General features: G+C 34.9%; 50 protein-coding genes, 4 tRNA genes, 1 pseudogene and 1 other annotated feature. Of the genes and pseudogenes, 18 read left to right on the top strand and 37 right to left on the bottom strand.

The features are described from left to right. Positions 1-240: 240 nt before the first annotated feature. The 5 genes from HMPREF9083_RS05130 (at position 241) to HMPREF9083_RS05110 (ending at position 4,698) form a co-directional block, all read left to right on the top strand. Positions 241-333 (top strand) — tRNA-Ser (locus HMPREF9083_RS05130). A gap of 497 nt (positions 334-830) precedes the next feature. After that, positions 831-1,931, top strand: coding sequence for a YkvI family membrane protein (locus HMPREF9083_RS05125; protein ID WP_007556341.1), 1,101 nt, complete (start codon positions 831-833; stop codon positions 1,929-1,931). Between the two features lie 174 nt (positions 1,932-2,105). After that, positions 2,106-2,300, top strand: coding sequence for a hypothetical protein (locus HMPREF9083_RS05120; RefSeq protein ID WP_007554500.1), 195 nt, complete (start codon positions 2,106-2,108; stop codon positions 2,298-2,300). A gap of 145 nt (positions 2,301-2,445) precedes the next feature. Next, positions 2,446-3,546: a pyridoxal phosphate-dependent aminotransferase gene (locus HMPREF9083_RS05115; RefSeq protein ID WP_007556339.1), complete on the top strand. Its 1,101-nt coding sequence runs from the start codon at positions 2,446-2,448 to the stop codon at positions 3,544-3,546. A 45-nt stretch (positions 3,547-3,591) separates the two neighbouring features. Further along, positions 3,592-4,698: a YkvI family membrane protein gene (locus HMPREF9083_RS05110; protein ID WP_007556338.1), complete on the top strand. Its 1,107-nt coding sequence runs from the start codon at positions 3,592-3,594 to the stop codon at positions 4,696-4,698. A gap of 59 nt (positions 4,699-4,757) precedes the next feature. Here HMPREF9083_RS05110 and smpB read toward each other — a convergent pair whose 3' ends face one another. From smpB to cysS, 7 genes and pseudogenes are all read right to left on the bottom strand, one after another. Further along, positions 4,758-5,228 (bottom strand): SsrA-binding protein SmpB, encoded by a 471-nt coding sequence (gene smpB, locus HMPREF9083_RS05105; RefSeq protein WP_007556337.1) that lies wholly within the window; start codon positions 5,226-5,228, stop codon positions 4,758-4,760. 23 nt (positions 5,229-5,251) lie between these two features. Continuing rightward, positions 5,252-7,156 (bottom strand): annotated as a pseudogene (locus HMPREF9083_RS05100) (RNB domain-containing ribonuclease); the annotation flags it as partial. A 200-nt stretch (positions 7,157-7,356) separates the two neighbouring features. After that, positions 7,357-7,593: a preprotein translocase subunit SecG gene (secG, locus tag HMPREF9083_RS05095; RefSeq protein WP_007554501.1), complete on the bottom strand. Its 237-nt coding sequence runs from the start codon at positions 7,591-7,593 to the stop codon at positions 7,357-7,359. Positions 7,594-7,686: 93 nt separating this feature from the next. Beyond that, entirely contained in the window at positions 7,687-8,196 is a 510-nt protein-coding gene (locus HMPREF9083_RS05090) for an NYN domain-containing protein (protein ID WP_007556333.1), read from the bottom strand. Between the two features lies 1 nt (position 8,197). After that, positions 8,198-9,016, bottom strand: coding sequence for a 23S rRNA (guanosine(2251)-2'-O)-methyltransferase RlmB (gene rlmB, locus HMPREF9083_RS05085; protein WP_007556332.1), 819 nt, complete (start codon positions 9,014-9,016; stop codon positions 8,198-8,200). Next, a complete protein-coding gene (locus HMPREF9083_RS05080) occupies positions 9,000-9,476 on the bottom strand; it encodes a Mini-ribonuclease 3 (RefSeq protein ID WP_007556331.1) in 477 nt (158 codons plus the stop codon). Before HMPREF9083_RS05080 ends, rlmB begins: the two co-directional genes overlap by 17 nt. After that, positions 9,466-10,911 (bottom strand): cysteine--tRNA ligase, encoded by a 1,446-nt coding sequence (gene cysS, locus HMPREF9083_RS05075; protein WP_007556330.1) that lies wholly within the window; start codon positions 10,909-10,911, stop codon positions 9,466-9,468. Before cysS ends, HMPREF9083_RS05080 begins: the two co-directional genes overlap by 11 nt. A 41-nt stretch (positions 10,912-10,952) precedes the next feature. Then, positions 10,953-11,163, bottom strand: a binding site (T-box leader). A 480-nt stretch (positions 11,164-11,643) separates the two neighbouring features. Between cysS and HMPREF9083_RS05070 the strand changes: the two genes are divergently transcribed. Both HMPREF9083_RS05070 and citC read left to right on the top strand, forming a co-directional pair. Further along, positions 11,644-12,072, top strand: coding sequence for a hypothetical protein (locus HMPREF9083_RS05070; protein WP_007556328.1), 429 nt, complete (start codon positions 11,644-11,646; stop codon positions 12,070-12,072). A gap of 156 nt (positions 12,073-12,228) precedes the next feature. Further along, complete coding sequence (gene citC, locus HMPREF9083_RS05065) at positions 12,229-13,308, top strand: [citrate (pro-3S)-lyase] ligase (RefSeq protein WP_007556326.1); 1,080 nt, start codon at positions 12,229-12,231, stop codon at positions 13,306-13,308. Positions 13,309-13,349: 41 nt separating this feature from the next. On the opposite strand, the gene rpsR is transcribed toward citC, so the two are convergent. The 6 genes from rpsR to HMPREF9083_RS05035 all read right to left on the bottom strand — a co-directional run bounded on the left by rpsR (position 13,350) and on the right by HMPREF9083_RS05035 (position 16,247). After that, positions 13,350-13,580, bottom strand: a complete 231-nt coding sequence (gene rpsR, locus HMPREF9083_RS05060; protein ID WP_348523096.1) for a 30S ribosomal protein S18 — start codon at positions 13,578-13,580, stop codon at positions 13,350-13,352. Positions 13,581-13,605: 25 nt separating this feature from the next. Continuing rightward, on the bottom strand, positions 13,606-14,028 hold the full coding sequence (locus HMPREF9083_RS05055; RefSeq protein WP_007556325.1) for a single-stranded DNA-binding protein: 423 nt from the start codon (positions 14,026-14,028) through the stop codon (positions 13,606-13,608). A gap of 14 nt (positions 14,029-14,042) precedes the next feature. Next, a complete protein-coding gene (gene rpsF, locus HMPREF9083_RS05050) occupies positions 14,043-14,327 on the bottom strand; it encodes a 30S ribosomal protein S6 (protein ID WP_007554487.1) in 285 nt (94 codons plus the stop codon). Positions 14,328-14,464: 137 nt separating this feature from the next. Continuing rightward, a complete protein-coding gene (locus HMPREF9083_RS05045; protein WP_007556324.1) occupies positions 14,465-15,211 on the bottom strand; it encodes a TerC family protein in 747 nt (248 codons plus the stop codon). Between the two features lie 145 nt (positions 15,212-15,356). Further along, positions 15,357-15,432, bottom strand: a tRNA-Thr gene (locus tag HMPREF9083_RS05040). A 50-nt stretch (positions 15,433-15,482) separates the two neighbouring features. After that, positions 15,483-16,247, bottom strand: coding sequence for an SDR family NAD(P)-dependent oxidoreductase (locus tag HMPREF9083_RS05035; protein ID WP_007556323.1), 765 nt, complete (start codon positions 16,245-16,247; stop codon positions 15,483-15,485). Between the two features lie 95 nt (positions 16,248-16,342). On the opposite strand from HMPREF9083_RS05035, the gene HMPREF9083_RS05030 reads away from it, so the two are divergent. After that, a complete protein-coding gene (locus HMPREF9083_RS05030; protein ID WP_155800637.1) occupies positions 16,343-16,960 on the top strand; it encodes a tetratricopeptide repeat protein in 618 nt (205 codons plus the stop codon). Between the two features lie 65 nt (positions 16,961-17,025). On the opposite strand, the gene HMPREF9083_RS05025 is transcribed toward HMPREF9083_RS05030, so the two are convergent. The 8 genes from HMPREF9083_RS05025 to scfA all read right to left on the bottom strand — a co-directional run bounded on the left by HMPREF9083_RS05025 (position 17,026) and on the right by scfA (position 25,731). Then, positions 17,026-18,921, bottom strand: coding sequence for an ABC-F family ATP-binding cassette domain-containing protein (locus HMPREF9083_RS05025; RefSeq protein WP_007556320.1), 1,896 nt, complete (start codon positions 18,919-18,921; stop codon positions 17,026-17,028). A gap of 21 nt (positions 18,922-18,942) precedes the next feature. After that, positions 18,943-20,160 (bottom strand): type II secretion system protein GspD, encoded by a 1,218-nt coding sequence (locus tag HMPREF9083_RS05020; RefSeq protein WP_007556319.1) that lies wholly within the window; start codon positions 20,158-20,160, stop codon positions 18,943-18,945. After that, the gene (locus HMPREF9083_RS05015; protein ID WP_007556318.1) at positions 20,157-20,681 is read right to left on the bottom strand and encodes a hypothetical protein; all 525 of its coding nucleotides are present in this window, start codon (positions 20,679-20,681) and stop codon (positions 20,157-20,159) included. The genes HMPREF9083_RS05020 and HMPREF9083_RS05015 overlap by 4 nt, the downstream gene beginning before the upstream one ends. Before the next feature lie 26 nt (positions 20,682-20,707). Then, positions 20,708-22,165, bottom strand: coding sequence for an LPS-assembly protein LptD (locus HMPREF9083_RS05010; RefSeq protein ID WP_007556317.1), 1,458 nt, complete (start codon positions 22,163-22,165; stop codon positions 20,708-20,710). Further along, complete coding sequence (locus HMPREF9083_RS05005) at positions 22,158-23,375, bottom strand: hypothetical protein (RefSeq protein ID WP_007556316.1); 1,218 nt, start codon at positions 23,373-23,375, stop codon at positions 22,158-22,160. The genes HMPREF9083_RS05010 and HMPREF9083_RS05005 overlap by 8 nt, the downstream gene beginning before the upstream one ends. Positions 23,376-23,387: 12 nt before the next feature. Beyond that, on the bottom strand, positions 23,388-23,834 hold the full coding sequence (locus HMPREF9083_RS05000) for a hypothetical protein (protein ID WP_007556315.1): 447 nt from the start codon (positions 23,832-23,834) through the stop codon (positions 23,388-23,390). Between the two features lie 169 nt (positions 23,835-24,003). Further along, positions 24,004-25,437 carry a thioether cross-link-forming SCIFF peptide maturase gene (scfB, locus tag HMPREF9083_RS04995; protein WP_007556314.1) on the bottom strand — a complete coding sequence of 478 codons (1,434 nt, stop codon included), beginning with the start codon at positions 25,435-25,437 and terminating at the stop codon, positions 24,004-24,006. A 117-nt stretch (positions 25,438-25,554) separates the two neighbouring features. Further along, on the bottom strand, positions 25,555-25,731 hold the full coding sequence (gene scfA, locus HMPREF9083_RS04990) for a six-cysteine ranthipeptide SCIFF (RefSeq protein ID WP_007554502.1): 177 nt from the start codon (positions 25,729-25,731) through the stop codon (positions 25,555-25,557). 208 nt (positions 25,732-25,939) lie between these two features. Here scfA and HMPREF9083_RS04985 point away from each other — a divergent pair. Both HMPREF9083_RS04985 and HMPREF9083_RS04980 read left to right on the top strand, forming a co-directional pair. Then, positions 25,940-26,016 (top strand) — tRNA-Pro (locus tag HMPREF9083_RS04985). Positions 26,017-26,019: 3 nt separating this feature from the next. Next, a tRNA-Gly gene (locus HMPREF9083_RS04980) sits at positions 26,020-26,093 on the top strand. A gap of 296 nt (positions 26,094-26,389) precedes the next feature. Here the strand turns inward: HMPREF9083_RS04980 and HMPREF9083_RS04975 are convergent. Together HMPREF9083_RS04975 and HMPREF9083_RS06565 are read right to left on the bottom strand one after the other, a co-directional pair. After that, positions 26,390-27,982 (bottom strand): MATE family efflux transporter, encoded by a 1,593-nt coding sequence (locus HMPREF9083_RS04975; protein ID WP_007556311.1) that lies wholly within the window; start codon positions 27,980-27,982, stop codon positions 26,390-26,392. A gap of 200 nt (positions 27,983-28,182) precedes the next feature. After that, positions 28,183-28,347, bottom strand: a complete 165-nt coding sequence (locus tag HMPREF9083_RS06565) for a hypothetical protein (RefSeq protein ID WP_007556310.1) — start codon at positions 28,345-28,347, stop codon at positions 28,183-28,185. A gap of 258 nt (positions 28,348-28,605) precedes the next feature. Here HMPREF9083_RS06565 and HMPREF9083_RS04970 point away from each other — a divergent pair, with 258 nt between their 5' ends. Next, positions 28,606-29,526: a LysR family transcriptional regulator gene (locus tag HMPREF9083_RS04970; RefSeq protein ID WP_007554495.1), complete on the top strand. Its 921-nt coding sequence runs from the start codon at positions 28,606-28,608 to the stop codon at positions 29,524-29,526. 49 nt (positions 29,527-29,575) lie between these two features. Here HMPREF9083_RS04970 and HMPREF9083_RS04965 read toward each other — a convergent pair whose 3' ends face one another. The 8 genes from HMPREF9083_RS04965 to HMPREF9083_RS04930 form a co-directional block, all read right to left on the bottom strand. Then, positions 29,576-30,010 (bottom strand): YadA C-terminal domain-containing protein, encoded by a 435-nt coding sequence (locus HMPREF9083_RS04965; RefSeq protein ID WP_007556309.1) that lies wholly within the window; start codon positions 30,008-30,010, stop codon positions 29,576-29,578. Further along, positions 29,991-30,236, bottom strand: a complete 246-nt coding sequence (locus tag HMPREF9083_RS06795) for an ESPR domain-containing protein (protein WP_007556308.1) — start codon at positions 30,234-30,236, stop codon at positions 29,991-29,993. The genes HMPREF9083_RS04965 and HMPREF9083_RS06795 overlap by 20 nt, the downstream gene beginning before the upstream one ends. A 575-nt stretch (positions 30,237-30,811) precedes the next feature. Further along, a complete protein-coding gene (speF, locus tag HMPREF9083_RS04955) occupies positions 30,812-33,001 on the bottom strand; it encodes an ornithine decarboxylase SpeF (RefSeq protein WP_035062708.1) in 2,190 nt (729 codons plus the stop codon). Positions 33,002-33,811: 810 nt separating this feature from the next. Continuing rightward, a complete protein-coding gene (gene speC / locus HMPREF9083_RS04950; RefSeq protein WP_007556306.1) occupies positions 33,812-36,007 on the bottom strand; it encodes an ornithine decarboxylase in 2,196 nt (731 codons plus the stop codon). Between the two features lie 73 nt (positions 36,008-36,080). Then, entirely contained in the window at positions 36,081-36,773 is a 693-nt protein-coding gene (locus HMPREF9083_RS04945) for a DNA/RNA non-specific endonuclease (RefSeq protein ID WP_007556305.1), read from the bottom strand. Positions 36,774-36,827: 54 nt separating this feature from the next. Further along, positions 36,828-37,697 carry an L-serine ammonia-lyase, iron-sulfur-dependent, subunit alpha gene (gene sdaAA, locus HMPREF9083_RS04940; RefSeq protein ID WP_007556304.1) on the bottom strand — a complete coding sequence of 290 codons (870 nt, stop codon included), beginning with the start codon at positions 37,695-37,697 and terminating at the stop codon, positions 36,828-36,830. A gap of 10 nt (positions 37,698-37,707) precedes the next feature. Further along, a complete protein-coding gene (sdaAB, locus tag HMPREF9083_RS04935; protein ID WP_007555038.1) occupies positions 37,708-38,370 on the bottom strand; it encodes an L-serine ammonia-lyase, iron-sulfur-dependent subunit beta in 663 nt (220 codons plus the stop codon). 25 nt (positions 38,371-38,395) lie between these two features. Then, positions 38,396-39,727 (bottom strand): LPO_1073/Vpar_1526 family protein, encoded by a 1,332-nt coding sequence (locus HMPREF9083_RS04930; RefSeq protein ID WP_007556303.1) that lies wholly within the window; start codon positions 39,725-39,727, stop codon positions 38,396-38,398. A gap of 277 nt (positions 39,728-40,004) precedes the next feature. On the opposite strand from HMPREF9083_RS04930, the gene HMPREF9083_RS04925 reads away from it, so the two are divergent. The 4 genes from HMPREF9083_RS04925 (at position 40,005) to HMPREF9083_RS04910 (ending at position 45,073) form a co-directional block, all read left to right on the top strand. Continuing rightward, the gene (locus HMPREF9083_RS04925) at positions 40,005-41,021 is read left to right on the top strand and encodes a zeta toxin family protein (protein WP_007556302.1); all 1,017 of its coding nucleotides are present in this window, start codon (positions 40,005-40,007) and stop codon (positions 41,019-41,021) included. 118 nt (positions 41,022-41,139) lie between these two features. Next, on the top strand, positions 41,140-42,132 hold the full coding sequence (locus tag HMPREF9083_RS04920) for a diacylglycerol/lipid kinase family protein (RefSeq protein ID WP_420864485.1): 993 nt from the start codon (positions 41,140-41,142) through the stop codon (positions 42,130-42,132). 51 nt (positions 42,133-42,183) lie between these two features. Continuing rightward, entirely contained in the window at positions 42,184-43,395 is a 1,212-nt protein-coding gene (locus tag HMPREF9083_RS06170; RefSeq protein WP_007556300.1) for a hypothetical protein, read from the top strand. A 73-nt stretch (positions 43,396-43,468) separates the two neighbouring features. Then, entirely contained in the window at positions 43,469-45,073 is a 1,605-nt protein-coding gene (locus HMPREF9083_RS04910; RefSeq protein ID WP_007556299.1) for a peptide chain release factor 3, read from the top strand. 341 nt (positions 45,074-45,414) lie between these two features. Here the strand turns inward: HMPREF9083_RS04910 and HMPREF9083_RS04905 are convergent, their stop codons facing one another. The 4 genes from HMPREF9083_RS04905 to HMPREF9083_RS04890 form a co-directional block, all read right to left on the bottom strand. Next, positions 45,415-45,690 (bottom strand): hypothetical protein, encoded by a 276-nt coding sequence (locus tag HMPREF9083_RS04905; protein WP_035062705.1) that lies wholly within the window; start codon positions 45,688-45,690, stop codon positions 45,415-45,417. An 87-nt stretch (positions 45,691-45,777) separates the two neighbouring features. Next, positions 45,778-47,244, bottom strand: coding sequence for a restriction endonuclease subunit S (locus HMPREF9083_RS04900; RefSeq protein WP_007556297.1), 1,467 nt, complete (start codon positions 47,242-47,244; stop codon positions 45,778-45,780). Then, on the bottom strand, positions 47,238-49,262 hold the full coding sequence (locus HMPREF9083_RS04895) for a type I restriction-modification system subunit M (protein ID WP_007556296.1): 2,025 nt from the start codon (positions 49,260-49,262) through the stop codon (positions 47,238-47,240). The genes HMPREF9083_RS04900 and HMPREF9083_RS04895 overlap by 7 nt, the downstream gene beginning before the upstream one ends. Beyond that, on the bottom strand, positions 49,263-49,487 hold the full coding sequence (locus tag HMPREF9083_RS04890) for a helix-turn-helix domain-containing protein (protein ID WP_007556295.1): 225 nt from the start codon (positions 49,485-49,487) through the stop codon (positions 49,263-49,265). A gap of 176 nt (positions 49,488-49,663) precedes the next feature. Here HMPREF9083_RS04890 and HMPREF9083_RS04885 point away from each other — a divergent pair, with 176 nt between their 5' ends. The 3 genes from HMPREF9083_RS04885 (at position 49,664) to HMPREF9083_RS04875 (ending at position 51,352) form a co-directional block, all read left to right on the top strand. After that, positions 49,664-49,957 carry a helix-turn-helix domain-containing protein gene (locus tag HMPREF9083_RS04885; protein ID WP_035062704.1) on the top strand — a complete coding sequence of 98 codons (294 nt, stop codon included), beginning with the start codon at positions 49,664-49,666 and terminating at the stop codon, positions 49,955-49,957. 878 nt (positions 49,958-50,835) lie between these two features. After that, positions 50,836-51,063, top strand: a complete 228-nt coding sequence (locus tag HMPREF9083_RS04880) for a helix-turn-helix domain-containing protein (protein ID WP_007556288.1) — start codon at positions 50,836-50,838, stop codon at positions 51,061-51,063. After that, positions 51,047-51,352, top strand: coding sequence for an AAA family ATPase (locus HMPREF9083_RS04875; protein ID WP_007556287.1), 306 nt, complete (start codon positions 51,047-51,049; stop codon positions 51,350-51,352). Before HMPREF9083_RS04880 ends, HMPREF9083_RS04875 begins: the two co-directional genes overlap by 17 nt. Positions 51,353-51,644: 292 nt before the next feature. Here the strand turns inward: HMPREF9083_RS04875 and HMPREF9083_RS04870 are convergent, their stop codons facing one another. Both HMPREF9083_RS04870 and HMPREF9083_RS04865 read right to left on the bottom strand, forming a co-directional pair. Continuing rightward, a complete protein-coding gene (locus tag HMPREF9083_RS04870) occupies positions 51,645-53,741 on the bottom strand; it encodes a heavy metal translocating P-type ATPase (RefSeq protein ID WP_007556286.1) in 2,097 nt (698 codons plus the stop codon). 19 nt (positions 53,742-53,760) lie between these two features. Then, the gene (locus HMPREF9083_RS04865; RefSeq protein ID WP_007556285.1) at positions 53,761-54,210 is read right to left on the bottom strand and encodes a CopY/TcrY family copper transport repressor; all 450 of its coding nucleotides are present in this window, start codon (positions 54,208-54,210) and stop codon (positions 53,761-53,763) included. Between the last annotated feature and the right edge of the window lie 137 nt (positions 54,211-54,347).

The following is a 54,347-nucleotide window of genomic DNA, read 5'->3' as shown; positions in this document are numbered from 1 at the left end:
AATCATAACGACTTGATTATATTAACATGCAAATAAAAAGTTGTCAACATCTTATTGAAAAATATTTAGACTTTCTTTCCATATTATTTATTTACATATTAATGTAAGTAAAAATCTTTTTGTTGAAAATAATAAATTTCAAAATTTAATATTGCGGTCTGCTAAAATCAATTCATGTTTTCAATTATACTTGACACATCAAACAATAATCGGTATACTATTTAAGTCAATCATTCACATGGAGAGGTGTCCGAGTGGTTTAAGGTGCATGATTGGAAATCATGTTTACGGTGATAAGCCGTAACGGGGGTTCGAATCCCCCTCTCTCCGCCAACGGTCCCGATTATACGGGACTTTTTTATTTTTCAAATTAAACTTTATTTTCCGTTTGTATAAACGTTCTCAATAGGATATAATTTGTAAAATTTATTTTTACAACAAGGAAGTATATCATGAGTAATTCAATAAATACAAAACTTCATGTAATCGCTTTTCTTGTTGTGCTTTCTGTAAAGAAAGTCTTTAGTGTTGCCTTTTCCAGTTTTTTCAGTGTATTCAATTTTTTACTCGAATACTTATGCAAGTATAATACTGAGAAGAGCAACTTATGTATAACAAAAAATCACTGTTTTACATAAAATGAACACAACCGCTTCGAGGGCATACTTGTCAAGGTATGCTCTCTTTTTTATTACGAAAGGAGTATAGCTGCAATTTAAACCGAAGGAAGATTTTATGGATTATCCGATAAGAAATATAAATGAGCTGAGTAGAATTAAAAATTTTACATAAATCGATGTCAATTGTTTTAAGAATTATAGGAGTAAATTATGAATAAAAATTTCAGCATTTTAAACGTTATAAAATTAGCCGGAACTTATATAGCATTCTGCATCGGTTCCGGATTTGCGACAGGACAGGAACCGTTACAATTTTTCACTGCATATGGATTGAGGGAAATTATCGGTGCTTTAGTAAGTATGCTTTTATTTGCCGGACTCGGTGCGGTTCTTATGGCTAAAGGTTATGAGTTGAAATTAAAAACTCAAACTACCGCTTTTCGTTATTACTGCGGTAAATATGTAGGAATTTGTTTGGAGATATTCACGGTTGTATTTTTGCTATGTGTTGTTTCAATTATGATTGCAGGTACAGGTGCCGTTGCAAGTGAGTATTATAATATAACTCCTAAAATCGGCGCTGTAATTATGGCGGCAACTTGTGTGATTACAGTCATTGCAGGGCTTAAACGTCTTGTCGATATCATAGGTATGATCGGACCGATAATTATTGTTTTTTCTATTTTGATAGGATTGATTACTCTTATAAAAACAGGGCATTTACCTAATGCATTAACAGATTTGCAAGCTTCAAATTTGCTAAATTTACGTATAACCAAAGGATGGTGGTTCAGTAATTATTCCATTTTGGATTCCGCATGGTTCGGCGGTGTACTCTATGCAACTTTCATGATTGTTGTAGGAATTCCTTTTTTAAGCGGAATGGGCGCTTCTGCAAATTCCAAACGTGAGGCTGTTTGGGGCGGAATTTCAGGCGGAATTTTCTTGATGCTCCCAATCATTTTAATTGTTTTGGCAATGTTATGTTATCCGGATCAAATTACCATGCTTGAAGTACCTCTTTTATATATTGCAGATCAAAATGCTCCTGTTCTCACCGTTATTTTTTCTATAATATTACTGCTCGGTGTTTACTCTACCGGCGCACCGATGTTTTGGATGATTATGGATTGGATTGAGGGTTTTATTTCTTCTAAAAAAATACTTCTTGCTATAACTGTACTTTTAGGAGTTATAACTTACTTCGGTTCAAGTTTGGGATTCGTAAATCTTATTGCACTTTTGTATCCTATATCCGGACAAATCGGAGTATTGATGATTCCTGTTATATTGATAAAGGGCTTAAAATAATATATAGACACCTTCTCTACAATACAGGGAAGGTGTTTCATTTTATGCTTTAATCAATATAAATATAAAATTATTTTGATTAAATAATTTCAACTTATAAAATTTTTATTTGCATTATTGTTTTGCATAGTATATAATTAGAAAAATTTTCAAATGCTTATGAAGGAGGCTATTATGAATAAATTATCCGTTAATTTAACTGATATTCATATGAAGCCTTCTTTTGTTTTGCTCTCTCTCGTTTTTAAAATGCAGAGAGTTTTCAGTGTTGCTTTTTTCGGATTTTTTAACATGGCATATTATTACTACTTTTATGGTATCAATGCCAAGTTTTGTCTTGAAAAAAGTAACTTATGTGCAGCAAATTGATTGTTGTATGTAAATAAATCCGTAAATTGAAGGAAGACAATACTTGGCACAAGCTATTGTCTTCCTTTTAATTTAAAATTTATTCAATTTGAAAATTTAAATCATTGCAGGTAATTCGATATGCAATTTATTACAGGAGGTATTTATGAAGTACAGAATTCGTAAAACATTGGAAAATTACAAAATTACAACTTATGTGCATGCCGATGAAGTTTTTCCGGATAATTTAATTGATTGTTCTTTAGGAATCAATCCGTTCGGATTTACATCTGAAATCACACCGGAAATTTTCAAAAAAGCTTTCGACACTATTTCAAGATATCCTGATTTCCCTTATCCGAATTTGCGGAAAGCTATTGCTGAATACTTATCAGATGTTGTAGAAATAGCTCCTGAACAAATTGCATTAAATACCGGTTCCATGGGTGTTATTTGGAATTTGGACAGGGTCATAATAGATGAGTCTACAAATGTTATAGCTGTTGCACCTACTTTTTCTTCAACTTTAAGTGATATGCGTTCTTTCGGTGCAAATATAGATTTGGTTCTTTTGAAAGAAGAAGACGATTTCAAATTAAATATAGATGATTTAATAAATAGTTTGAAACCTACTCATCATGTTATATACATAGATAATCCCAACAACCCGACCGGACAAATTATTCCTATTGATGATTTACGCAAATTGGCAGGTTATGCTTTAAAGCAAAATACTTACTTGATTGTTGATGAAGCTTACGGAGATTTCATGGATTTATCCAATTCAGCGGTAACACTTGTAAATGAGTTCCCCAATGTAATAACTATAAAAACTTTGTCTAAAGGATTCGGTTTGGCAGGTTTACGTACGGGATACATGGTTATGAACAAGAATTTCATTCCGTACATGTCTTTGTATCCCGGAGAAATGACTGTAACCGGTGTAGCTTCTTACATTATTCCTTTGGCATTGAAGGACAGAAAGCACATTGAAGACAGTTGCAAAAAAATTGCTGCAAATAAAAAGAAATTACTTGATTCTTTGACCGTTTTGAAATCTTCAAAAACCGATTTGACCGTTCCGATTGTATTGTTATATACAGACAAGGACATAAATCTTTATGATTTATTTATAAAGTACGGTATTAAATCTGAACGTGGTGAAGATTTTGATGCAATCGGAAAACGTCATATTCGCATACGTGTTCCTGCAGACCCCGATGAATGTATAAAAAGAATTAAGATTTTACAAAGTGAATTGATTTGATTTTATTTTCTAAAATATGGAAACATTGTAGTATAGGAGTATAGTATGAATAACCGTTTCAGTATTTTAAATGTTATAAAATTGGCGGGTGCTTACATAGCATTTTCCATAGGATCCGGATTCGCCACCGGACAAGAAGTAATGCAATTTTTTACCGCATTCGGTTTTAACGGAATTATAGGTGCCTTGGTAAGTATGCTTTTATTTGCCGGCCTTGGTGCAATTCTTATGGCAAAGGGTTATGATTTGAAATTAAAAACTCAAACTACCGCTTTTCGTTATTACTGCGGAAAACATTTGGGTTTTTGCTTGGAAATATTTACTGTTGTATTTTTATTTTGTGTAGTTTCCATTATGATTGCCGGTACGGGTGCCGTAACGGGTGAATATTTCAATGTAAATCCTAAAATAGGTGCGATACTTATGACTGCGGCTTGTATAATCACCGTCCTCATGGGATTGAAACGTATGGTTGATGTCGTAGGAATGATAGGTCCGATTATTACCGTTTTTACTATTTTGATAGGTGTTGCAACTTTAGCTAATTTCGGACATTTACCAAGTGCTTTAACCGACTTTCAAGTACAGCAATTATTTCAATTACGTGCTACCGGCGGCTGGTGGTTCAGTCAATACAAATTTTTGGATACAGCTTGGTTCAGCGGTCTTTTATATGCCGCTTGTATGATTTTAGGTGCCATTCCGTTTTTAAGCGGACTCGGTGCTTCCGCAAATTCCAAACGTGAAGCTGTTTGGGGCGGAATTTTAGGCGGAGTTTTCTTGATGCTTCCGGTTATTCTGATTGTTTTATCAATGTTATGTTATCCCGATAAAATTGCAGGCCTTGAAGTTCCTCTTTTATACTTGGCAGGTAAAAACGCTCCTGTTCTTGCTCTTATTTTTTCAATTATTTTATTACTCGGAATTTATTCGACAGGAGCACCTATGTTTTGGCTTGTTATAAACTGGGTAAGCGGATTTATTTCATCCAAAAATTTATTGCTGATTTTAACTTTGGTTTTAGGAGTTATAGATTACTTCGGTGCAAGTATAGGATTTGGAAATTTAATTTCTATTTTATATCCTTTTGCAGGACAAATAGGAATTATTATGATTCCTATAATTCTTTTCAAAGGTTTGAAGGGACAATAAAATATTCGCAATATAAAAATCATTGCTCAATTATATTCATAAATTTGAGCAATGATTTTTTAATTATAATTTCTTTCTTTAAGTCTTCTGTCCAAATCACGTTTAACCGCTTTTTCGGCTATATCTCTTCTTTTATCATGGAGCTTTTTACCTGTTGCTACCCCTATGAGACACTTTATTTTACCCCTATTAAAATAAATTTTTAAAGGTATCAATGTATAGCCTTTCGTTTTCATCATAATTTCCAATTTATTCAGTTCTTTTTTATGTACAAGCAATTTACGTGTACGCAAAGGATCGTGATTAAATCTGTTTCCTTGTTCATACGGACTTATATGAGCGTTCCACAACCAAAGTTCACCTTTCTCAATTCGTGCATAGCTGTCTTTTATATTCATACGTCCTGAACGAATTGATTTTACTTCCGTTCCGGTAAGAACAATTCCGGCTTCATAGGTATCATGTATAAAATAATCGTGATATGCTTTACGGTTAACCGCACTGGGCAATGTAAATTCTTTTTTTATCATATGTACCTCTTTTATTATTTTTAATTACGCTTGCTTTTTAATTTTTTCTTTTTCTTTTTTGTATTTGTTTTTGTTTTTATATTTTGTTCGTTAAACATATCCAATGGAGATTTGAGTTCTCCTATGATAAAATCAAGTTCCTTTTTCTCGGTATCCGCTTTTACAAGTGTAACTTTAAGCGGCATTCCCAAATGATAAGTTTTTCCGCTGTATTTCCCTTTCAGCAACATAGTATCTTCCATGTATACATACTCATCATCTTCCATGTCGTTTACATGTACCAATCCTTCGGCTCCGTTTTCCAATCCTACAAAAATACCGAATGAAGTTACTCCCGTAATTTGTGCATCAAAAGGTTCTCCTACAAATGCCGTCATGTATTCAGCAATTTTTAAATCTGTTACATCTCGTTCGGTTTGTGTTGCATTTTGCTCCGTTTCAGAACAATGTTCAACTGCTTTTACAAGAAATTCGGTTTCTTTTTCACGTTCAGATTTACTTTTTTGTTTTGTAAGTGCATCTTTTATAAGTCGATGTACCATCAAATCGGGATATCTTCTTATGGGCGATGTAAAGTGTGTATAACACATAGATGCTATTCCGAAGTGTCCTTCATTTTCAGTGCTGTATCTTGCTTGTTGCAACGATCTCAATGTCATTGCCTGTATTGCGTATTCGATATCTTTATCTTTTACATATCTTAATAATTTTTGTAAATCTTCGGGTTGTACTTTTTCAGGTATTTTTATCGGTATTGCACAAACTTCCATAAGTTTTCTTAAATTCTTTATTTTGTCGTTATCGGGTATTTCATGTATACGATAGACAGATGTGTTTCCTGTTTTTTTCAAAAATCTTGCTACGGTTTCGTTTGCAGCTATCATGGCATCTTCTATCATTCTTTCGGATATGCCGCGTATTCTTTTTTCTATACGTAAAGGCTTACCTTCTTTATCGAGAATTACTTTGTATTCGGGAAAGTCAAATTCAAGCGCCCCTCTTTGTATTCTTTCTTTTCGTAAAATTTCCGTACATTCACGAAAATCCGAAAGCATGGGTACAAACGGTTTCAGTTCTTCACTTATAATATTTTCTTCAAATATTTGATTTATTTCGGGATAAGTACATCTTCTTGAAACTCGTATTATTGAAGGTGTTATTTTTTTGTTTTTATTTTACCTTCACGAGTTACTTCCATTATACATGAAACCGCATATCTGTCTTTATTTGCATTCAAACTGCACAAGTCGTTTGATAACTTAAACGGAAGCATAGGTATTACTCTGTCCGACAAATAAACACTGGTTCCCCTCTTGTATGCTTCTTTATCAAGTTCTCCGGCTTTTTTTACATATCTGCTTACATCTGCAATATGTACTCCGAGTATGAAATTTCCGTTTTCCGTTTTTTCACAATGTACGGCATCATCCAAATCTTTGGAATCCGCTCCGTCTATTGTTATAAGTTGTAAGTTTCTGTAATCTTCAATATTTATTTCAGGAATGATTTTTTCACTTAAGGATTTTGCTTCTTCAAGTACTTTATTTCCAAAAATGTGCGGTAAACGGTGTTCCGCTATTATTGTGTCTATATCTACTCCCGCATCACCTTCGTAACCCAATATTTCAGTTATTATGCCTTGTGCATTTGACCTTCTCCCGGGCCAACGATCTATTTTTACCGTTACACGTTGTCCCGTTTGTGCATTTTTCGTATCTCCGTCCAATACATCTATTATTATAGGTATTTTTGCATCTAAGGGTTCTACTTCCCCTCCGAATCTTGTTTTTTTGAATGTACCTGTAAATGTATCGTTTGCACGTGCAATTATTCGTTTTACCGTACCTTCATTTCTATGTCGTCCATAGTATGAGAATATTATTTTTACTTCTATTGTATCTCCGTTTAATGCATTTAATCTGTCAGATTTTGATATATATACATCTTCATGAAATTCATCTGTTATCAAAAATCCGAATTTATCTCCGCATGATTGATATATACCTTCAACAATTGCTCCTGGTTTATATACTTTTAAAATTTTTCTTTCCATTCTTTCTCCTAAATAAAAAGAGCTTGCTTAAGACGGCACATAACCCGTTCTCAACGCAAGCCCGTATTTACATTTTTAAAATGTATTCATAAAACGTCCCAAGAGTATGCAAAGTACGGCAAAAGCAATACCGAATATAACGGTAAATTTTGCTAAAACCGCATCTTTACCGCGTGCTTTTCCGCCTGCCATAGCTTGAGTTCCTCCCCCGATGGAGCTTCCCATTCCCGGCTGTTTGGATTCTTGTGCAATAGTTACTACAATCAATAAAACAGATATCAACATAGTAATTCCGATTAATAAAAATTTCACGACTTTCCTCCTGTTATCTGCATTGCAGATATGGTCTTACCAAGAAATTAATCATTTTCAGTATATACCACAAAAGACTTGAGGTCAACTTTTTTATTTTTTACGTAATCTTTCGAGTTTTGCTTGTACATCTACCGGTAAATTTCTTCCTATTTCACTGCGCATATTTTTCAGATTATTTGTTTTTATAAATGTATGCTGCCTTTTTTTATCTTGTTTAAGCATACGTTCCAAATCGGCAACTGCCAAACGATACGAACCATGTCCCAAAACTTGATTTTGTTCCGGCCCGTCAGACGTTACGACAAATATTGATCTGTATTCATCACGCCGCTTGTATGATTCACGTTCTATATAGCTGTCCGCAGTCATTCTTGCAGGTGTAAACAATATATGAAAATACTCGGATAATGTTTCTTCACGAATTTTCAACGATGTTCCTTGTCCGTCAAATACTATTATTATTTCAATGTCATTATGTGCACCGAAATCTTGAAGTGCGTCAATAAGCATTTTTCTGCCGGTTTCCAAGTCGTGCGTAGGATATTGATCGCTCATGCAAAATATAACATTGTATCCGTCAACTAAGTATAAGTCTTTCATATTAGCCTCTTTGCTTTACGGATTCATAAATCAAAAGTGCTGCGGCGACCGATACATTTAATGAAGATACTTTGCCTTTCATAGGTATACGTACTAAAAAATCGCACATTTTCTTTGTCAGTAAAGATATTCCTTTACCTTCCGCTCCCATTACTATTACCAAAGGTCCTTTTAGGTTTGATTCATAGTATAGAAGTTCACCTTCCATATCCGCACCTACTACCCAAAAACCTTTTTCTTTCAAATGTTCGAGCGTTTGTCTTATATTACCTATTTCACATACCGGCAAATATGAAAATGCTCCGGCAGCGGTTTTTATCGCCGCTGCAGTTACGGGAGCACTTTTGTGTTTAGGAAGCAACACTGCTGAAACTCCGGCACATTCTGCAGTACGAACTATCGCTCCGATGTTGCGTACATCTTCAACTCCGTCAAGTAATACAATCAACGGATCTTCTTTCGCTTTTAAAAGTACTTCTTCCAAATCGGAATATTCAAAAGGTTTCATACTTGCAACAATTCCTTGATTGCGTACTCCGTCGGACATTTTATCCAATATTTCCTGCTCTTCGATTTGTATCGGAATATTTTTATTTTGTGCAATTTTTACTATATCTTTCAAACGTTGATCGTTGTTTCCGGATTTTATAAAAATCTTTTTTATTTGATTTTCATTTAAAGCTTCTTTTACGCTGTTTCTTCCGCATATAAATAAATCTTCCGATTTTTTCAATGTTTTTCTTTTATTTTTTTGTGAAAATTGTTTTTTTACCGTCTGTGTTTTATTTGAGTTTTTATGTGTTTTATTTTTTATAAGCATTTTTCAGTTCCTTTAACAAAAAACACAGTGCTTTTTCCATTATAAAATTCAATCTCTCTGTTTGCCCTGACAGATACAAGTATCCCAATACACCTTCAAATGCGGTAGATTCACGATATTCTTCCACAGTTGCACTTTTGGGAACTGTAGAATTCGTATTTCTTGCACGTTTTGCCACTTTTATTTCACGTTCGGAAAATAAATCTCTCAAGTCATTCATTATTACCGCTTGTTTACGTGCGGACACTGCACTCATTGATATATCATTCAATACTTGTACATGGTAAATACCGGTTGCTATCAATTGATTACGAATAAAATGTGACCAACACACATCTCCCATGTAAGCCAATGTCAATGCATCCATTGAAAAACAATCTTGTTCGGTTAAAACTGTTTTTTGTTTACCGAGTCTTTCTACCATTAATTTTCTTAATAACAATACGCGTTTAAACTCCACGCTTTTTCCACCTTGCTCCCGTTGCAGAATCTTCTACAATTATTCCCAATTCTGCCAATTTATCTCTGATTTCATCCGCCAATTTGTATTGTTTTTCTTTACGTGCAGTTTCACGTACGGATAAAATCATTTCCATTAATGCATCATAATCACTGCCGGCATAAGATTCTTGAGTATTCCATTCACTTTCCAAAATTCCTAAAATATCCAAAATCGTTTTAAATGTTTCCTTCGCTTCAATTACGGCTTCTTTTTCAATTGCAACTCCGGAATTTACGGCATTGTAGTAAATGTTTATGTCTTTTACAAAATCGAACAATACTCCTGTTGCAAGTCCCGTATTGAAATCGTCATTCATTGCTTGACGGAATTCTTCAATTGTTCGTGCTGCCGCCTTTTTGAGTGAAACGGATTCGTTGGTTTCAACTTTTCCGTCTTCCTTTTCCATTTCTTTGATACGAGCAATTACATCTTTCAACTTGCTCATGTTCTTTTCCGCTTCTTCAAGTCTTTCATCACTGAAGTCAAGCGGGCTTCTGTAATGTGTCGACAAAAGGAAATAACGCAATGCATCTCCGGAATATTTTTCCAAAACATCTTTTACGAGGAAGAAATTATTCAATGATTTACTCATTTTTTCCGAGTTGATTGTTATAAATCCGTTATGCAACCAATATTTTACAAATTTTTGTCCGGTTGCTCCTTCGGATTGTGCAATTTCATTTTCATGATGCGGGAAAATCAAATCACTTCCGCCTCCATGGAAATCAAATGTAGCACCGAGATAGTGTGTGGACATTACAGAGCATTCTATATGCCAACCCGGACGACCGTTTCCCCACGGACTTTCCCAAAACGGTTCACCCGGTTTTGCACCTTTCCAAAGTGCAAAATCTCCCGGATTTCTCTTTGCGGTATTTACCATTACACGTGCGCCGGCAAGCATATCTTCTACTTTACGTCCACTTAATTTGCAATAATCTTTAAATGTGGAAATATCATAGTATACGTCATTTCCCAACACATAAGCATGGCCTTTTTCTATCAAAGTTTTTACCATATCTATAATGTCTTCCATATGTTTTGAAACATACGGATAAATATCTGCACGACGTATATGTAATGCATCCATTACCTTGAAGTACGCATCAATGTATCGTGTAGAAACGGTTTTCCAATCCGATTTTTCGGCATTCGCTTTATTTATAATTTTATCATCTACATCTGTAAAATTTTGAATGAAATCTACATGATAACCTATATATTCAAGATATCTGCGAATTATATCCCATGTAACTGCAGGACGTGCATTTCCTATGTGCGGATGATTGTAAGGTGTTACTCCGCAAACATAAATTTTCACTTTACCTTCTTCTATCGGTTTAAAAATCTGTTTTTCACGTTTCAACGTGTTATAAACTTTAATTTCCTCCATAAGTTCCTCCCCTTATTTATTACAATTAAAAACCACCGTCCTACAGAGGCGGTGGTCCGTTGTTCCACTCTGTCAATAATAATTATTGCACCATTGTTCTTATCGCGAACATACGGAAAAGTATACTGTAAATTCCACTTTTCAGCTCACGAATGCATTTTCCATTTCGTTATCATTCAGCAGGCTCTCAGCCGTGACCTGCATTCTCTTTGAATTATAATCGAATGTACTTTTTTCGATCATCGCTCGTTATAAAAATAAGCGTCAAACAGCTGACCTGGTCTTTTCCCCCACACTCGCCTGCAGGAACGTTCGCTACGCGGAATATACCTCTCACTACTGATTCTCTCGAATTTAATCGGCAGGTCTTACACCTAAACCGCACCATGCTCAAAGATATTTTTATCTTCTTACGTGGATCGTTTCGCCTGCGACTGGCATCGATTTTCAACCACAGACCTGTTGATGCTCACCATAATTATAAGAGAGCAGCATTATTTCTGTCAACCGCAAAAGGTGATTTTATTCGGAAAACTCAATATTTTTTCATTACTTGCATGCAACACTTTTATTTCGTTGAAATATTTTCGGCTTCATCAGTACGTTTTTCATTCCGAAATTTTTCGTTAAATACTTCAAGCTGCAAATCACATATGACATAATATTTTTACATATAATATACAATCAACGCATATTATATTATTATGTTACAATATTTTATGAGGTGGTAGTATGGATTTCGCATTTATAATTCCCTTTCTCGTAGTTGTAACGGGAAATTCTTTTTATCATTTTTTAAGTAAATCTATATCTCAATACTTAAATCCTTTTTTGGGACTTACCGTAACTTACGGATTTGCTTTTCTTTTAAGTATAGGATTATTTTTATTTACAAGAACTGATAATTTTTCTATCGAAATAAGCAAATTGAATTGGGTAAATTTTGCAATGGGTGCCGCAGTACTTGCCATTGAGTCGGGCTGGATTATTCTCTATAGAAGCGGCTGTGATATCAGTAAAGGTTCTCTTTTTGCAAATATTTGCATAAGTACAGTTTTGTTTTTACTAGGTTTTTTCTTCTTTCACGAAAGTATCACTATAAAAAAATTTATCGGTCTTGCCGTATGTCTTATAGGTGTCTACCTTATGAGCGCAATTTAAAAATCACTTGATATACATGGATACCTTTTATCATTTTTCTATTCAAATATATTTTTTATAGTATGATTTATTTATATAAATCTTCTATTGTTTATCTATTAACTTCTATCTTTTCTTTTGATATAATGAATTAGATTTTTAAAAAAGGAGATTTAAATGATTACAGAACGCGAAATATTTTTGACAAATCCTGTTGAAAAAGCAAAAGTTGAAGAATTTTTAAAGAAATTCGATCTTACTTTCACAGGTGTTATTGATTATACAATGGGACTGTTTGATGACGGTAAATTAATCGGTACAGGTTCTTTGGGCGGCCGTGTTATGAGAGATATCGCAATTTGCGAGGAATATAGAGGAAAAGGTTTAACTCATCGTATTATACGCAATTTGCAAGGTGAAGCCGACAGAAGAGGTGTAACCGGTAATCAGATTTTTACAAAGCCTGAAACCGTTCCTGTGTTTGAACATATGGGATTTAAATGTGTTGCAGTTGCAAATCCTTATGCAGCGTTACTTGAACGTGGAACAAATACATTAGATGAGTATTTGGCGCGTATTCGTCCTCTTTTGGGTACCGGAAAAGGTAAAAACCGCGGTGCAATTGTAATGAATTGCAATCCTTTTACTTTCGGACATCGTTCTCTTATCGAATATGCAATAAATAATTGCGATGAAGTTATTATTTTTGCAGTTCAGGAAGATCGTTCAATTTTCCCGTTTTCAGATCGTTTTTCTCTTATCAAACAGGGAGTCGCTCATATGCACAACGTGGAAGTTGTAAGCGGCGGTGATTTTATTATTTCAAATGCTACATTCCCCACTTACTTTATAAAGGGAACGGATGAGCTTGCAGCACAAACAAAATTGGATGCTACGGTATTTGCCACACGTATCGCACCCGCACTCAACATAACCGTACGTTTTGTAGGTGAAGAACCTACCGATATGACTACAAATGCCTATAATAATGCAATGCGTGAAGTTTTCTCTGAAAACGGCATCGAATTGAAGGTTATTCCACGTGAACAAAAAGGAAATCAAGTGGTAAGTGCATCTTCGGTAAGAAATGCTCTTGCTCATGATGATTGGGAAACTGTACGCAGAATGGTCCCCAAAACAACTTTGACTTATTTACAGAGCCCGCAAGGTCAAAGCATTATTCATCGTATAAAAATGTTACAGGCTTTTAAGGATATGGAAATCAAGCCTGATTTGAAAAAAAATTCAACGAAATAAATACAATAAAAAAACGGCTGTACAGCCGTTTTTTATTACTATTAATCAGCACTGAAAGGCAACAAAGCAATTGCTCTTGCTCTCTTTACTGCCAAATTGATGTTTCTCTGATGTTTTGCGCAAGCACCGGTTACACGACGCGGAAGAATTTTTCCACGTTCGGAAATGAAATGGCGCAATGTTGCAACATCCTTATAATCCAAGTTGTCCAACTTGTCTCCGAAAATCTGACTGATTTTCTTTCTCGGTTTTCTTGATTTATCTCTTCTAATCATTCTCTATTATCCCTCCTATATATCAGAACGGAATGTCTTCGTCATGCTTTACTTCTCCGAACTGACTGAAATTATTGCTCGGTTGACTCATACTGTCGGACTGCGCCGCATTCATGCGACCGTTCGCTCCCAAAGGTAATGCAATCAAGTTTGCAGTTACTTCAGTAACGTAACGTTTCTGTCCGTCAGGAGTTTCATATGAACGTGTTGAATAACGTCCTTCTACAAAGACACGGGTTCCTTTTCTGAGCTGATTACCTACTGCTTCCGCCAAATTTCCCCATGCTACCACATTGATGAAATCGGTCAATTCCCTCTGTTCACCTTGTGCGGTCGTATAGCTTCGATTAACGGCAATACTGAATGATGCTACCGCACGACCCGTTTTTGTAGCTCTAATCTGCGGGTCTCTTGTCAAATTGCCTAAAACCTGAACTGAATTCATCGCTCTACCTCTGCTTAGTCATCCTGTTTAACAATAATATGACGGATAATACTTTCACGAATCTTGATTACACGATCAAGTTCCTTGATGTTTTCCGGTTTCATCGTAAAGTCGATTACGAAGTAGTAACCTTCTGTCTGTTTCTTTACTTCGTATGCCAACTGACGTCTTCCCCATTCGTCAACTTTTTCTACAGTACCACCGTTTTTAACGATTGTGTCCTGTACAAGTTTACCTGCTGACTTAATAGCTTCTTCATCAGAAACTTTTACGATAAACATAACTTCATACTTATTCATCTAATCGCCTCCTTATCGGACCTATGTCCCATGCTTTTCATGGGCTAGGAAGTCGCTTGTACAACAAGCTTATACATTATAAACCAAACTCGGACAAAAATCAAGAAGAGATTACCTTTTCGGCAATCTCTTTATTTTTACAAATTTTCTTTTCTTCCTGTTTTTCTTTCGGCTCTCTTTTGTGCATGTCTTTCTTTTGCACGTTTTACATGTCCTGCCAATTTCATTCTGCTTATAATTTTAGATATTATATAACATAAAACCATTGCGGCAGAACCTAATGTAAGATGCTGATCTCCCAATACGGCACTCACCGATGAATCTTGTATAATCATTCCGACGGCACTCCATGCCAAAATCGCACCGCCCAAATACAAAATCCACGGGTACTTTTCTATAAGATCTGCAAACAAGTTGCTTCCCCATACAATAATCGGCACACTTACCAATATACCTGCCATTACAAGAACCATATGTCCTTCGGCAGCAGCCACCACTCCAAGTACATTATCTATACTCATAACACCGTCTGCAATGATAATCGTACATATTGCACTTAAAAGTTTTTTCTTGGCACCGATATGCTTTTTATGTTTATGCTTATCTTGTATCATAAGCTCAATAGCTATCCACAAAAGCAAAATTCCGCCGATAAGGTGAAGATATGGAATTGTGTGTAGCGCTTCTACAAACAAAAACGCAAGAACCAATCTCAATACAATAGCACCGAACGTTCCGAAAAATATAGCTTTTTTTCTTAAATCATGTTCCAGATGGCCTGCAACCATACTGATCAGTATTGCATTATCACCTGCCAAAAACAAATCGACAACCAACACTTTCAACACTTTAATCAGTCCTGCTACTGTCAAAAGTTCTCCCAATATCTTATCCTCCTATAAAAATAAATATGCGTTCAAATATGTTTTCATTTTACTAAATATATTTTTATTTTACAACAATACATTTTTACTGCATTTTCAAATTAAAACGGACCTTTCAATTCCGAAAAGTCCGCAAATATTCATTTGGAGCCGACAACAGGATTTGAACCTGCGACCTACGCATTACGAATGCGCCGCTCTACCGGCTGAGCTATGTCGGCATTAACAAAATATATTTTACTTAAAGTGCTTTAATTTGTCAAATACTCAATTATTTCTTTTTCTTGCTGATTGTAAATCCTGTAGCTTGTTGATTTGCCATTATTACTATGTCGCTTATTTGTACACGAAGCGGTTGACTTACTGTAAATGCAATTATTTCAGCAATATCTTGCGCTTGAAGTGCATCTATATCTTCATATACCTTTGCCGCACGTTCTTTATCTCCACGAAACCTTACTTCACTGAACGGTGTCTCCACAAGTCCCGGTTGTATGGTTGTAACTTTAATGTTACTGTCGATTACATCTATTCTCACTCCGTCACTGAATGTTTTTACAGCAGATTTTGTTGCACAATATACCGCTCCTCCTGCATATGCATATAATCCGGCAGTAGAGCCTATATTTATAATATGCCCCGTATTATGTTCAAGCATTGACGGCAAAAATTCACGTGTCATCATCATAAGACCTTTTATATTGGTGTCAATCATTTCCAATATACCGTCCTCACGATTTTGATTATAAGGTTCCAATCCTCTGGCAAGTCCGGCATTATTTACAAGTACATCTATACCTTCAAATTCTTCAAGACATTCTTTTGCAACCGCATTAATATTTTCCACATCGGTAACATCCAATTTTTTTACATATGCTTGTGCTTCATATTTTACAGTTAATTCCTTTTGAATACTTAAAAGTTTTTCCTGATTTCTTCCGCACAAAATAATATTATACCCTCTGATAGCAAACGCACGAGCGGTTTCACGTCCTATTCCGCTGCCGGCACCCGTAATCAATGCTGTTTTTTTCATAAAATTTCCTCTTTCAAATTAAGATTATAATTATTTTACAAAATGTCGATTTCATTTTACTATGTATATATATGTGTTTGCAATGTGAGGTTCCAATGAAAAATATAATTAAATATTTATTTATTTTTATATGTGTATTCGCATTTACAGGTTGCTCCGATAACGTATCACAAGTCAAAAACAATGATATTTCTTCAACCGAAACAATCGTTTTGGATAAAAAATCTGAAGATTTATATGAAAAAGCGAATAATTTATATAAACAAAATGATTTCGATGCTGCTTTAACGGTTGCAGATGAAGCCGTTTCGTATAATAAAAACAATTACAAAGTATTATCTTTGAAAGGTTTATTGCTTGCGTTTAGAAACAAACCGGATGAAGGAATAAAATTAATAGATACTTCACTGAAAATAAATCCCGATTATACTCAAGGTTTTTATGAAATGGCAATAGCATTGAAACTTGCAAAAAGGTATCAGGAATCCATTGTATATTTCAATAAAGTTATCGACAAAGATCCGGAGAATACTTGGTCTTATTACGGTATTTCTACCGATTTTGCAGATATGAACGATAAAAAAGAAGCTTTATTTTATTTGAAAAAAGCGATTGATAAAGGCGGTATCGATGTAAAGAAAACTGCCGCAACTCAAGATCATTTCATGCGTTTTCATGGTGATCCCGATTTTGAAACTTTAGTTGCAAACTAAAAGTGCGAATTGAAATGTCTTATTACTTGAAATCCGTAAATAAGACATTTTTTATTTCGCACTTTTCAATTGCCCGTTTCTTCTGCAAGTTCTTCCCATTTTACATATAGTTTTTGCAATTTATTTTTTATATCTGTATATTGCTCGGCAATTTCTTCATAATTCGTCATTCCGCTGCCGAGTTGCATGTCATACATTTTCATTGTGGCTTCGAGACGATTTATTTCCATTTCTGTTTTTTCAAGCTTGAGCAAATCGCCTTTTGCGGGTGCTGTTTGCTTTTCAATTTTTACATCCTTCGACTTGTGAGTTACTTCCGCTTTCTTTTCTTTTGCTTCTACGAGTTTTCCGTTTCTGTCTGCATTGAATGCCAAAAGGTCTTTTTTCTTTTCTTTATAGTATGTGTAGTTACCTAAATATTCGGTAACTTTACCTTTTTCCATTTCAAGAATTCTTGTGGTTACTTTGTCAAGAAAATATCTGTCGTGAGAAACTATTATGCTTGTTCCGCCAAATGCTTCAAGTGCATCTTCCATGATTTCTCTCGTAGGTATATCCAAATGGTTTGTCGGTTCGTCAAGCACCAAAAAATTCGGATTTTTCAAAAACAGACATAGTAATGACAATCTGGCTTTTTCTCCACCGGAAAGTAAAGAAATTTCTTTAAATACGTCATCACCTTTAAACAAAAACATACCTAAAATATTTCTGGCTTTTTCTTCTCCGTAATCAAACATATCTCTTACTTGATTAAGTACTGTCGACTGCGGATTCAATTCATCCTGCTCTTGTGAATAGTATCCTACTTTTACATTGCTTCCTAGACGTATTATTCCATGCTTCTGTTTTTCTTCTTTTGTTATTAATTTCAAAAGTGTAGTTTTACCTACTCCGTTTGCGCCTATAAGACCTACTCTTTCACCTTTTCTTATATGAATTTCCAAATTTTCAAATATTGTTTTTTCTCCATATGCGGCTTTTACATCCGTCATATCCAAAACTTTTTCTCCGCTGTCGTCAACTTTTTTGAAATGAAAATCCAAAGTTTTCAAGTGTTTAGGTTTTTCAAGTCTTACAAGTCTGTCAAGCTGAGATTGACGACCTCTTGCTTGCTTTGATTTTATTCCGGCTTTATATTTTCTTATGTACGCTTCAGTTTCTTTTATATGTTCCTGTTGCTTTTCATATGCTTTTTCATAAGCAGCATCTTGTTCTTTTTTTGTTTTTAAATAACGTGTGTATCCTCCTCTGAATGTACGGATTTTTTTATGTTCAAGTTCTATAATTCCGGTTGCCGCACGATCAAGAAAAAAACGATCGTGAGATATCATTAAAATACCGCCTTTATATGAGCATAAAAATTCTTCCAACCATTCGAGCATTTCCATATCCAAGTGGTTTGTGGGTTCGTCTAAAAGTAAAAAATCCGGATGTCTTACAAATGCCGCCGCCAAATTTATTCTTACTTTTTGTCCGCCTGAAAATGAAAAAATATCCCTGTCGAGATCTTCTTTGGTAAATCCCAATCCCGTCAGTATTTTCATAGTTTCCGCTTCATAATCATATCCGCCGAGAAATTCAAATCTTGTCTGTGCTTTTCCATATGCTTTTATCAGTTCTTGATCATCTTTGTTTTTTTCAAGTTCACGTGCAAGATTTTCCATTTTGTCTTTGCAATAAAGTACATCTTTCCAAGCTTCTTCCATTTCTTGACGAAGTGTACTTGAAGTATAATCAAAATCTTGACGCAAATACCCTATCACCGATGAATCTGTAACTTTTACACTTCCCGCATCGGGTTCTTCAGTATTCATTATACATTTTAAAAGTGTTGTTTTCCCCGCACCGTTTGCACCTACAAGTCCGATACGTTCTCCGCTTCTTATTTCAAATGATACGTCTTTAAATATGGTTTCTATCCCATATGATTTACCCAATCCCGTTATTTTTAAAACTGACATTCTTTCTCCCGACTTTGATTATTACTCTAAAATATTTGCACGAATAATAATAATTATTTCAGATTCTTCTTTTGATTCCGTTTCGGTTTGAAATAATTTTCCGAGTATCGGTATATCTCCCAAAACGGGAACTTTTCTTATATTATTCGCTTCTTCTTTATCTATCAATCCACCTATTGTAAGCATATCTCCCGATTTCAATCTTACCGTTGTGTGTGCTTGCCTTGTGACTATACGATAAGCTTTCATTTCAGGTACAAGGTAAGGTGTAGATACTTCCGCAATTATATCTGCAGTTATTTCACTGTTTTTACTTACATTCGGCGTATATGTTAATTTTATACCTGCATCTTTATATTCAATTGATGTTGTTTTAGTTCCGTTTTCCATATGTTCAACTAAAACCGGTATTTTACTTCCGATTAAAATTTCCGCAGTTCTCCCGTTTAAGGTAACTACATTCGGCTTTGCCAAAATTTTGGCTTTACCGTCCGAAAGAAGTGCATTAAGTTTCGCTTGAAAGAAAAATGTATACGGATTTCCTGTAATGGATTTTCCATATGATATTCCTGCATAATCTTCGGGGATTTTCAAGTATGATGTTTTTGTTTTGCTGCTTTTATCATATACATTTCTTTGTTCTGCCTGTCCCGTCAAACTTTTGAATTGCCAATCTATACCCAAATCCTTTGCATAAGAACGATTTACAGCAAGAACTTCCGCTTCCACTTTCACTTGCTTTTCCGGTATATCAAGCGCTTTTATAATATGCTCCAACTCCGACATTGCACGAGGTGTCGCATTGACGATTACGGAATTTGTCCCCACGTCCGATGCAACTTGTACATTATCGGTTAAATTTTTCAATTCATTTGCAATTTCATTTGATTTACCATATGACAACTTAAATGTTTTTATTGTTTTTGCCGAGTCGGATTCACTTTTTGCATTATAAATTATCATTGTCGAACCTTCATTTTTGATTATAAGTCCGTTCATCAAAAGTAATGAGTTCAACGCTTCTTCCGGCGTAACATTATCAATACTTGCAGTAACCGTACCTTTCAAATCTCCCGGAATAACAACATTTTTCCCCGACAGCTCAGCCAAACTCCGTAATACCTGTTGCAACGGTGCATTTTGCACATGCAGGCTGAAATTATCGGACGCTTCGACAAAAAAATTTGTGCATACGGTCAACAGTATCGCACTACCCAAGCATAAAATTTTATGTTTCATTTCAACTCCAATATTTTTCTTTCCGAATTGTTTGCAAGTTCAACCGTTTTATCTCCAATACTTACAACAGTCCAATCTCCTACTCTGTCGCCTTCTTTTGCATTTATTGTATTACCGCCGTATGAAAACAATGCTTTTCGTGAATTTCCCAATGCCGCCACACCGTATAAATCCGGAACCGGCGTATTTTTTCGCCCTTTATGTTCATGCTTCAAATTATCGGTTTGCGTATTTTTTACATTCATACCGTTTTTTATTTCCGCATCTATTTTAGCTATACCTTCACTATGAAAAGGATCTTTTAAAGGTTTGGATCTCAAATACATTCCTGCATCATACACTTTTTCAACTTCTGCTTTTGAATCGGAATTTCCCGTATTTCCGCTTTCATACGCATAACTTGTTTCTTCAGTTTTTTCATTACGCTTCAAAAGACTTAAATCTTCACCGTACATTCCGAGTATCGTAAGTACAACTGCCGCTATAACCGCACTACATATCCATATCTTTTTAAGCTTCATATGTTTCCCGACTCAAAATAAACATCTTAAAAATCTTTAAAATCAATTGCTGCATCAATTCTGTTTTTTACGGAATCATAACTTATTCTTCCTTCTAAAGAATGCATATCTCTGTAATATATATAGTATCTGTTCTTCAAAATTCCGCTTGAGGTATCTATTACATATTTAACTTCAAATTCATCCAATCTTGTAATCGGAACTTTTATTCTCATTGCAACAGGCTTTATATTTTCATATTTGTCATAACTATAAGGTGTTTCCCCGCTGAAATTATGATCTGTATATTTTATGCCCATATCAAATTTATTAAATTTGCCTCTGAATTCCAAATTATAATATTTGTCGGTACGGACTTTTTTATTGAATCCGTAATAATCGTAGCTATATCCCAAAGACCAATCGAAATCCACTTTTTTATTTATGGGAACAGTTTTTCCGACAACATTTATATTCATACCGAAATGAGTTCCCTTAACTTCATTTTCCGACCAATATCCTAAATCTCCCGAAGTTTTTATATATAGCGGATAATTTCCGATTTGTCTTTCTTTCACTTCAAAATCTACGGACGGTTTTTTCCATATGAAACAAACATCGTCATTCACGCTGCTTTGTTCTCTTGCTACATGAATTTTTATATTATAGTTATCTTCATCTTTTTCAAAACCCACATCAGGAATATATCCCGCTTTTGTGTACCATTCATTTTCAATATAAAAATTGATATTGTTGCGCAATCCTAACGGATAATAAATTGTATTATATATTCCTATACCTAAATCTCTGCTTGTTTTTACTCTCGGAAGCAAGTACCATAAATTTATTTTTTTACGCTTTCCCAATTGTCCTTTACGTTCATTAATATGCAAAATTTCAGTGTTTTTAACCATAAGTTTTGCATTTTTAACAATATAGGAATTTCCGGGTAAAAACTCCAAAGTTTCGGCTTCTATTCTATAATCAGGAACCTTCGCCATCGCACTTTCGGTAGTTAAGTATCCGTTTTTGACGATGAATAATCCGTTATTTCCTTGTTTTTCCAATTCTTTACCTTTGAAATAATATTTTCCTTGATAAAGACCTTCGATGTCATACAAATATGCATCTGAAGTTTTTCCGTAATATTCACCTTTTTTTGCATTAACTTCAAAATTCTGTCTTGCCCAATTCAGAAAATTCGGAATAATATATTTTTCGGAATCGGTATTTCCATCTATTTTATCGGTATGAAATACATCCTCATCATGTATCAACTCAACATTACCGGATACGTTTACCTCTTTAGTTAAATCGCTATATCTCAATTTGTCTGCAGATAAGCTCAAAGGGGATTTTTTTGTACTTTTCTCGGAAATATTTTTTTGCGTATTAGATAATGTTGTGGACATAGCGTTAGCGGAAGAGGTCGCAAATACACCGCTTCCGCCAAGACATACGCTTATTAAAGTCAAAAATAAAACTTTTTTCTCGAATTTACTCATTTCTTACAATCACCATAGATATATCATCAGCATCTTTCAGCGTTTTACTTTCTTTTTTATTTTCTTTTGATGAATCTTTTTTTATATTTTCTTCCGTCTTTTCATCTTTATTGTTCGCTGAAACTGCTTTATTATTCTCCGAAACCGTTTTTCCCGCATTTTTTACTTTTACTACACCTTTTTCATCTTTTGAAAGATTTATAACTTCGGTTTCGTTTAAGGTTTTTGTATCTTTTTTTGCATCTTCCTGTTTTGCACTTGAGCTTACTTTTTCGTTTAAAATCAATTCGGGTTCACCGGGTACCATTACCATACCTCTTGTCTGAACCGTTTCTTTTGTCTGTATATAAAGTGTCGATCCCGCAGGCATTTCGACATCTTTACCTTTTACGAAAAATCCTCCCACCAACCCGATAGGACCTAAAGCCAATGCACCTACTGCAGAAGCACCTACTGCGGCAGCTTCCATTTTAAGTTTTTCTCTGGCTTCCGGCCCCAGTACGGTAGGTATCTCTTCTTCATCTATTGAAAATACTTGATCGAATGCTATATCAAGTGAACCGCTTCTTCCGAAACTGCGCGGTTTTACCACTTTTGTAACAACTCCGCTTCCTTGTGCACCTTTCGGAAGAACAAGAACATTTCCTACAACTACGTCTTCTTCAACTGTAAATGAAACGGAATCCCCTTCTTCATTTGTTTTTGTACCTACGTCTTCATTCAATGCTATTTTGAATACGGTGTTTGCCGGAAGTTCAATATTTTGCATTGCAAAATGACGATTTCCGTAAACTTCTTTTTCCAATTCATTGATACGTTTATTCAAAGGGCCGGTTTTTGCAGCACCGAATACGGTACTTTCCATATCCTGAACACGTTCTTCAAGTGATGTTTGCTTTATTCCGTCCGTTATATAATATTCCAAAGCATTTGCTCGTGTACCGAGTGAAGGTGTTTCACCTTCATCATCATGAATTACTTCAGAGTAAAGATTTGATACACGTTCATCAAGTCCGTCTCCTTTTCTGCTTTTTCCGTAAATAACGGAGTCAACTGCATCAACACGATGAATCAAAGAACCGTTTTGAACTCCTCCGAATACCGCTGAATCCAATTTATCCATTTTACCGTTTAAAGTTACCGGTTCCATTGCTGACACCGAGCCTATTAACATCATTGTTATACCTGCAACAAGTATAGCCCTTTTCATAAATTATCCCCCTTAAATTCTTACGTCTATTACAGCTGAAACTCCCACACCTTGAACTCTTGAAAATGCGGTCGGATCCATACTGTCCATAGGAACAAGTCCTTTTATTCTGAAAAGTCTGTCATTCCATCCTATTTCCAATTGACCCACAGCTTTAACTTTAGCTACTTGATTTGCATCTCCGATTACCTGTGCTGCACCGATATATCCTGAATCACCTATACTTACAATAGGTACAACTTTCGTTGCATAATTTGTACCGACACCTTCTTTCATCATCAGAGAATTAATTGCACTGTTTACGGAATCACCGTATTTATTTACTAAAAACCCTATTCCACCTACTTTTACAACTCCACCTAAAAAACTTCCCAAATTAAAAGCGGATACTTGTGAAGCTATGCCCGTTCCGAGCATTAAAGTTGCAACTGCACATACAGCCAATCGTTTAAATTTCATAAGAATTCCTCCTATATACTCATCGTATTTTATCTTTCTTCATTATAGCTTAAATCTTATATCCATACAAACAAATAAGCATGAAAATATCGATAATAAAGTAATGCTGAAAAGCAATATAAAAAACTTCTTATCATTGAGCAATTTCTCTCAAGATAAGAAGTTTTCATTATATTTTTTCTCTCAATACATTCAATTTTGCTTGCCTGCTTCCTGGTCTTGCCATTACATCCGGCTTTTTTAAACTGTTATAAGCTTGAATCATCATTGCACATTCCACACGTTTTTTCTGTATTTCACACGTCAGATTATACGGTTTGTGCATATCACCGGTAAAAGCGGCATTATTTGCATGACAACCGCCGGAACAAAAAAATTTTGCCCAGCAATTTATACATTCCGGTTTGTTGAAAACATGATTTACACGAAATTCACGCATCATTTTCATATTTTTCAAACCGTCATATACATTTCCTATAACATATCCGTCTCGTCCTACAAACTGATGACAGGGATAAATATCTCCGTTCGGTACTACAGCCAAATATTCAAATCCGGCGCCGCATCCGCGAAGACGTTTCGGTAAACAGGGTCCTTTCCACAAATCCATATTGAAATGAAAAAAACAAAACGGTCTGCCTTCTTCTTCTCTTTTTATAAAAAAATCTGCCAATTTTTCATACTCTTTTTTTATCGCCGGCAAATCTTCTTTTGTGATTGAATAATCCGTACCTTCTTCGCCTATTACCGGTTCCATGGATAATGCAGGAAATCCTGTGTCCACCATATCTTTTACATCGGTTGTAAAATCCAAATTATATTTTGTAAATGTGCCTCGAACATAGTACTCTTCACCGTTTCTATGTTCTACGCAATACTTCAGGTTTTTTACAATTTGGTCATAAGTACCTTCACCATGTACTCCGGGACGCATACGGTCATGCATTTCACGCCGTCCATCAATACTTAATATAAGACTTATATGATTATCATTTAAATATTTAACTTTTTCTTTATCCAAAAGCATACCGTTACTTGTCAAAGAAAGTCTTACTATTTTATTATGTTTTCTTTCTTTCTGACGTATATATGTAACCGTTTGTTGAATTACATGCCAATTCATCAAAGGTTCGCCGCCGAAAAAGTCCACCTCACAATGCTTGCGAGGTCCGCTGTGAGCAATCAAAAAATCTATAGCTCGTCTTGCTACGTCAAAGCTCATAAGCATACGCCACTTACCGTATCCGCCTTGACCGGCAAAGCAATATTTACATCTTAAATTACAATCATGTGCAATATTAAGACATATAGCTTTTATAATAGGTCTGTCATTGACTGCAATTTTGTAAGCCGAATCCATAGGTGCATACAGCTTTCGAGCTTTAATCAACTCATCGGCCTCATCCATGACTTCAATCAATTCATCCTTATTATATTTACCGCAAAGTTTGTTGAAAACTTCACTTCTGTTTGTTCCCTTATAAAATTCCAGTACATCGTATGTAATTTGATCTACAACATGAACAATACCGCTGTTTACGTCCAAAACAATATTCATTCCATGTTGTTTGAAACGATGAATCATAGGAGTTACGATACTCACAAAATCTCTCCTTTTTACACAATAAAAATCCCGAACTCAAAAACACTTGCCTTAAAGCTCAAAATTTTCTACGGAGAAAAGCACAAGGCACTTGCAATCACAGTACGGGATTTCATATTATGCTCTTTTTTCTGCTGCAACTTCTGCATCTTCCTGTTCGGTACAAACCATGTTACCTACGGTACAACTCGTTTTACAAGCAGATTGACATGATGTATGACATTCGCTGCAACCTTCAAACTTCATTGTATCTTGTAAAGAAGATTCGTTGATAGTAATAATATGTTTGGACATTTGAACACCTCCGCTCATAATTCACCTTAATAATATCACAAACAATTAAACCTGTTCAATATTACTTACCGTTTTTATTATACTTGTAAAAATTTTTTAAAAGGTGATATAATGAATACGCATTTATATAGCTTTTTTCATTTTTAAAAAAAAGTTTGCAAAATAAATTGACAATATTTTTATTAGCTGATATAATCAATTACGTTGCCGGGGCATAGCGCAGTTTGGTAGCGCACTTGGTTCGGGACCAAGGGGTCGCAGGTTCAAATCCTGCTGCTCCGACCATCTGCGGGTGTAGCTCAATGGTAGAGCGCCAGCCTTCCAAGCTGGATACGAGGGTTCGATTCCCTTCACCCGCTCCATTTTTTTACTTGATTCCGAACCCGCAACGACAAAAAGTCATTTCGTAATGAAATGACTTTTTTTATTTTGTAATTCATAATATGAAATGCAATAAAAAATATTTTAAAATTATTTCTAATCGTTTACGCCATATTAAAATAACTTATTACTGAAAAACAATTTACTCATACTCACGTTTGTGTTCTAAATTCAAATCCAAATTCACTTTCAATATCCGGTTTGAATTTCAAATTATTTTTATAAATTTTTTATAAAACAAAACCACCCTCAAAAGGGTGGTTTTACATTAGCGACCCTATGGCACGTATGCCCTGGATGCTCTTCCTACAACTTTCAATTTAAGATCATGAAATTTATTTTTCCATATCCACATCAATATTCTGAAATTATTCAGAAAAAATGCATTCATTATTCCGTCACACCGCACTTTTTCTACAACTTTAGATAATTCTGCAGTTAATTTACGTACAGATTTTTGCGGTTTGTAACTGCGTTTGTTATGAGCCTTATCAAAGGACGATTTAAACTTCGGAGCTTCTTCGTCTTCAAGGTCGTCAATGTACTTGCCTTCAATTTTTCTAAGTCTCCATACCATGAAAATTGCAGAGCATCCTACACCGAAATCCAATCCCAACCAATATGAATGAGCTTCAAAATTCAAAATATGATCCAAGTAGAAACCTATCGGGAAACAAATTGCCCAATATGCAAGCACCGTAAGTAAAAACGGAACTTTTGTATCTTTATATCCACGCAATACACCTTGAATCGGTGCTGCAACGGCATCGAAAAATTGCCAGCCTGCCGCATAAATCAAGAAACCTCTTGCCAATTCTATTACTACCGCTTCACTCGTATACGCAGAAGCTATAACTCTTCCGAACAATACGGTTGCAGCCATAGTCAACAAAGAACAAGTCAATGTAATGGCAAGTCCTGCACGTCTGTAACGTCTTGCCAATTCATAGTTACGTGCACCTACAGCCATAGCTACCATTATCGTAAGCGCCATTGAGCAGCTGAGCGGAATAATGTACAACAAATTTGCAAAGTTGCTTGCTACCTGATATGCAGCAAGAGTTTCCGTTCCGAACTTTGTCATAAGTATCAAAATTACACCGAAAAGTCCTTCTTCCATAAGAATTGACAATCCGTTCGGTACTCCGATAGACAAATATTCTTTCCAATCAACAAATCCTTGCTTGAAGTTGGAGAAAATTTCCTTACCCATGAACTCTTCGTTTTTCATAATAACGGTAATAAAAAGACTGAGAACGAAGAGATAGGTCAATAATGTGGCAATTCCGGCACCTATTCCGCCCAAGCGCGGCATCCCGAAATGTCCGAACATAAATATATAGTTCATTAAAATGTTGCAAGGTACCGCAAGCATAAACAATTTCATCGAAGTTGAAGCGCTTCCGGCAATATCTATAACCAAACGCAACGGAATAACCAATGAAATAACCAATAACGCACCGATCATAAACAATAAATAATATCTTGCTATATGATCTACCTCGGGTTCAAGAGATAATCCCGACAAAAGGGAATCTATTGCAAAAAAGTAACCGATAAAACAGAGTGCACCTATAATAATTGCAAAGTAAAGACCTGTACGAACAACTGCCGGAACAGAATGAACATTGTGCTTACCTACGTATTGCGCAATAATCGGTGAACCTGCCATCAAAAAACCTACAATTGCAGCCATAAGCGGCCCGAAAATACCGGCACCTATAGCAACACCTGCCAAGTCCGAAGTTCCCGCATGTCCCGACATGGTTGTATTCACAAAGTTAATAATAACAATCGAAAGTTGCGCAATTAAAATAGGTGTCATTATCGAACCCATTTTCTTTACATCACGCTTCATTTCGTACCACATAAAGTAAAACTCTCCTTAAAATAACAAAAAGACGCAATAAGCGTCTTCAATACATATTCGGTATATGATTTGTTTAATCCACTATAAAAACACAGTGCACCGGTAATCACCAAGTACACGGACATAAAATGCCCATCATATTACAATCTACTGACGCTCATCAAAATATCGTCAAAAAAGACGACAGCATACATGAAATACTACAAATCTCTTCCCAACGGTTTCCAAGCTTTCATTCCGCATACGATTGCTTCAATAGAATTCAAAAACAGGAACGCGGTCTGAATAACAACTTTACTTAAAACCGATTCATTCGAAAATATTGCAGTCAAATTACTTTTCATAACATTATTTGATGTTGTCATTACACTCACGCTCCTTCCTTACATTTTTAATATCGTTTTTTTATTAATAACAAAATGTAAAACTAATAATAAATATGTTATAATAAAATTTGTTAAGCAATATTTATACTTATAGTTCCATTCATAAAACTTGCTTAATAATTAAACTGAACATAATTTATATAAAGATATTTTTTATATCTGTTTATAGTATACAACTATAATAACAAATTTGCAAGTACTATCTAAATTCGGCACAACAGATGAAAGGATACTCATATGAAACTCAATTTCACAACTCTACTTTATTTCCAAAAAACAGCGGAACTTCAACATATGACAAATGCCGCAAAAGAATTACATATAGCACAACCGGCTCTTTCGAGAAGTATCCGCGGATTGGAAGATGAATTGGGTGTAACCTTGTTTGAGCATTACGGAAGAAACATAAAACTTACAAAAAACGGAGAAATATTACTTAAATACTCAAAAAATTTTTTACGTGACTTGGAATCTCTTCAAAGAGAATTAAGTGAATCACAAAACTTGCAACAGATGACTGTACGTTTAGTCATTTTATCTGCATCGAAATCAATTCCCGTCTTTCTTATGAAATTCAAACAGGAACATCCGAAAGCATTACTTGAAGTTGTTCAACCGAACAACAGAGGAATTATAAATCAAAAACAAATGGATTTGACATTGTTTTCAAGTGTCGAACCGATTGACGACAATCATACTGTAACATTGTTTAAAGAAAATCTTGTAATGATTGTAAATAACTCTGATCCTCATGCAAATTTGACAAATGCCAAGTTGAGTGATTTTTCGGATGCAAATTTCATCGCCGCACCCAAAGGTATGGGTTTACGTTCCGCAACAGATACATTTTGCAAAGAAGCAGGTTTTATTCCAAAAATAGTTATGGAAAGTGACAGTCCCGACACCGTAAGAGAATTTGTACATGCCGGATTAGGTATTGCTTTAGTTCCGGAAATCACTTGGAACAGCGCTATCGGAGACGAAATTTCAGTTATAAAAATCGAATCTCCGAAGTGCCACCGCTACTTGAATTTATCATGGAAAGCAGATACCAAATTATCACTCGTTGCCGTATTGCTGCGTGAATACATTATCGATCACTTCAGCGAATTCGTAAAAAAGAGTGCACAACAGAATTTATATAAATACGATATATAATCGGCAAATAAAAGAACTTCGGAAATTTCCGAAGTTCTTTTCGTATGTACTACTTGACTGCCAAAAGCGCTTCAATCTTTTTCAGTCGTGCATCTTGCTCACTAATCATACTTTCCTGATGTGCTATCTTTTCTTCCTGCAACTCTATTTTTGCTGCCATTTCTTTATTTATTCTCGTAAGTCTGATAACTTCACCAAGCAACACTTTTTTCGAAAGCATTGCAGCTTCATTTCCCTTACCGAGTTTAAATGAAAGTCCGGCATTAAACAAATTATCATCTCCGTTAAACACACCTCCTAGAGAAACTATCGTATTCGGACCGGGTCTGTAGTAAGCACCTATCGCTACCGCATTTTCACCTTTGTAATATCCGAATCCTACCGAGAAGTCCAATTTGTCATCAGGATCATACCCATTGGAAATAGGACGAAGTGCTGACAATGCTGCAGCTCCTGCACTGACTCTATTTATTATTCCGTCCATCGAAGATAATCCTTTTGTCACATATTTTTTGCTCTTCCGGAGTCAAATCAACTGCAGATGTCGTAAAAGGCGCCGACATACAACCGAATAAAATAATCGATGCCAGTATAACGGATACATTCCTATTGCTTTTTATATTTCCTCGGCAATATCCTTTTGCAATTTCCGATGTCACTACCCAACTATTTCGAATTTTACTCCATACCCGTCGATATATTCTATTCATAAATCAACTTTACATTAATCAAAAAGCAACTTTCTATAACTTATTTTTTATCTTTATAAATATAATTACTATAGAAGTTTATCACCTTTATTCAAATATTTACATATAACATAAATCATAATTTTATTATTAAATATTTAATTTTTTATATTTTGATGAGAATTTATAATAACAAAAAAACTGGAAATTCCCGCTCTTTTTGCATGAAATTACGACAATTTTACAGCTTATATCGTTACTTATTCTTTAAAGGCTTATATTCTTTTTCAATGCACGCCAACATTACTTTCATGAATAACGATCTGACTCACTTTGTTCACAATCATTTTTCGTGTACCGTGCAACGGCGATATGTTATATCTTGTATCCATTATGATTTATTCATAGTAAAATCAATTATTTATACATTTCTTTATTAAATATTGCATATCTTTAAGAATATGTTTTGCCGTTGTATTTTATTTTTGTTAATGAAAGCAATTTTTTAGATTAACTGTTCTATATATTTATTTATACATTATTTATACAAAAAAACAGGTAAGAGATTTCTCTCTCACCTGTTTTCATAAGCTATATTATTTTACGAAATTCTTTTCGAATTCTTTCTTCAATACATAGCCGTATGCGTGTTTCTTGCCGTCTTCACCCATCTGAACGTATACGCCCTGAATTTCCGGTGCGAATCCCGGCAACATATTGATACCTTCAACTAAGTCAAGGAAGTATGTACAAGCGGTCTTTGACCATCTTTCACCCGGGTGTACACAGAGTACTCCTGGCGGATACGGTAAAGCACCTTCCAATGCGATTCTTCCTTCAGCTTCTTCCAAGTCTACCAATTCACCGTGTGCACGCATGAATTCATACTGTGCTACTTGTGGTGTCATTACGTATTCAGGGAAGTAGTCTTTCAAGAATAACTGTTTCTGCAAAGTGAATACTTTTCTGTCTTTGTAGAAGTCATGCATTTCCTGACAAATCTGACGGATTGTGTATCCTCTGTACTTGTCTTCATTGTTCTTGTAAACTGTCGGCAATACTTCGGACATCGGAGCATCTTCGTCAACCAATTTTTCGAAACGAACGAGTTTAGCTACGAGATCGTCCATCTTTGTCTTGTCTTCTGCCGGAGTCATAAGGAACAGAATATCGTTCAAGTCACATTTTTCCGGAATAATTCCGTTATCACGGAGGTAATTTGCAAGAATGTTGCCCGGGATACCGAATTCTTCATATCCGCCGTTTTCAATGTCGATACCGCAAGTTACAAACTGTAATTTCATCGGGTCGATGAAGTACTGACCTTTACCGTAGCCTTCAAATCCGTGCCATTTAGCACCAGGTTCAAATGCCCAGTAATTAATGTCGTTTGCCATCTTTTCGGTGTCGCCGTCTTCCCACTTCTTACCGTAAACTTCGGTCGGAACGAGCGGACGGATGTAGTGGCAGTTACGTAATACCTGTTTACGTGTTTCGATAACTGTCTTAACAGCTTCTGTCCACATTGCTTTACCTGCTTTGCCTTCGTGCATCTTAGCGTTTACGTCCAATGCTGCGAAGAGCTGGTACAACGGGGATGTGGAAGCATGCATCATGAATGCGTTGTTTACACGTTTGTGCGGAATGTATCTTTCCTGTCCCTTGATATGACGGTCCTTCTTGTGAACCTGTGATGTCATGGAGAAACCTGCCTGTTGTTTGTGAACAGACTGAGTTACGAAGATACCCGGATCTTCCGGTCCCAAATCGAGGAGCAACGGGCTGCAGTCCTTCATCATCGGAATGAACTGTTCATATCCTACCCAAGCGGAGTCGAACAAAATGTAATCACAGAGGTGACCGATCTTGTCAACAACCTGACGAGCGTTGTAAATACAGCCGTCATATGTGCCGAGCTGGATAACTGCTATACGAATCGGACGTTTAGCCTTAGCTTTTACCGGATCCTTTTCAGCGATGAGCTTACGAATGTATTCTTCATCGAAGCAATGTTCCAAAATACCACCGATGGAGCCGAATGCGTTACGAGCAGTTTCCAGATATACCGGAGTTGCACCTGCTATAACCAACGCACCATGGTCAATGGATTTGTGGTTGTTTCTGTCATAAAGTACGAGATCTCCTGGAGCCAAAGCTGCATTCAATACAACCTTGTTGGAGCTTGATGTACCGTTCAATACGAAGTATGTCTTGTCAGCGTTGTATACAGCTGCTGCATGTTTCTGTGCAGTGAAAGCCGGACCTTCGTGAATGAGCAAGTCACCCATTGCTACGTCTGCGTTGCAGAGGTCGGCTCTGAATGTATTTTCGCCGAAGAATTCATATAAAGCACGTCCTGCCGGGTGCTTACGGTAGAATGCACCGCCCTGATGTCCTGGGCAGTCAAACTGGGAATAACCATTTTCAACATATTTCTGAAGATCTTTGAAGAATGGCGGTAAAACGTTTTCTTCATATTTTGCTGCTGCGCTTTCGATTTGACGTTCGAATAAAGCACGGTCCGTTTCTTTCAAGTCAATTACACGGAATACTTTTCCGATTACTTCGTCACATACGTTTTCACATGTTGTTCTGATGAGGAATACCGGAATGTCGAATCCTGCGATGCTTGAATGACTTGTCAATAAATCAGCATCAGCGTCAGTAATAACTACTGCTGCTACGTCTGTAAAGTCTGTTGCGTTAATGTCAACAACTTCACGACCGCATACCGCACCGAAAACTTCTAAAGCTCTTTCTGAATATGCAATCTTAAACTGCTTCAAATCAATGACCTCCCAACAATAACATTTATAAAATGAAATGTTTCTACCACAGAATGCGCGCTCACTGTGTGATAAATATAAAACGAAATTTATACCCGTTTTATTCAATATCATAATACAAAATAAGTGTTTTTCATTCCAATATTGAAAACGTATGCTATTTACTTATAGGACATTTTATATAATTACTTTGTTATATATATTATCAATTTAATTAGGTTCGTCCTTATTTTTTATTTTCAATTTTAAGAACGCTCAAATTCCTCCAAGTTCAAAAATATTACGCTTTTCAGCTTGAGATTTTATTAAAAAAATTTCATTTTATCCGATATAATTTGAGTTTTTCATTTTATAAGTTTTTTAAATCTTTACTTGCTGTAACTTGTTTCAACGTTTCTCTTTTTTTTAAAGTCGGCATAACATATTTTTTATTTCGTAAATATTTTCTCAATACCGTTTTATTTTTCTGTCTTATACTTAATTTTTAATTAAGTATTTTTTATAACATTATAGTTATCTATATCAACAATTTCCGCTTAATTGATAGATTATATAATATATTATTCTGTTATAATAAAAATTACTTATGGTAATAATGTATTTTTCAATTCTTTATCAAATATAGACATAAATCAATTAAATCGACTGTAAACTATTCCAAACAATAATAAGTAACAATTGCTTTTTCCGAAACAAAAGTTCAAATTTTTTACAATATTCTTTTGTAAGTGCGATATTTACATAGTCTGTTTTTTATATAGATTTCAAAAGGCCGCCTGAGCGACCTTTTATTTTTTATATTTTACAGTTTTAAAATTTTTTACTGAATTTCTTATCGTATTCTTTTTTCAGTACATATACATATAATGATTTTTTTCCGTCTTTTCCTTTTTCCAAGTAAACACCTTGATGTTCGGGTGAAAATCCCGGAAGTCTGTTTGTTATTTCAGCCAAATAGCGGAAATAATCTACCGCCGTTTCAGACCATCTTTCTCCCGGTTGTACACATATAACACCCGGAGGATATGGCAGACAGCCTTCGAGAGCGACTCTGTCTTTCGCTTTGTTTATTTCGACAATTTCTCCATTATTTCGTATCAATTCATAGTTGGCTTCTTGCGGGCTCATTGCATATTCAGGTAAGTATTCTTTGAGGAAAAGTCTTTTTTGCAGAACATTTACCATACGAGCTTTGTAAAATTCATGAATTTCACTGCACAATTGTTTTATCGTATATCCGCTATATCTTTCTCTGTATTTTGAGAATATGGTGGGCAATACTTTTTCCATAGGTGCATCGTTATCTATAAGTTCTTCAAATTTTACAAGTTTTGTTATTAAATTATCCAACTTTATTTTCGATTCTGCCGGTGTCATCAAAAACAGTATGTCATTCAAATCGCATTTTTCGGGAATTATTCCGTTTTCACGAAGATAGTCCGCCAATATTATTCCAGGTATACCAAATTTTTTATATTTTCCGCTTTCAATGTCTATACCGGGTGTCAAGAGTTGCAGTTTACATGGATCTATAAAATATTGCCATTTGCCGTAACCATGAAACGAGTGCCATTTGCCGCCCGGTTCAAAGGCAAAGTATGCAATATCATTTGCCATTTTCTTTGTATCTCCGTCTTCCCAATTTTTCCTATGCACTATCGGAGGAACCATCGGTCTTACGTAATGACAGTTTCTTATAATGGATTTTCTTGCTTCTATTGCATTTTCAACGCATTCCATCCATAATTTTTTGCCGGCTTTCCCTTCTTGCATTTTTGCATTTACATCAAGTGATGCAAATATTTGGTAAAAAGGTGATGTTGATGAGTGAATCATGAATGAACTGTTCAGTCTTTTATGCGGTAAGTATCTTTTTTGCCCTTTTATGTGTGAGTCTTTTTTATGTATTTGCGATGCCATTGAAAATCCGGCTTGTTGTTTATGGACGGATTGACTTACTATAATTCCGGGGTCTGTAGGTTTCAAGTCCAACAGAAGAGGACTGCAATCTCTCATCATGGGTATGAACTGTTCATATCCTACCCATGCGGAATCAAAGAATATGTAATCGCACAGATGGCCTATTTTGTCTACAATTTGTTTTGCATTGTAAATGCATCCGTCATAATTTCCCAATTGTATGGCAGCAAGTCTTATCGGACGTTCTTCTTCGGCTTTTTTTGGATCACGTTCTCTGATAAGACTTCTTATGTATTCTTCATTGAAGCAATGTTCGAGTATACCTCCGATCGATCCGAAAGGATTTCTTGCCGTTTCAAGATATATGGGAATTGCACCCGCTTGTATCAATGCTCCGAAACTTACGGATTTATGATTGTTTCTTTCATATAAAACCAAATCTCCCGGAGATAAAAGTGCATTCAATACAATTTTGTTTGCACCGGATGTACCGTTTAAAACAAAGTATGTTTTATCGGCATGAAATACACGTGCAGCGTGTTTTTGCGCTTCAAGTGCGGCCCCTTCGTGTATCAGAAGGTCGCCTAATTCTACATCCGCATTGCAAAGATCGGCACGGAATGTATTTTCTCCGTAAAAATTATACATCAATCTTCCTGTAGGATGTTTTTTGAAATAATCCCCGCCTTGATGCCCCGGACAATCGAATGCGGAATTTCCTTTTTCCACATATCTCATTAATTTACCCAAGAACGGCGGTAACATACTTTCTTCGTATTTATCTGCCGCACTTTCTATTTGTCTTACATAAAATTTCTTGTCTGCCGATTTTAAATTTATAAGACTGAATACTTTTCCGAGTGCATAATCGGTTATTTTTTCATTGTTTTTCAAAATCAAAAAAACGGGAATACCGAAAGCTTGTATGTCTTTATTTTCCAATATATTTTGCTCTTCGGTAGTTATTATAATTGCCGCAACATCTGTAAAGTCGGTTTTATGTATGGGTATTATACTTCTGTTGAATGTTGCTTCAAAAATCTCACTCGCTTTATCGGAAAAAGCAATCTTAAGATACTTTTTCATACATCCTCCAACATTTTTTAATTTAATTTACTTATTATTTTAACATTTATGTTGATTTTTTACACGTCTTTATCTATCCGCTTTTTTTATTTGTACCGTCTTTATAATTTATCAATACCCCCGGTTGTACGTTGTATACAAATACGTTGAATATTATTCCTCGTCCTTTATCTTCCACCGAGTAGGCTTCCATTTGTACTCCGTTTGCCACCAAATTATCTTTTTCGTATATCGGTGTAACTCTGTAAAGTACATGATTACCCGTTTTTTTCACGTAAATCGCAACACGTTGTTCAAAAGGAAGCATTCCCTTTACGTTCATGTATCTTGTTCCGGTAATAAGATTTCTCGGGTTTGCATTTTCCGCAGTAAGTTGGTATCCGATAAGATGACATCTGTTATATAAATATTTACCGTCAATGAATTCATACTTTGATATTTGCCAGCCGCTCGGTTTTATGGAGCCTATGCTTTCTCTTTTCTTATTCGGCATTGTTTCTTTTCCTACATTTGCAAATGCAACGCCGCACCTTCCCAATTTGTCTTGTTTGCTGTATTTTTCAAATGATTGCGTAGTATAATCCGACTCTTTGAAATCGGGGACGTTTTTATTCAAAACGACAAACGGTCTTCCTTGATATGGAGGAATATCCGACATTTGAAGTCCGGGAGTGGCTTCGGTTGCAAAATGTGTGAATAAGGCAAGTACGCACAGCAACAATATTATTATGTACTTAAATTTTTTAAAAATTTTCGAGTTCATCATTTATATTCTCCGTCATGTATTTTTACAGAAAAAAAGAGCAAAAAATTTCTGCTCTTATTTTTTTCTCAATCTGTTATTTATGCATTCTCCCGTCTTTGTTGTTGCAAGACCGGCTTGACTTGTTTCTCTTAAAGATACCGGCATGAGTTTTCCGATTTGATCCATAGCGGCAATAACTTCATCAACCGGTATTACACTATGAATACCGGACATTGCCATTTCTACTGCTACAAGTGCATGCACTGCATGAAATCCGTTACGTTTTACACATGGCACTTCAACAAGACCCGCAACCGGATCGCATACAAGTCCAAGTAAATTTTTCAGTGCCAATGCCATGGCATCCATCATTTGTGTTGTCGTTCCGTGCATTAAATCAATTGCTGCAGCGGCCGCCATTGCAGTTGCAGTTCCGCATTCCGCCTGACATCCTCCGACAGCTCCAGCTATACATGCTTTTTCGGCTACAATTTTTCCTATGGCACCTGCCGTAAATAATGCACGTGTCAAATCATCTTCATCGGAATTCAGTTCTTCACCTACCGCCATAAGTATTGACGGAACTATTCCGCAAGAACCGGCAGTAGGACAAGCAACTATACGAAACATTTTCGCATTCGCTTCTGCAGTTGCTATTGCATATACGGCAGCACGCTTGCATATGGGACTCAAAAAATTCAGTTTTCCGTTTTTCAACTTTTCGGCATCTCCGCCTACCAAGCCGCTTGCAGATTTACTTGTACTTTCCAAGCCTTTTCTTATCGAGTCTTTAAATACCGGAATCAATCTTTTCATTCTGTTCCATACAACATCGAACTCTTTTCCGGTACTTTCCGCTTCATTTCTGCAACTGAGTTCTCCCGGAGAACATTTTGCAATATCGGATTGCTTCATAAGCTCGGCAATCGAATAATAACCTTTCATATAATTCTCCTTAAATTATCCCTAAAGAAATTACACGTTTTATATTTTTATTACAATCCACCAGTTCTTTAATCATAGATTCGGGAACTTCCTGATCGGTATGAACAATCATAACCGCATTAAGTCCCTTCTTTTTTCTGAAAACTCTCATGTTTGAAATGTTTATATTATGATTTGCCAATCTTAAACTTACGGCGGCAACTATTCCCGGTACATCATAATGATTTGTAATTAATGTATATTCCTCACCTGTAATTTCTACCGAAATACCGTCTATTTCAGTAATTTTTATACGTCCTCCGCCTAAAGATACACCTAAAATGTCCGATTCGTGTCCGCTCTTTCCTTGCGCTTGTATAAAAGCCGTATTCGGATGTGCGGGTTCTTCGTTTGAAAATACAAATTCCATATCTATGCCTTTGTCTTTTGCAATTTGTAATGCGTCACGAATTTCTTCACTTTCGGGTAAGTATCCCATAAGGCCTGCAGCCAAAGCTTTATCCGTACCATGACCTTTACCGGTATCTGAAAAAGAACCGTAAAGTGTTATTTTCGCTTTTACAACGGGTTCGCCTAAAATTTCTCTTGCCATACGACCTATTCTTGCCGCACCGGCAGTATGAGAACTTGACGGTCCTATCATAACCGGCCCGATAATATCAAATATTCCCATAAAACCTCCTCGAACCCTTCATAAATCAAATCCAGTGTGAAATATCAAAATTTTCTCCGATCACTTCACGTATGTAAATATGTGCTATGTACATACCCATCAAAGTCAGAGATGAACGGCGAAGCATTCCTGTATCCCATTCTTCCTGAAGCAATTTCAAATCATTTGAAATTTTTCCGAGTATATGATTCAATTCTTTTCTGTCATATGCAACGGGTCTTGAATGAAGTAATGCTCTTATATGATGTTTAATCTTTTCATCGTAAATTCCGTTTTTGTCAAAAAATTCATCCAACAGCGAGTCATCGGATGCCGGTAATTTATAGTACGAATTATACAAACTCGGCACAAGAATACTGTCGTCAAAATTCCATAATTCTTTCAACTCGCTCTTCATCGCTCCGCGATAAGAAAATATGAGAGGATAAGAATTATGCAACACTTCACCGAATGCAATGTCTTTATTTTGAAGTGAAATACAATGCAAGTATTCCAACTGTTGGTATCCGCTGTATACATCCGGTAAATCGTTTATAAAAGGTGAAACGTATTTTTCGGCATATCTCTTTATAGATGCGGAATCGGTTATCTCGGAACTTCCGGAATAATGGAAAATCAAAAGAAGTGAAAGTGCTTTGAACGAATTTTCTTCCATACGGGGCATTGATTTCAACGCATCATAAGCAATAATCGTTTTCGTATCCGTACGACTTCCACGTGCAACATCGCAAAATGCCGCAACAACCATGCCTTTTATACATTCCGAAGGCATCATTATATAAGTTTTCTGTGCATTCTGCAGCGCTTCTTGAACCATTAAATGCATCAAAGTATCGCATGCTTCTTTGTCGGTCATATTCAATGAAGAAATCAAAGCATGAGTAATAAATTTCGTATCGCTTTCTACCGTCTTTGAAACGGCTCCGTACTGATTCAAGAAATGACGTACGAAATAAGTTTCAAGTTTTGAAGCATCATTTATATTCCCTACCACGTTCGGAGAAGGTTCATTGTCAAATTCTTTGTAACTTTCTTTTTCCGCAGACTTCAAATTACCTTTCAATTCATCACGTGAAAAAGCCTTCGTCTTTTCAAATGAATCGAAAATGTCTTTATTGTCGGCTCTTTTAAGAGGCGGAACAACGAGAGTGTCTTGAGCGACTTTCTCTATCAATTTCTCATCCTCATGTGTATTTTTACCGTGTATAAATCCGCTTTCGGAAAAACTCTTTTTACTACGCTTTTTTACACAAGCTTTCTTCGACTTTTTACGAGAATGTCCGCATATCAAAAAATAACATACAATAAAAAAAAGTACGCATACAATCAGTAATGCAATATATGGAATAATAAACATTTATTCTCCTCATTTTTACACTATATGTAAAGCCTTAAATTTAATTCAATGTTACCATATTTCACTGCATATTTCCATGTTATGCAATTTATGAAATCGTTATGAATTTACAAGCTAAAATACTCATGATTATCAGCCGTTTCATCGTTTTTTTCAAAAATTTTTACGGTGCTTAAAATATAAAAAACATTATTTTCATCGTACATAGACAAAAAAACGTATCTTTGCTATGATGGATACGCTAATAATTTTTATATGAAAAGGAAGTGGTAAGGTTATGCCGTATGACGAGCGGACTTTAAAGGAATTGTACGAAGAAGCGGAAGATACACCGCCTTATATCCAATTAGATGTGAACAGAGAAATTTTCTCTACAATTTATAACACTCTTTGGAGCTTAAGAAATATTTGCAAAGTTTCAAAAGACGATCTTGAACGAATACACAGTTTGAAAATGTCGACTGTATATGAATCTTCAATGTTGGAACAAAGACGTGCGACAGGATTGTCACATAAAAATCAAATTTCAATGTTAAATGAAGCATTTGCAATTGAAACAAAGTACATAACCGACCAAGTCTTTTGTCGTGTCGACACAGTAACCGACGATTCATACACGCCCAAAGAATTGGATACATTATTCAATACACAGGTAGTACCCTACTTGGAGCGTTATACAAAAATAAAAGAAAATAATCCTACGGTTTATATAATTGCAGGACAACCGGGATCGGGAAAATCCAGAATGTCCTCAATTATCGTTGAAGAAAAAAAAGGAAAAATAATCAGAATTTCTCCGGACGAATTTTGCGGATTTCGTTTAAGTTCGGACAACAAAAACTTTCCTTGCTCGACAGCATATTTTTCTGAAAAAACATGTAAAGCACTGGCAGATTTTTCTTTAAGATATGTAATTGATAAAAGGTGTTCATTTATATATGAAACAAATTTCAACAACGAAAAATTTACGCTTTCATTATTGGAAGAACTGAAAAGTAAAAACTACAAAATAGAACTTTTACTACGTGCATGTTCTGAAAAAGGAAGTAAAAAATCGATGCACTATCGCAGTATCCAACATAAATTGAAAGCCCCAGTATTGGAACGTAAAATTTCACAAGATAATCATAATTTTGAATGCACTTCATTTTTAAATACGGCAAGAATCGTATTGGAAAAAGAAATCGCAAACAGAACGATTATCAAAAGCAGAAAAGGATTATTATACGACAGTGAAGATTTTCCTACTGAAAATCCTTTCAAATTACTCAGTGAAAGAATGATTCGAAAATAAAAAGACAGGTGATTAAATTTACCTGTCTTTTGTTTTATTAAAAAACACATTGATTAAATATTTCAACAGTTACACTTTTTTTGTTATAATAGTGCGTGTATATTTTAACATTATAAAGGTGAACAAATTGGAAAAAAATTGTACCGTAATTGTAAATCCCACAGCGGGAAGAGGGCGTTCGACACGTTATTTACCCATGCTTTCGGATGTTTTAAAAGAAAAATATGAAAATATTACAATAAAAACTACAAAAAAAACAAAAGATGCTACACGTTTTGCACGCATAGCAGCAAAAAACAATGAGGATATAATTTGCATGGGCGGAGACGGAACCATAAATGAAACGATAAACGGAATAGTTCCGGTAAAAAACAGCACCTCTACATTCGGTTTCGTACCTTTCGGAACTGTAAACGATCTTGCAAGAGCATTGCATATACCTCGTTCCCCGAAAGGTGCAATTCGCATGCTCAAAAATGCGACAAAAACAAAAATCGATGTGGGCAAAATAAACAAACGTTATTTCATAAACGTGGTTGCCGCCGGACTCATTGCAGAAACTGTCGGAAAAGTAACGATAAAAGAAAAAACACTTTTCGGTTCGATGGCTTATTTTATGAAAGCACTTCAAGTTATAAACAAACAACCGTCCTACAGATTTCGGATAGAAATGAAAAACGGAACGATAATACAAATTTCATCGCCTCTTATAGCTGCAATGCTTACGGACTCGGCAGGAAGTTTTCATAACTTCATGCCTACAAAAGATCGTAATAAAGGTTTAATAAAACTTGTACTTTTTAAAGACTTCTCATGGATAAACACACTCAAAGAAGCGCCTAAACTGATTACGGGTGAACAATTCGGTCCCGACACAATGACAGTAATAGACGTGAAAAAAGCGCACATTTCAATAGAAGATGAAAATACCGAACTCTTAACAAATATAGACGGAGAAATAGGGTCTGAATTTCCAATCAATATAGAGGTACTTCCGTCAAGGCTTTCGGTGTTCATACCGAACAATGCGGAAAAAGAAAATTCAACGTTCAATGTTCCTCACCTGATTGAATTTTTACGCAAACATTTGAAACTGACCTATACAGAATGATACAAGGAATGGATATTTTTCATTCCTTTTTTTATAAAGAACGGAGATTTTATGGATATTAAACCCTCTGAGCAAATAAAAAAACATATACAAAACTTATGGAACAAATATCTTCTTGCAGAAATTACAAACGACATTATGTTGAATGAAATCTCAAGCGGACTTTATGTGGAAAATCCGGATATGCAATGGATTGAATCGTTAAACAAGCAAAATCCGCTGAAATACGGAATAGTGTCAATAGGATTTTCCGACACCGTAGATGATGCAATAGAAAATCTGTACAATTATCCTGAGGAATTTCTTCCCTATTCCGAGCTTACAAATTTAATCGGACCGGAAGAAATGTACGAAAAAATCATGTCCGGTATAATTTCTCAAACCGAAATATGTGATGAGAAAAATATAACCGACAATCCATACAATAAACACATACATATATACAAAAAAATAAAAAATGCACTCTTGCTCAAAACACACGAAACATTACCTTTTGAATTTTTTCAATCTTACAATAATTCATTCAACACCGAAAATCCTTTTTTACACATAAAAACCGGATTTTTCAAAGAAAAAATCTCCTATCCGGTACTGCTTGAAAACAACAAAGTCTGGATGAGTATAGTAATGAGTGAAATACTTTCAATGCAAAAAGAAATAGAAAAGGCACATGGAAATGTAATCACTTACGGACTCGGTTTGGGATATTATACCTTCATGGTTTCGGAGAAAGAAAATGTAGATACCGTAACGGTTGTTGAAATGAATGAAGAAGTAATACGTTTGTTCAAAGAACAAATGCTTCCGTATTTCCCGAACAAAGACAAAATACGTATTATAAAAGAAGATGCTTTCACTTATATAAAATCGCAAGAAGACAATATGTACAATTTTGCATTTGCAGATTTTTGGAAAGGCGTGGAAGACGGAGTTTTTTTATATCTTAAATTACTTCCTTCAACACAAAAACTCAAAAATACGGAATTTGATTTTTGGATTGAACGTTGCTTTATGGAATATTATTTCCGCCCCGTATTAATCAAAATGCTGTACGAAAAGGCTTTCAAAAAAAATATAAATATATATGAACCTTCAAAATCCATACAAAAATTAAAAAAGGATTTTGAACATTTCATAAAAAAGCAAAATATTATAATATCTTCCGAAAAGGATGTAGACACTTTAATTTCCGATGCGAAAATCAAAAAAATCATATACAAATTTGCGGCCTCAATCAATTATCGGCATGAATTCAAATCTTAGTTGAAATTTATGTTAAATGACGTAAATTGTATGTAATGTTATAATAAAAAGGATATTTATCAAGAGGTGTAATATGACAGATTTGGAAGAAATAAAACGACGTCGTACTTTTGCCATCATCTCTCATCCGGATGCGGGTAAAACTACATTAACTGAAAAATTATTGCTTTACGGGGGCGCTATACACTTGGCAGGCTCGGTAAAAGCACGTAAAACTTCCCGTTATGCGGTATCCGACTGGATGGAAATAGAAAAACAACGTGGTATTTCCGTTACAAGTTCAGTCCTTCAATTCGACTACAACGGGTGTCGCATAAATATTTTGGACACACCGGGACACGCAGATTTCTCTGAAGACACCTACCGTACACTTATGGCGGTAGACAGTGCCGTCATGGTCATTGACGTTGCAAAAGGTGTCGAAGCTCAAACGAAGAAACTTTTCAAGGTCTGCAGCGATCGAGGAATACCGATTTTTACATTTGTAAACAAAATAGACCATTTCGGTAAAAATCCTTTTGACCTTATGGCGGACATCGAAGAAGTTTTGGGCATTCGTTCTTGTCCTATGAACTGGCCTATCGGAATAAACGGAAGCTATACCGGAATTTATGATCGTGAAAATGAAATGTGCCATATTTTTATAAAAGATAATGCTCACGGCACTAAAAAATTAAATGTTATCTCAGGAAAAATAGATGATGAAAATATAAAAGCGAATATTTCCGAAGAAATTTTACAATCTTTAAAAGATGACTTGGAATTACTCGATGAAGCCGGAGATCCTTTTGATTTGGAAAAGGTAAAAAACGGAACATTGACACCGATGTTTTTCGGTTCGGCAATGACAAACTTCGGCGTTCAACCATTTTTGGAAAAGTTCCTTGAATTGGCACCCTCCCCTCAAGAGAGAACAGTTTCTGAAGGAAAAGTACTGCCTACATCACCCGAATTTTCAGCATTTGTTTTCAAAATTCAGGCAAACATGGATCCAAAGCACCATGATCGTATAGCTTTTATACGAATATGTTCGGGAATTTTTGAAAAGGGTGTTTCCGTACTTCATCGTCAAAGCGGCAAGATGATCAGACTTTCTCAACCGCAACAATTCCTTGCTACTGAAAGAACAACTGTAGAGAAAGCATATCCGGGAGATATTATAGGTATATTCGATACCGGAGAACTTGGGGTCGGAGATACAATCTGTGAAAAAAAACATCCCGTCACTTTTATAGATTTCCCGGTATTTCCACCGGAACTTTTCGCCAGAATTTCTCCCTCGAGCAGTATGAAACGTAAGCAATTTTTGCGAGGAATATCTCAATTGGCGCAAGAAGGTGCAATTCAAGTCTATACACAACCCTATGTCATGGAAAGTTTCATCATCGGTGCTGTCGGACAGTTGCAATTTGAAGTAATGAAGTACCGACTTGAAAATGAATATTCCGTTACAGTCAACATTGAGCCTCTTCCTTATACGGTTGCTCGTTGGACACTGCAAGATGTCAAACCGGAAGAACTTACCGGAATCGACAATGCCATGGTTGTCAGAGACAGAAAAGAAAAAACCGTTTATCTCTTACCAAATGAATGGCAAGCCGGTTGGTTGGTACAAAGAAATCCCGAAGTGACATTTTTAGACACTCCGCCACGTCTTGTGACTGAAAATACAAAATAAAAAATCTGAAAGACATTCTTATATATACCCCCTTTACCGGACAAACCGGTAAAGGGGATATTTTTAATGAAATATAAATCAATTTTAATTCGCCGATAGCCCGTATTTCTTTCCGCCCATAATAAACACCGTACATCTTACGTCTAAAATTTGATACCGTTCTCCATAGAACCCTACATATCATTTTATATTTATTATGTAAGTAAAATCGTAAATAAATATAAACTATATAGGAAATATACCAAACAATTACCGTTTTTATTCAAATATATTATTTATCGGAAAATATAAAAAGACTCCGAAGTTTTTTCCTTCGGAGTCTTTTCATTACTTACAAGAAATTATTTTTTCTTTTCACCCATCAGTGCCATCACCATTTCACGAAGTTCTTTAATTTCCTGTTTCTGTTGCTCATTTTCCGCTTTCAATTTACTTACTTCATCTTGCATAACGTATACGGAACTGATCGGACCGCTTCTGTAACGTTGCGGAATCATTTTTTCTTCGTCACTGTGTCCGAACTTCTTGGTAAGTCCGATATTAAACATGCTGTTTCCGCCGAATGTAATTCCTGCATGTAACATCGTACTTTCATTGGTGTAATGAGCGACACCCAATGCTACAGAATTGCCTCCTGTGTTTAAAATCTGTTTCTTTAGTAAAAGTCTTGAACTCCTTATATTTACATAACTATTTTACTCTATTTATAGTCCTAACACCTCTTTATTCATGATGTTAATAGCTTCTTGTTCTTGTTTATATGCTTGATAACGTAATTCATTCGCTTTAAAAGCAATATTATTTATTTGTTCAATTTTTTTGACATCTTTTAAAAATGGTACAGATACTTTTTTCAGTTGAATAGGTTCTATAGCGTTCACAACACCACCATATTTTTGTCTATATATTAGTTTTTCCCCATATATGGAATTTAAAAAAATATATATATAACCTACATAGTCTTTTTCACATTGCATTTGAATTAAATTGTCACTTATAGCATATTTTCCTATTTGATGAGACATAGCCATCATTACAGATCCTAATGTACCTCTTGATGGTAATATAATTGAATTTTCTTTTATGAGCAATTCTTTTTCTAACCTGTTTTTATGAGCTTTTTTTGATAAGTATTTTCCTGTTTCTGACTTTAGTTGAAATAAATCTTTACCTCCTATGAATGGAACTCCATGTTCTTTTGTAACATATATTCTAGTGAATCTTCCAGGCAAAATAATATCTTTTACTAAAGCTTTATCATCTAAATACCTTAAATCGGCATGTTTACTCATATATTTTTCTATAACATCTATCACAGGAATATGATAGCTTCCCTCTAATCTTCCATCTAAATCACTTAATTTTGTAGAAAAGGAATTAATATCTTTACTATAAGAAAAAGCTTCTTTCTTTAATTCTTCAATTGGAGGTAATTCTAGCTCATCGATCATAATTTTAGTTGCTTCATCAATAAGTTTATTTGATTCATCTCTTTTGGCATATGATTGTAGAATTAAATCATGAATTGTTTTCTTTAAATTTAATGGAGCTTTAGGTAGTAATACTTCATTTATGTGTTCAGCTTCTATATGGCTAATCACAGAACCATATTTATTTGACTTGAGAATTGAGTTTCCTACGTTTGTTTTTAAAAAAGTATAAAAGTATCCATTATCGTAATCATTTTTAAATCTAATTCTTAGTAAATCATGAGAGAAAATTTTTCCATTTAAAGTCTCTGACACAAAGCTCACTTTTCCTATAGTGCCACTACAAGTTATTAAAATCTGCCCGTCCAATACTCTTAGTGATTCAATATTTGTTTCTGTTAATTTCGATATATAACCGTCGTTTTTGGGATAAATATCTAGCATAGATGTAGGTTGATAAATTGGATATTCAGATTTATCTAACCATATTCTTTTGAAACGAGGTCTGGTGTAGCAATCAATTAAATCTTTATCTATATCAATTTCAGTATATCCATATATTGATTTCTTAACTAAATCTCTGGCATGTTTACACTCGACATCAAATACTGAAGCTTCCAATCTTTTTCCCTTATTTAATATACTGGTCAATGAAACACTGGACCAGTTTATATCTTCCTTAGGTACTTCAACTATTTCTATTAGTTCTTTTTCTAATTTTTTAGCTGCCGAATTTACCATGATATTCCCTCATTAATCTTCCATTTTCTAAAAATATCTGGTATGAGAATTGTTTGATCGTCAACAATTTTCTCTCTACTTTCCATTTGGGCTGTTTTATATCCTGCTGATGTTTCATCTAATCTATAGACGTTTTGTTTTTCAGGAACCATTATCTCGTTTCCTTCATTATCTCTTTTAAAAAGGGGGGTTCCTCTTTTATCATGACCAATTTTGTCAACTATTGCCATATAAATATTATAATCAGCCATTTGTCCAGTAGATTCTTCTTTGGATATTTCTTCTTTAGTTTTCTTTTGTAAGATTAATACTGATGTTTGAGTACCATTTCTTGGTTGGAATGTATCTTCGTGTAAATCGATACTTGCAATAATCTTTGTATTTTTAATTAGCCACTCTCTTATATATCCAGTACCTGGTGAACCCAATAGAGCATCAGGAAGAACTATGCCCATTCTTCCACCTGGTTTTAAAAATTGATAGCATCTTTCTATGAATAATATTTCAGGGGAAACAGATGATTGATACCTATCAGTCATTGTCCATTTACCTGTTTTTTTATTATGATTCCATATTCTGGCAAGCTCAAATTGAGATAATATAGCATGATCTTTTATTGGGATCTTACTACCAAATGGTGGGTTGGTTACAATTACATCAAAAAATCCTATATCATATTGATTCATAATCGATTTTTTATCAATTTGTAAAGCTGACGATAATCTTGTTTTAAAATCATCTGTCCATTCATGAGGAGGTAAGAGGGAATTTATTTGAAGAATATTTCCGCTGCCATCATTATTCATGACCATGTTCATCTTTGTCGCTTTTACTAAATCTGGATTAATATCAAATCCAAAATAGTTATTTTTTGCCATATCAGAAATTTTATCTTGGAATGCTTTCTTTTCATAATCATTCCAGTTTCCTTTATCTTTTCCAATATCTTTTGTGAATTCTGACTTTAATTGCTTCATAGCATGAGTCATGGCAGTTACAACAAATCCTCCCGTTCCACAAGATGAATCCAAAACTTTCTCATCAATAGTAGGATTAATCATTTCAACAACCATCTGCATTACATTTCTAGGTGTGAAGAATTCACCACGATCGCCCCTGAGGTTAGCACCAACTATTTCTTCATATGCTTTTCCCTTTATGTCTATTCTTGTATTCAATAAACTATATTTTTGTAATTCACTTACTATATAAGATAGTGTTCTTGGGTGAAGATTTATTCCATCGTTCGCTTCAAAGATTTTTGCATTTTTCTTCTCTTTTTTTACTCTTTCAAATATTTTTTCTATCCTATTTTTAACAGTTAATTGACCGTCTCTATTAGATCTTTCTTCACTTGTTGCATAGAATTCTAATGGTTTTGGAATGTTTCTTTCATCTTCAATTTTACAAAAAATAACTTTTAAAAGTTCAAAAAAAGCAGGTTGTTTTTGCATTCCTTCATTTACATAAATATGGTTATGACATGTTTTGAATGTGAATAACAAATTATCATCTGATGCGTTTTTTAAAGTTGTTCTTTTAGGTCTATTAATATCATCTAAGCTTCCATCAGCTGATGGAATGTCATTGTAGTTCATAAATTGTATGGATCCGGAATCATCTATATATTTTTTGAATACAAACTTTTCTTTACTATTTGTCCACATGCCCCATTCTGCATTAGAACAAGCTGACATATATGATTTTAATTGAGCGACCCCATCTTTAGAATTACTAGCTTCAATTTTTTCACTTTTACATTCAATAATAATTTTTATATTTTCTTGTATTTTATCAACTTTTTCCTCAGGAAATATAACTATGTCTGCTCTCTTTTTACCGGAACCGATTTGAACTGTATATTCAATGCTTATTTGATCTCGATTATATTTATGTTCGTTTATTAGTCTTTTTTCAATAGTTTGACGTACATATTCTTCTGGCGTATCTTTTCTAAATTTTCCATCTATATAATCACATACCTTACCTTCAGGTATAACTATTACTTTTGATTCCATTTAAAATTCTCCCTTATTTCTTTGCAATTTAATAAGATCGCCAACTTCGACATTTAGCGCTATACAAATTCTTGCTAATACGTCAAGATCTATTCGTTTTACTTTATTATTTGCATATGAGTTTAATTGACTTCTTTGTAAATTAGCATTTTCTTCAAGCCAATTCTTGCTAATATTTTTTTCATTAAGTACTTCATTTATCGTAAATATAATTTCATTGCTCATTATTTGACCCCCATATAAACATATACATTATATAAATAAAATAAGTTTCTACAACTGTACGTATAGACACCTCTACAAACTTATGAATCTTATTTCTTTCTTAATAAAAGGAATGTATATTGTACCGACCCCAAAAAGTTGAACCAAAATCTAACGATTGGGAGGTCAGTATTTTTATGTCCAAACATAGTTTTGAATTCAAGAAAAAAGTTGTTTTAGAATATTCGGATGGCAAAGGTGGAGTGAAATATCTTTCTAAAAAATATGGACTTGGTTCTAACTCACAACTATACAAATGGATTAAGGCATACAAAGCGTTTAGTGATGAAGAGATTACTGGACTTTTATCAAATGATGTAGACTTCAATAATTTTCTTATAGAATGGAATGAAATGAGGACGAAACATTACAACAATGAAATAACAGACGAGGAATTTAAAGATTGGAAGTTATCTTACCCTAAAAATTAAGATTTTTAAAATAAAAATATGTACGCAAAAAGACCGCAGCTTTTAACTACGGTCTAATTTTTTCTCCAAATATAAACCATTTGGAACTATTATTAAGTTTATTCTTTTTTACTTCCAGTACCATTTGAGTACCAGTAACCATTTTGTACTGTCTACATAGTTTGTAATCAGCCATTTTAGAAAAATTTGCTACTATTCCCATTCTTCTTTTCCAAACGTCCGATATATCCCAAACCATTCAAAATACTTGGTTCTATTTTTTATAGTACCAATAAATCTTACTAATTATAGGACGTTTTCAGATTTTTAGTCCCGTCCCAGTCCCAGTACCGGATAAATATTGTTTTAATATAATATCTGTTAATCTTGTTTATCCAGTTTTCAAATTAATCTTACTTCGAATTTACTTCATTTTTATTTTTTGCTTTGTGGATTTAAATCTAAATATATTACTTGGTAATTATCCAGCCTATGGAGATAAGACAAAAGATTTAGAGAACCTTAAACAAGGAGATTTTGTTAAAATCTTCGGAGAAGTAAAAACTAATATTGGCAACAATGAAAGGGAACATAAAAATGTTCGTATTCTGTCTTCTAAGCTATTAAAAGCAAAAGAACAAGTAAGGGGCAAGACAAGGATAAAAAGTCCATATTATTGCAAATAAATAGCTTTAAGGCAGAGGACAAACTTAAATTAAATAAGAAAGACCATAGCAAAGGTGCAGAGAGATAAATATCGGCAGTCTTAGGACTGCCTTTATTTTTTTGCTAAGTTTAGCGCAGTAAATCATATAATTGAAAGGAATCTGTATTATATGCTCTAATTAGATAGTTAATCTATACATTTAGAAAGGTAAAATATAGAATTGGAGAATGATATGGGATTTTCATATAACAAATTATGGAAGTTATTAATAGATAAAAATATGAAAAAAACAGACTTACAATGTGCAATCGCAACAACACCCAAGACAATAGCAAAAATGGGAAGAGACGAAAATGTAAGTCTAGAAACATTAGGAAAGATTTGTGAGTATTTTCAATGTGATATTGGAGATATTATTGAATATAAGTCAATGGGAATCAAGTATGATAACGGAATTTGATAGTATTCCATATTCAAATGCTGGTAGAGGGCTACAATGCTTATTAAAAACTGAGCTTGCTTTAAATAATATTAATACAAATAAAGATAAAATAATTTTAATTGAAGAGCCAGAAAACCATTTGTCATATTCTAACATGAATAATTTAATTGATATTCTACAAGAAAATAGTAATAAGGAATCTAGACAAATAATTATTTCAACTCATAGCAGTTTTGTTTTAAATAAATTAGGCTTAGAAAATTTAATACTTTTATCAAACAAAAAAAGCTCTAAAATACAAATTTAAGTAGTGATACAGAAAAATATTTTAAAGTTATTTCAGGATACGACACATGTGGAGAAGGTGGTATTATTGTCAAGAAAATAGAATAACAAGCTATAAAACTGTCGAAATAGGTGGCTTTTAGGATTTTAAAAGAAATCAGTTCTATAATAAATTAAAAATCGTGTTGGTAGAAAAATCGTCTACTTCTACCAACACGATTTTACAAAGAGCTAGTACTTACATTTCTTTTTCTCCTGTAATACTATTGTATATTGATACTTTAAGGAGTTTCAATCATTCGATCTGTTAACCGTTATTTTTTTGGATCTAAACTTAATAAAATAGCATTAATGGCGACGATGACTGTTGACACAGACATTAGGATTGCTCCTAATGCAGGGCTTAATGTGATACCAATAGGTGCCAAAATTCCTGCAGCTAGAGGGATAGCTATAAAGTTATAACCGGCTCCCCAAAAGAGGTTTTGTTTCATTTTACGAGTTGTTTTGTGTGCTAATTCAATGAATGATTCAATATCTCCTGGATCAGATTGAGTCAAGATGACATCAGCTGAATCCAATGCCACTTGGGTTCCAGCGCCTATAGCTATACCAACGTCTGCTAAGGCAAGAGAAGGGGCATCATTAACACCGTCACCTACCATGATAACTTTTTTTCCTTCATCTTTAAGTGTTTTTACTAACTCATATTTGTCTTGTGGAGATTGATTTGATCTATATTCAATCTCTAAATCTTCTGCCGCGCCTTGAGCTGCTTTTTCATTATCACCTGTTGCCATAATTGGCTCTATATTGTTATTTTTAAGAGCTTCTATTAACTCTTTACTGGTTGCTTTTAATTCATCCCCCAAAGCTACAGCACCAATGGCATCATCGTTTTCTACTAAGACACTGAGGGTTGCTCCTTTTGGAATATCCATATCTAGATTACGTCCGTATGCTTTTTGACTGATTAATTGGTATTGGTGCCCATTGGCTTTACCTTCTACGCCAGCACCGGAAATTACATCAATGGAATCAAAGGATACTGGACTTATACCTTCTTGGTCGGCGAAGCTTATAATTGATTGAGCAATAGGGTGGCTAGATCCTCCTTCAATACCTGCCAGTAAGGCAATGATTTCCTCTTTATTATATTTGTTATTAATAGGTTCAACGTCTAATACTTTAAACTCACCTGTTGTTAAAGTACCTGTCTTATCTAAAATCATCACATCTGCATCTTGAGCTATTTCTAAAGATTCTCGGTCTTTTACTAGTAAGCCACGACTTGCCCCTAAGCTTGTGCTACGAGCGGTGACCAATGGAATAGCTAGACCCAAAGCGTGAGGACAAGCTATAACTAATGTTGTGATAGCAAATTTTACTGCCGTTGGGATATCCGCTATAAGCGTCCATACTACAAAAGCAATTAGCGCGGCAATAACAGCAATATAGAAGAGCCATCCTGCAACCTTTTGAGCAATATTTTCTGCTCTGGAAGGCTGACTTTGAGCTTGGCTAATTAAAGTCTGTACTTGAGAGATGAAGGATTGATCACCTGTCTCATTCACTTTAATATAAAGAACCCCTTCTCCATTTGTTGAGCCCCCGATTACTTCATCGCCAGGACCTTTTTTAACTGCTTTTGATTCTCCAGTCAAAAGAGCTTCATTTAAACGTGATTCGCCACGCTCGATAATCCCGTCTGCTGGCACATTTTCTCCAGCTTGAACACGAATTAAATCACCCACCTTTAAGTCAGCAACTGGTCGTGTTTCTATTGAATCGTCTTCTAATACAACGTGAGCATCTTTCGGCACTAACTTAGCCAATTCTGCTTGTGCGTCTCCTGCTTCTCCAATAGCTTTCATCTCAATCCAGTGACCTAATAACATGATTAATAGTAATGAAGCAAATTCAAAGAAAAAATCCATAATTTGTTCACTTGTTACGTAGCTTGCTATTACAGTATAAATACTATATAAATATGAAACACTTAAACCTAAAGAAACGAGAGCCATCATTCCAGGTTCTTTTTGTTTAAATTCGTCAACTGCCCCTTGATAGAATGGACGTCCACCATAAATAATTAATATAGTAGATAAAATAGCTACTACAATATCAGAATATGGAAAAGTAAACTGGAATGGTAGGTCAAACCCAGCCATAGGGGATAAGAGCATAATAATGATTCCTAGTGGCAATGATTTTAAGAAAAGTTCCTTAAAGTTACCGTGATGATGGTGGTCATGCCCACTGTGTCCGCTGTGATCATGCCCAGCATGATGTTCTTGATGTTGATCCTTATGGTCTCCATGTTCTTCCGTGCTTACGTGCTCATGTTTTGAATGATCCATGTCGCCATGATTATGGTGACTGTGGGATAAATGTTTGTTGTTATTGTTCATTTTAAATTCCTCCTTATTCTTAATGATGATGTAAATGACACTCGCATTGTCCTTCTGGACAATTGCAATCCACTTCTTCTACTGCGAAAGCTTTTTTCATCTCTAATATTCTTTCTAATCGATCTATATCATCGAAGCTTAAGACATGATCTTCAATGATGTTTCCTATTACATTTCCGACTTTCTTTTTACAAATACGGTTAAAAATATCTTCTGCATAATCCCTTACGGCTTCTTTCTCTTCAATATTGGCAGTGTAAATAAACTTTCTACCTTCTTGCTCTGTATTTAGTACGCCTTTTTCAACTAATCGACCTAAGATCGTTTTGATAGTGGATTGTGTCCAGTCCATTTTTTCTTGCAATACGGAGATGACTTTTTTACTAGTTACTCGATCATTTGCCCAAACTACACGCATTACTTCCCATTCTGCATCTGTGATATAAGTATTAAATTCTATTGTGCTCATTTTCCTTTCCACCTCGTCGTTTACAGATGTAAACAAATATGCTCAAAATAAGTTTACTATTGTAAACGAATTATGTCAAGTCTTTTTAATAAATGTAAGCAACGCTTATAGCTTTTTACCTCTCCACTTCCTTCCCA

The sequence above is a fragment of the Dialister micraerophilus DSM 19965 genome, from assembly GCF_000194985.1.
Lineage (GTDB): Bacteria > Bacillota > Negativicutes > Veillonellales > Dialisteraceae > Dialister > Dialister micraerophilus.
This window is presented reverse-complemented; position numbering and strand designations above follow the sequence as displayed.

Coding starts and splice junctions, on each gene's coding strand:
- HMPREF9083_RS05125 (WP_007556341.1), top strand. CDS start 831: ATGAATAAAAATTTCAGCATTTTAAACGTTATAAAATTAGCCGGAACT.
- HMPREF9083_RS05120 (WP_007554500.1), top strand. CDS start 2,106: ATGAATAAATTATCCGTTAATTTAACTGATATTCATATGAAGCCTTCT.
- HMPREF9083_RS05115 (WP_007556339.1), top strand. CDS start 2,446: ATGAAGTACAGAATTCGTAAAACATTGGAAAATTACAAAATTACAACT.
- HMPREF9083_RS05110 (WP_007556338.1), top strand. CDS start 3,592: ATGAATAACCGTTTCAGTATTTTAAATGTTATAAAATTGGCGGGTGCT.
- smpB (WP_007556337.1), bottom strand. CDS start 5,228: ATGATAAAAAAAGAATTTACATTGCCCAGTGCGGTTAACCGTAAAGCA.
- HMPREF9083_RS05090 (WP_007556333.1), bottom strand. CDS start 8,196: ATGAAAGACTTATACTTAGTTGACGGATACAATGTTATATTTTGCATG.
- rlmB (WP_007556332.1), bottom strand. CDS start 9,016: ATGCTTATAAAAAATAAAACACATAAAAACTCAAATAAAACACAGACG.
- cysS (WP_007556330.1), bottom strand. CDS start 10,911: ATGGAGGAAATTAAAGTTTATAACACGTTGAAACGTGAAAAACAGATT.
- HMPREF9083_RS05070 (WP_007556328.1), top strand. CDS start 11,644: ATGGATTTCGCATTTATAATTCCCTTTCTCGTAGTTGTAACGGGAAAT.
- citC (WP_007556326.1), top strand. CDS start 12,229: ATGATTACAGAACGCGAAATATTTTTGACAAATCCTGTTGAAAAAGCA.
- HMPREF9083_RS05055 (WP_007556325.1), bottom strand. CDS start 14,028: ATGAATTCAGTTCAGGTTTTAGGCAATTTGACAAGAGACCCGCAGATT.
- rpsF (WP_007554487.1), bottom strand. CDS start 14,327: ATGAATAAGTATGAAGTTATGTTTATCGTAAAAGTTTCTGATGAAGAA.
- HMPREF9083_RS05035 (WP_007556323.1), bottom strand. CDS start 16,247: ATGAAAAAAACAGCATTGATTACGGGTGCCGGCAGCGGAATAGGACGT.
- HMPREF9083_RS05030 (WP_155800637.1), top strand. CDS start 16,343: ATGAAAAATATAATTAAATATTTATTTATTTTTATATGTGTATTCGCA.
- HMPREF9083_RS05025 (WP_007556320.1), bottom strand. CDS start 18,921: ATGTCAGTTTTAAAAATAACGGGATTGGGTAAATCATATGGGATAGAA.
- HMPREF9083_RS05020 (WP_007556319.1), bottom strand. CDS start 20,160: ATGAAACATAAAATTTTATGCTTGGGTAGTGCGATACTGTTGACCGTA.
- HMPREF9083_RS05015 (WP_007556318.1), bottom strand. CDS start 20,681: ATGAAGCTTAAAAAGATATGGATATGTAGTGCGGTTATAGCGGCAGTT.
- HMPREF9083_RS05010 (WP_007556317.1), bottom strand. CDS start 22,165: ATGAGTAAATTCGAGAAAAAAGTTTTATTTTTGACTTTAATAAGCGTA.
- HMPREF9083_RS05005 (WP_007556316.1), bottom strand. CDS start 23,375: ATGAAAAGGGCTATACTTGTTGCAGGTATAACAATGATGTTAATAGGC.
- HMPREF9083_RS05000 (WP_007556315.1), bottom strand. CDS start 23,834: ATGAAATTTAAACGATTGGCTGTATGTGCAGTTGCAACTTTAATGCTC.
- scfA (WP_007554502.1), bottom strand. CDS start 25,731: ATGTCCAAACATATTATTACTATCAACGAATCTTCTTTACAAGATACA.
- HMPREF9083_RS04975 (WP_007556311.1), bottom strand. CDS start 27,982: ATGTGGTACGAAATGAAGCGTGATGTAAAGAAAATGGGTTCGATAATG.
- HMPREF9083_RS06565 (WP_007556310.1), bottom strand. CDS start 28,347: ATGACAACATCAAATAATGTTATGAAAAGTAATTTGACTGCAATATTT.
- HMPREF9083_RS04970 (WP_007554495.1), top strand. CDS start 28,606: ATGAAACTCAATTTCACAACTCTACTTTATTTCCAAAAAACAGCGGAA.
- HMPREF9083_RS04965 (WP_007556309.1), bottom strand. CDS start 30,010: ATGGACGGAATAATAAATAGAGTCAGTGCAGGAGCTGCAGCATTGTCA.
- HMPREF9083_RS06795 (WP_007556308.1), bottom strand. CDS start 30,236: ATGAATAGAATATATCGACGGGTATGGAGTAAAATTCGAAATAGTTGG.
- speC (WP_007556306.1), bottom strand. CDS start 36,007: ATGAAAAAGTATCTTAAGATTGCTTTTTCCGATAAAGCGAGTGAGATT.
- HMPREF9083_RS04945 (WP_007556305.1), bottom strand. CDS start 36,773: ATGATGAACTCGAAAATTTTTAAAAAATTTAAGTACATAATAATATTG.
- sdaAA (WP_007556304.1), bottom strand. CDS start 37,697: ATGAAAGGTTATTATTCGATTGCCGAGCTTATGAAGCAATCCGATATT.
- sdaAB (WP_007555038.1), bottom strand. CDS start 38,370: ATGGGAATATTTGATATTATCGGGCCGGTTATGATAGGACCGTCAAGT.
- HMPREF9083_RS04930 (WP_007556303.1), bottom strand. CDS start 39,727: ATGTTTATTATTCCATATATTGCATTACTGATTGTATGCGTACTTTTT.
- HMPREF9083_RS04925 (WP_007556302.1), top strand. CDS start 40,005: ATGCCGTATGACGAGCGGACTTTAAAGGAATTGTACGAAGAAGCGGAA.
- HMPREF9083_RS06170 (WP_007556300.1), top strand. CDS start 42,184: ATGGATATTAAACCCTCTGAGCAAATAAAAAAACATATACAAAACTTA.
- HMPREF9083_RS04910 (WP_007556299.1), top strand. CDS start 43,469: ATGACAGATTTGGAAGAAATAAAACGACGTCGTACTTTTGCCATCATC.
- HMPREF9083_RS04900 (WP_007556297.1), bottom strand. CDS start 47,244: ATGGTAAATTCGGCAGCTAAAAAATTAGAAAAAGAACTAATAGAAATA.
- HMPREF9083_RS04895 (WP_007556296.1), bottom strand. CDS start 49,262: ATGGAATCAAAAGTAATAGTTATACCTGAAGGTAAGGTATGTGATTAT.
- HMPREF9083_RS04890 (WP_007556295.1), bottom strand. CDS start 49,487: ATGAGCAATGAAATTATATTTACGATAAATGAAGTACTTAATGAAAAA.
- HMPREF9083_RS04885 (WP_035062704.1), top strand. CDS start 49,664: ATGTCCAAACATAGTTTTGAATTCAAGAAAAAAGTTGTTTTAGAATAT.
- HMPREF9083_RS04880 (WP_007556288.1), top strand. CDS start 50,836: ATGGGATTTTCATATAACAAATTATGGAAGTTATTAATAGATAAAAAT.
- HMPREF9083_RS04875 (WP_007556287.1), top strand. CDS start 51,047: ATGATAACGGAATTTGATAGTATTCCATATTCAAATGCTGGTAGAGGG.
- HMPREF9083_RS04870 (WP_007556286.1), bottom strand. CDS start 53,741: ATGAACAATAACAACAAACATTTATCCCACAGTCACCATAATCATGGC.
- HMPREF9083_RS04865 (WP_007556285.1), bottom strand. CDS start 54,210: ATGAGCACAATAGAATTTAATACTTATATCACAGATGCAGAATGGGAA.